We start from the raw sequence: 55,148 nt of genomic DNA on the forward strand, positions 1-55,148 counted from the left end.
AAGGCGGCGGTTGTATCGGGAATGGCGCCGTTGAGGGATTTCAACTGCGCCTTCATGTCCTTGAGTTTGTCTTTCCAGCTCATATCGTGCTCCTGAGATGTGTTTGGCCTGCAAGAGCATTCTGTCGCGCGACGGTCTTTGATGCAGATCAGGTGGCCCCTGTTGCGGTGCGCATCACGCGAAGCGCGCGACCGAAGAAGATGCCGGACAGTCCTCCTGCCAGCGTGCCGAAGGCGGCTGCATAGAGCGGAGTTGCCGCAAGCGACGGGGCCATGGCGTTGATCGTGCCGGTCGCGAAGTTCAGAAAGAACACCCCCATGACGGTGATCATGGTCATCCATTCGCCCCGCAAGCTGACATGAGAGCGGGTTGATGAGATGGTCCATTTGCCCTGGGCGCGAAATCCCAGAGCGGTTCCGGCCGCGTAGGCCAGTGTAAAGGCACCGATGGCGATCCACTGGGCGTCAAAAAAGATAACCGTTCTGAGTGTGAGAAGGCCAAGACAGGGCAGGGCGTAGATCACCGCTTTCGGAACCGTCCGCGACCGGGTCGCGCGCAGGCTGATGTAGAGAAGGCCCAGAAAGAGGGGCAGAACCCAGACGGGGATATTGGTGAGAACGTGCGGCATGTGGTGTCTCCGAATTGCGGTGTCGCCACTTCCGCAATCAGAGGGTCTTCCTGCCAGAGCGCCTTCGTGAAAGGCTGAATTTCTGCGTCAAAAGCGGGATACGCCGTTCACGATGCGCCGATGACGGAGAGTGCACACGGCGAAACGATGAAGGCCCCGCAGTTCTGCGAGGCCTTGTTCGGTTTTTCGCTGTCCGGGCGGAGGTTATCCGAGCAGACGACGCGCGATGACCTGCGCCTGAATTTCTGCGGCACCTTCAAAGATGTTCAGGATGCGCGCGTCACACAGGATGCGGCTGATCTTGTATTCCAGCGCAAAGCCGTTGCCGCCGTGGATCTGCAGCGCATTGTCGGCTGCAGCCCAAGCCACACGGGCACCGAGCAGTTTCGCCATACCCGCTTCGAGGTCGCAGCGGCGGCCTTCGTCTTTTTCACGGGCCGAGAAATAGGTGAGCTGACGTGCGATCATCAACTCGACCGCCATCATCGCCAGCTTCGACGCCACGCGCGGGAAGTGGATCAGCGCCTTGCCGAACTGCTTGCGGTCCTGCGAGTATTTCATGCCTTCGTCGAGGGCCGATTGCGCGACGCCGATGGCGCGGGCAGCGGTCTGGATACGGGCCGATTCAAACGTCTCCATCAGCTGTTTGAAGCCTTTGCCTTCTTCCATGCCGAGCAGGTTTTCGCCCTTCACTTTGAAGTCGTCGAAGTTGAGCGTGTATTCCTTCATGCCGCGATAGCCGAGCACTTCGATTTCACCGCCCGAAATGCCGGGATCCTGCCAGGGTTGCTCGTCGGTGCCGGGCGTCTTTTCAGCGAGAAACATCGACAGACCACGGTAATCGGTGGTGTCGGGAACTGTCCGTGCCAGCACGGTCATCACATGGGTGCGCGCGGCGTGGGTGATCCATGTTTTGTTGCCGTTGATGATCCAGTCGCCGTTTTCATCTTTCACGGCGCGGGTCCGCAGCGAGCCGAGGTCGGAGCCGGTGTTCGGTTCGGTGAAGACAGCGGTGGGCAGGATTTCACCTGAGGCAAGGCCCGGCAACCATTTGGCTTTCTGTTCGTCGGTCCCGCCTGCGATCACCAATTCGGCCGCGATCTCGGACCGTGTGCCGAGTGAGCCGACGCCGATGTAACCACGCGACAGTTCTTCGGACACAACGCACATGGAGTTCTTGGAAAGACCAAAGCCGCCGTGCTCTTCCGGGATCGTCAGGCCGAACACGCCCATCTCGGCCAGCTCTTCGATGATCTCCATCGGGATGAGTTCGTCCTTGAGGTGCCATTCGTGGGCGTAGGGCTCCACCTTGTCGAGCGAGAAACGGCGGAACTGTTCGCGGATCATGTCGAGTTCATCGTCAAGGCCACAGGCCCCGACCGTGAGTTCAGCGCTGCGCTCTTGCATCAGTTCGACAAGGCGAACGCGGGCTGCTTGCGTGTTGGCCTCTTGTGTGAGGCGCATGACCTCCGGTGTCATCAGAGCACGCATGTCATCCTGAGACAGGCCGATGTCCTGAAGGCGCACGATCTCGCCCTGGTTCATCTGGATGCCGCCGTAGATCTGCCAGAGATACTCACCGAAGGCGATCTGATGGATCAGGTGTTCCACCTCGCCAAACTTGCCATCGGCTGTCAGACGTTCGGCCCAGCCCTGCATCTGACGCAGCGATTCCGCATAGGTGGCCAGCCATGCAAGCCCGTGCGCTGCCGTCTGGTGCTCTTCGATCAGGGCCCCGGACACGCGGCCATCTGCCTCGACCATATCGCGCACGCGGGCTGTTGCCGTCTCGAGAATGGCCGTGACTGGTGCAACTGCGGCAGCCGTCAATGACAGCAGGTCGGGCAGGATCGTTTCGGTGGTCAGGGTCAGGTCTTGTCCGTCATGGGCCATGAATCACGTCCTTTTCAGCTTTGGGGCTGGATATCTATTTTGCAGGTGCAGCGCAACAAAAATACCCAACCAGACCTAAATTTGTTCCAATCTTTCGCTCTGAATCGCTGCCGTGCGGCGCCGGGCGGATGCACGTGCAGAAACAATAAAGGGCGAGTGCACCAGAATATGGTGCGCTCGCCCCTTTATTTCCAAGCGCCTTTCGACGCAGCTGCCTTAGCCGATGGCCGCGGCTTTGACGTCTTCGTCGATATACGGAACGTATTGCGCGAAATTGTCGGCGAACATCTGCACCAGCTTTTCCGCCTGCGCGTCATAGGCCGCCTTGTCATTCCAGGTACGGCGCGGATCGAGCAGCATGTCCGGCACACCTTCGACCTGGACCGGCACTTCGAAGCCGAAGTTGGGATCCTTGCGGAACTCGGCCTCGGCAAGGCTGCCATCGAGGGCGGCTGTCAGCAGGGCGCGGGTTGCCTTGATCGGCATCCGCTGGCCCGAGCCATAGGCTCCGCCGGTCCAGCCGGTGTTCACCAGCCAGCACGTTGCGCCATGTGACGCGATCTTCTCGCGCAGCAGATTGCCATAGACCTCGGGACGGCGCGGCATGAACGGTGCGCCAAAGCAGGTCGAGAAAGTGGGCTCGGGTTCGGTCACGCCACGCTCTGTCCCGGCAACCTTGGAGGTGAAGCCGGACAGGAAGTGGTACATCGCCTGCGCTGGTGTCAGGCGCGCGATCGGAGGCAGCACACCGAAGGCATCGCAGGTCAACATGATGATGTTCTTGGGATGCCCGCCCAGGGCCGTCGAAGACGCGTTCGAAATATATTCGAGCGGGTAGGCGCAGCGCATGTTCGCGGTCAGGCTGTCGTCCTTGAAATCCAGCTCGAACGTTTCGGGATCGAAGACCATGTTTTCGATGACCGTACCGAATTTTGTGGTGGTCGCGTAGATTTCCGGCTCGGCCTCGGCAGAAAGGTTGATCGTCTTGGCATAGCAGCCGCCTTCAAAGTTGAAGGTGCCGCGGTCGGACCAGCCGTGTTCGTCATCACCGATCAGAACGCGGTTCGGGTCTGCCGACAGCGTGGTCTTGCCGGTGCCGGACAGGCCAAAGAAGATTGCCGTATCCACCGGGTTGCCGACCGCGTGGTTGGCCGAGCAGTGCATCGGCATGATGCCTTTCTCGGGCAACAGGTAGTTCAGCAGCGAGAAGATGGATTTCTTGTTCTCGCCCGCGTATTCGGTGCCACCGATCAGGATGAGCTTCTTGTCGAAATTCATCGCGATCACGGTTTCCGAACGGCAGTTGTGTTTCTTGGGGTCTGCCTGGAAGGACGGGCAGTTGATGACCGTGAAATCGGCGGTGAACGTGTCGAGGTCGTCACGTTCCGGACGGCGCATCATGTGGCGGATGAAGAGGTTGTGCCACGCCAGTTCCTGAACGAAGCGCACGTCAATGGAGTGCTTGGGGTCTGCACCGCCGACAAGATCCTGAACGAAGTATTCGCGGCCCTTCATGTGCTCGAGCATGTCGGCGTAGAGCGCATCGAAGCCTTCGGGCGACATCGGTGCGTTGTTTTCCCACCAGATCGTGTCGGCCACGCTGTCGGTCTTGACGACGTGCTTGTCCTTGGGCGACCGGCCGGTGAACTTGCCGGTGGTCACAAGGAACGCCCCGCCATTGCCCAGAGTGCCTTCGCCGCGTTTCAAGGCCGCTTCGATCAGAGCGGGCTCTGTGAGGTTGTAATAGACATTGCCAAGCCCGGTGATCTGTTGATCCTCAAGCCGGAATTCCGGGTTCACCCGTCCAAATGTCATTTGCCAAGCTCCTGTAGCCGCGCTCGTAGCGGCAGTATTGAAGAGGGACGAAGAGTACGCGTCCCACCCGAAGCGGTGCGCCAAGGGTGATCGCCTCTTAGCATGTCGCTTCCAAATCTGAACAGGACGCAATCGCGCAGTTAGCGCAACCAAAACGGGTTTAGCGCAACCATGGCTGCTCTCCGCCGACCGTGGTGATGCAATTTAGCCATCCGTAAGGATTTTTAGGTCTCAATATTGCTGGCGTGGCGGAGTGATTCGCAGAATTGAGTTGGCGCAAACGGAAAAAAGACACATAATGGCGAAAAAAACATAATTGAGAGCAGTACAAGGAACACACTTCATGTCGAAAATCGCCCTTGTGGACGATGACAGGAATATCCTGACATCGGTCGCGATCACCCTCGAGGCCGAAGGTTTCGAAGTCGAGACCTATAACGACGGACAGGCCGCGCTGGACGCGTTCAACAAGAAGATGCCGGACATGGCTGTCTTCGACATCAAGATGCCGCGCATGGATGGCATGGACCTGCTTCAGCGGGTGCGCCAGAAATCCAAGATGCCCGTCATTTTCCTGACGTCCAAAGATGACGAGATTGACGAGGTGCTCGGTCTGCGCATGGGGGCGGACGACTACGTCAAGAAGCCGTTCTCGCAGCGTCTTCTGGTCGAGCGCATCCGTGCCCTACTGCGGCGGCAGGATGCCATTTCCGGCGATGCGGCCGGTGGCGAGGTCGAAGAGACCAAGCTGATGGTGCGGGGCAACCTGACAATGGACCCGCTGCGCCATTCCGTGTCCTGGAAAGGGCAGGATGTGTCGCTCACGGTTACGGAATTCCTGTTGCTGCAGGCGCTGGCACAGCGCCCCGGCTTCGTCAAATCCCGCGATCAGCTGATGGATGTGGCCTATGACGATCAGGTCTATGTCGACGACCGCACCATCGACAGCCACATCAAGCGTCTTCGCAAGAAAATGCGCTCGGTCGACAATGATTTCTCGGCGATCGAAACGCTTTACGGGATCGGGTACCGTTACAACGAAGAGTGACCATGGCACTGGTTGAAGGTGTGACCCACGGCAAGGACGGCGGGCGCAAGGATGCGGATGTTGTGCTCGGGGACGATTGGGTCGCCCCCGACAAAACAGTCGAGTCCGAAGTGCGCAGCATCCGTGAAAAGCGCGGATTGTTTTCTCTCAACAAATCGCCGCTGACCCGCAAGATCATCACCTTCAACCTGGTCGCCCTCAACTTTCTGGTCGCGGGTATTCTGTTTCTCAATTCCTCGCGGGACACACTTGCCGAACAAAAGGCCACGTCCGTCCGTATCGAGGCGGAACTGATCGCGAATGTATTCGAGGCGCAGGCGCTGGAGGCGCAGTCCGTCAACCTTGGCGTCGGCGAAGGCATCGACGTTGCACGGACCCTCGACACGCTCGACATGCGCCCAGGACGCGAAGTTTTCGTGTTCGACGCGGCCCGGTTTCTTGTCGGGAATGTCGGATCGACAGCCGGTCTTGGTGCTGGTGTGTCAGCTGCCGAAAAACCGACGGTGATCTCGGATTTTCTACTGTCTGTCTGGAGCAGCGTGTCGTCCGTGTTTCAGACGGATGCCGGCCTGCAACCCCTGACACTGGAAGACATTCTGCGCCGCCAGATCGAAGAGACCGATCCGACGGTCACACGGATCGAGCGGTCCGAAGGCCCCAACGGTGAAACGATCTTTACCGCGCTGAGCCCGATCCAGGTGGAAAGCGGCGTTGCAGGGACCATTGCTCTTGTCAGCTATGCGCCGGAAATCGACGCGGCGGTGAGGCTGGAACGCGAAAACGTGCTGCAGATGTTCGTGATCGCCACACTGGTGTCGATTGGTCTGAGCCTCGTTCTGGCCTCGACCATTTCGAACCCCATCTCGAACCTCGCGGATGCCGCCGAGGTCGGGCGTGACCGCAATCGCCGGAACGTGTCGTCGGGCCGTATCCGAATTCCGGACCTGACGGCCCGCCCTGACGAAATCGGGCGTCTGTCCGGGGCGCTGCGCGGCATGGTCGCCGCGCTCTATGACCGGATCGACGCCAACGAACAGTTCGCTGCTGACGTTGCGCATGAGATCAAGAACCCGCTTGCCTCGCTGCGGTCAGCCGTGGGCACGTTGCGCCTTGCCAAACGCCCGGATCAGGTCGAACGCCTGCTTGATGTCATCGACCATGATGTCCGCCGGCTGGACCGGCTGGTCAGCGACATCTCGAACGCATCGCGGCTGGACAGCGAACTGGTCAAGGAAGAAGAGGCCGAGTTCAATCTTCTCGACATGCTGCGCAATATTGCGCAGTTCCTGGGTGAAGATGCGAAACGTCAGGGGATCGAATTCATTTCGGACCTGCCGGATCGGCCCATCCTTGTGCATGGGCTCGAGGCACGGCTGGCGCAGGTTTTCGTCAATCTCATCACCAACGCGATCAGCTTCTGTGAAGACGGCGACGCCATTCGCATCTGGGCGCGCCGCCGCGAGAACCGTGTGCTGATCGTGGTCGAGGATACAGGTCCAGGTATCCCGGACGAGGCATTGACCAAGATCTTCAAACGCTTCTACTCGCAACGGCCTGAAACGGATTTCGGCAACAATTCCGGCTTGGGCCTCGCGATCTCCAAGCAGATCGTCGAAGCGCATGGTGGTGTGATCTGGGCGGAGAATATCCGCCCGACCGAAGCGGACGCCACATCCGAACCGCTTGGCGCGCGCTTTGTCGTGGGCCTGCCGCTTTAGGGCGCGCCATGCCCGATCCGGCCCCGCAGATCCTGCATGCTACTGCGGTCGCTTTGGGGGACAGGGCGGTTCTCATCACAGGCGCATCTGGCAGCGGAAAATCAGCACTGGCGCTTGAGATGATGGCCCGAGGAGCAATGCTTGTCGCCGATGATCGGGTGATCCTGTCGACGATGGGAGCAAAGGTCATGCTGGATTGTCCAGAGCCATTGCGCGGCATGATCGAGGCGCGTGGCGTGGGCCTTTTGCATGCGGAGTACAGGTCTCCGGTCGCACTGGCGCTGGCCGTCGACATGGACCAGACGGAGACAGAGCGATTGCCGCCCCATCGCGGCATCACATACCTTTCACAAACATTTCCGTTGCTTCACAATGTGGCATCGCGGCATTTCCCTTCTGCCGTTTTGCAATATCTACGAAGCAACGGACGGGCCGACACAGCGCCCTGAGCGACGAAGCAGAGACATGGCGACCCAGCCCAATCCGACCCGCGTTGTTCTGGTCACCGGCCCTTCGGGCGCCGGGCGCAGCACTGCAATCAACGTGCTCGAGGATCTCGGGTTCGAAGCGATCGACAACATCCCGCTGCGCATGATCAGCCGACTGTTCGAGGAAGACCCGCCCGGGCATCCTCTGGCCCTTGGCATCGACGTGCGCAACCGCGACTTCTCGCTCGATCGGTTGCTGGACTTGCACACCGATATGGTGAGCCAGACCGAAGGCAATGCCACGCTGCTTTATCTCGACTGTCGGCCCGACGTCCTGTTGCGGCGCTATTCCGAGACGCGGCGCCGCCATCCTCTGGCGCAAAGCGAAACGCCCGAGATCGGAATCGCCCGCGAGATCGAGCTACTTCAACCGATCGAGGAACGGGCTGATATCCTGATCGACACATCCAACTTGTCGCCGCACGATCTCAAGGCTCAGCTCCATCAATGGTTTGCGGATGCGTCGTCGCAGAAACTGTCGGTCGCTGTTCAGTCGTTTTCCTTCAAGCGCGGGATCCCGCATGGTGCGGACATGGTGTTCGATTGCCGATTCCTCGCCAACCCGCATTGGGAGCCGTCGCTGCGCGAGTTGACGGGCCTTGACGAGTCCGTCCGCACATTTGTGGCGGCCGATGGCCGGGCGCAACCATTCCTTGAGAAGATCGGCGATATGTTGGGATTTCTGTTGCCCGAGGTGGACCGGGAAGGGAAAACCCATCTCTCGGTTGCCATTGGGTGCACGGGAGGGCAACACAGGTCGGTTGTCGTAGCGGAACATGTGGCGCGGACCCTTGCAGAGCAGGGCTGGCGGGTGTCAATTGGCCATAAGGAATTGGCGCGCCGGGGGATCGCGCCCGCGGGCGGCGTTGTGCTGTCCGATCTTGGAGGGACGGGAGAGTGATCGGGATCGTGATCGTGGCCCATGGCGGTCTGGCGCATGAATACCTGTCCGCGGTGGAGCATGTTGTCGGCCATCAACCCGGCATGGCCGCCGTGTCGATCGACGCCGATCACAACCGGGATGCCAAGCAGAAAGAGATTTGCGCGTTGGCTGACGAGGTCGATACCGGCGATGGCGTCGTAATCGTGACCGACATGTTCGGTGGATCGCCCTCGAACCTCAGCTTGCGCGCCTGCCAGCCCGAGAACCGCAGGATCGTGTACGGCGCAAACCTGCCCATGTTGATCAAACTGGCGAAAAGCCGCGACAAGTCCGTGCCCGAAGCCGTACGTGCGGCATTGGATGCCGGTCGGAAATACATTGACAGTCAGGACGTAACGCTGGATCAGGGCGCCTGATCAGGTGGGTTGAGGGAGGCCCGGCATCATGTCCGCCACGGCGCAGCGCGTTTTGAAAATCGTGAACGAGAAGGGTTTGCACGCTCGGGCGTCTGCAAAGCTGGTCGAAGTCGTCGAAGGCTTTGATGCAACCGCTGAGGTGCGCAAGGACGGCATGAGCGCGTCGGGGGACAGCATCATGGGGCTTTTGATGTTGGCAGCTTCCAAAGGAACCTCTATTGAGGTAGTCACATCCGGGCCAGACGCAGAGGCCCTGGCCACCGCCATCGAAACCCTGGTGGCCGATCGCTTTGGAGAAGGCTGCTGATCTTTGTGATCGGCCGTGCCAACCGGACACAGGACGTCACGCTGCCATATGGTTGAAAGCTATCAGCACACATCGACGGACGCGCGCCCAGTGGGGCAGGTCGATGTGCCGTATGACAAGCGCAAGCTGAGCTACGCCAACACCTTTACCAATCCGTGGAAAGCCAACACGATCCGTGCGATGGAGTGGATGACGGGCAAGATCCCGCTGCTGCGGCTGGTGCGACGCTTTGAACGTATGGGCCCGGCCGAAGGTCAGGCGTTCTGGGGACAGGCGCTCGGGTTGATGGACATCCGTCTCGAAACGCCGCCCGAGCAAATCGCGCGTATCCCGAAAGACGGTCCGGTGATCGTTGTGGCGAACCATCCGCACGGGCTGGTCGACGGGATGATCCTGGCCGAGCTGATCGGACGGGTGCGCACGGATTACAAGATCCTGACGCGATCCCTGCTGACAGGGGTCACCGAGATCGAGGAATTCATGATTCCCGTCCCGTTTCCGCATGAAGCGGATGCCCGGGAACAAAGCCTCGAGATGCGCAGCCGCGCGATGGCACATCTCAAGAAGGGTGGGGTGATCGCGCTTTTCCCATCCGGCGTTGTTGCATCGAGCGACAGTTTCTTCGGTCCTGCGATCGAACGGACATGGAATCCGTTTACTGCGAACCTGATCCAGCGGTCCGGCGCGACGGTAGTACCGATCTTTTTCCCGGGACAGAATTCACGCGCCTATCAGATCGCAAATCAGCTGTCGGCGACGCTGCGGCAGGGCTTGCTGATCCACGAGGTCATTCATGCCTGCGGCAAACCGCAGGCGCCCATTGTAGGTGAGCCGATCCTGCCCGACGCGATCGAGGCTTTCGCAGGGCGCAGTCGCGATTTCGTGGCCTCCCTGCGTGAGACGACGATGGGGTTGGGCTCGGCGGATTAACGCGTCGGCACCGGGGTTTCACCGCGATAATCGTAGAATCCGCGCTGCGTCTTGCGCCCCAGCCACCCCGCCTCGACATACTTGGTCAGAAGGGGGCAGGGGCGATACTTGGTGTCCGCAAGCCCATCATGCAGAACGTTCATGATCGCGAGGCAGGTGTCGAGACCGATGAAATCCGCGAGTTCCAGTGGCCCCATCGGGTGGTTCGCGCCCAACTTCATCGACTGGTCGATGGAATTGACGTTACCGACGCCCTCGTAGAGCGTGTACACCGCTTCGTTGATCATCGGCATCAGGATGCGGTTGACGATGAAGGCGGGAAAATCCTCGGCCGAGGCGGCGGTCTTGCCCAGTTTCTCGACGACACCGAGGCAGGTTTCGTACGTTTCCTTGTCGGTTGCGATGCCGCGGATCAGTTCGACCAGCTGCATCACGGGCACGGGGTTCATGAAGTGGAACCCCATGAATTTCTCGGGGCGGTCCGTGCGACTGGCCAGGCGCGTGATCGAGATCGACGAGGTGTTCGAGGTCAGGATCGTATGCGGGTCGAGATGTGGCAGGAGGCTGTCAAAGATCTTCTGCTTGATGGCTTCCTGTTCGGTCGCGGCCTCGATGATGAGGTCGGTCTTTGCCACCTGCGGCAGGTCCTGCGTGGTGGTGATCCGGCTCATGGCCGCGTCACGTTCGGCCTGCGTGATTTTTTCACGACTGACCTGCCGGTCCATGTTGCGTTCGATCAGCGTGATGGCGCGTGTCAGGGCGTCTTCGCTGATGTCATTCAGGACAACATCATAACCGGCAAGAGCCATCACATGGGCGATCCCGTTGCCCATCTGTCCAGCCCCGACCACGCCGATTGAATTGACCGTCATGCAATTGCTCCATTCGTTTCGACGCAACAATGACTTGTGGACCGGGACGCTGCAAGGCGGATCGGTCGATTTTTAGCATTAGGCATTTGGGAACCGAATCGCGGCACTTTTCCTGTCGGGTGAAGAAAAGGGTTGGGTGTATGGATGTATCCTCCACGCACGATCAAGCGATTGATTATGCGCCCTGTCGCTATGGCGGGTCGCGTCTTTGGTTCCGGGGGCCGCGACGCGCGCTGCGGTCGCCTTACGTGGCCTGTCTTGGCGGGTCCAACGTCTACGGGCGGTTCGTGGCTGAACCTTGGACGCAGTTGTTGGAAACCCGGTGTGCCGCACCGGTGGTGAATCTCGGGGTCGAGAATGCCGGTATCGACGCCTACCTGAACGACCCGGGGGCGCTGTCCACCGCGGCACAGGCCAAGGTGGTTCTGATCCAGCTCACAGGGGTGCACAACACGTCCAACCGGTTCTACGCCACGCACCCCCGTCGCAATGACCGGTTTCTCAAGGCGTCGCAGGCGCTGATCTCGTTATATCCCGAAATGGACTTTACCGAGGTGCATTTCACCCGGCATCTGCTTGCGCGGCTGAACGGGATATGTCCTGACCGCTTTGCCATGATTGCCCGAGAAGCGCGCATGGCCTGGCAGGCGCGGATGAAGACGGTGATTGCCCAAATGAAGGGCAAGGTCATTCTGTTGTGGTTTGCGCAAAGCGGAATGGGTGACGATGCGGACTGCAAGATCGGGGAAGAGCCGTTCCTGACACGTAAGACGGTGCTGGGGCTTCTGCCGCATGTGCATCAGCTGATCGAAGTCGTCCCCCCAGAGTGGCGCGGCCCTGAAGAAAGCCTTGACGTTCCACCGTTCGAATTGACGCGGGCGGCGCATTTGCCCGGACCGGCGGCACATCGTACGGTGGCACAAACGCTGGCACCAGTGGTGCGCGACTTGCTGACATAGAAAACGGCGCGCCGGGTCTGGCGCGCCGTTCTTTCGTTCAAACCAGTCTCAGCCGAGCTTTTCGGTGAGTTCCGGGACCGCCTGGAAGAGGTCTGCAACAAGGCCATAATCCGCGACCTGGAAGATCGGGGCTTCTTCGTCCTTGTTGATGGCGACGATGATCTTGCTGTCCTTCATACCCGCAAGGTGCTGGATCGCACCCGAGATGCCAACGGCGATATAGAGATCCGGCGCGACAACCTTGCCGGTCTGGCCCACCTGCCAGTCGTTCGGGGCAAAGCCCGAGTCGACGGCTGCGCGGGATGCGCCCACGGCCGCGCCCAGCGTGTCGGCCAACTTTTCGATCATGGCGAAGTCGCTTTCCGACCCAACGCCACGACCGCCGGAAACCACGATGCCCGCAGAGGTCAGTTCGGGACGGTCGCTTGCGGCGACCTTGTCTTCGACCCATTCGCTGAGGCCCGGATTGTCGCCGGCTGCGATGGCTTCGACGGATGCCGAGCCGCCGGTCGGTGCGGCGTCAAAGGTCGAGGTGCGGAACGAGATCACCTTGGTCGCGTCCGAGGATTTGACAGTCTGGATCGCGTTGCCCGCGTAGATCGGGCGCTCGAACGTGTCGGCATCCACAACGGCGGTCACGTCGGTGATCACCATCACATCCAGAAGCGCTGCAACGCGCGGCAGAATGTTCTTGGCGTCCGTCGTCGCAGGGGCGACGATGTGGCTGTAATCGCCCGCAATCGATGCGATCAGGCCCGCGACAGGCTCGGCCAGGCGATGCCCGTAAAGCGCGTCCTCCGCCAGCAGAACCTTGGAGACACCTTCGATCGTGGCAGCTTCGTCAGCGGCGGCCTTGGCGGACGCGCCAGCAGCCAGAACGGTCACATCGCCCAGTGCCTTTGCAGCGGTCACGGTCTTGGCGGTGGCGTCCATGGCCAGTGCGCCATCGGTGATTTCGGCAATCAGAAGAACGGCCATTACACAGCTCCCACTTCTTTGAGTTTCGCAACCAGCTCGTCGACCGAGCCCACCTTGATACCTGCGGCGCGCTCTTCGGGTTCCGAGGTTTTCACGATCTCGAGGCGCGGTGTGACATCCACGCCGTAATCGGCGGCTGTCTTTTCATCCAGCGGCTTTTTCTTGGCCTTCATGATGTTCGGCAGCGATGCGTAACGCGGCTCGTTCAGGCGCAGGTCGGTCGAGATGATGGTCGGCATCTTGACCTTGATGGTCTGCAGGCCGCCGTCGACTTCGCGGGTCACGACAGCATGATCGCCGTCGATATCGACCTTGTTGGCGTACATTGCCTGCGACCAGCCCAGCAGCGCCGACAGCATCTGGCCGGTGGCGTTCATGTCATTGTCGATGGCCTGCTTGCCGCAGAGGACCAGCCCCGGCTCTTCTTCCTTGACGATAGCGGCCAGGATCTTGGCAACCGCGAGCGGCTCGATGTCGGTGTGGACGTCTTCGGCTGCAACCACGAGGATCGCGCGGTCGGCGCCCATGGCGAGTGCCGTCCGCAGGGTTTCCTGGCTCTGCTTGACGCCGATGCTGACGGCGACGATCTCGTCGGCTTTGCCTGCCTCTTTCAGACGAATGGCCTCTTCCACGGCGATCTCGTCAAAGGGGTTCATCGACATTTTCACGTTGGCGAGATCGACACCGGAACCATCCGCTTTGACGCGGACCTTCACGTTGTAGTCGATCACGCGTTTGACAGGTACCAGGACCTTCATGGGCGCGTTCCTCTCGTTGGGATCGCAGGGAAATCTGCGATTCTGATATTTCGTTCCGGGCAAGGGATACCCAACCCGAACCGGGGGAAACAGGGCAAAATCGTCACGTTAGCGCCATCGGACGTCGCGTTTCCGGGATAAAGACTGCTCCGGCTGCCTTTGGCAGCTTCAGTTGCAGATGTTCCGAAGCGCGCGCCATTCCTGTGCGGTCAGAAGCGGCACCGCCTCAAAGCCGGGAGGGGTAGCATCGCGCGCCGCTTGAATCCGGTCGCCCAATGCAGGGTGGCTCAGGAAATGCGCCACAAACGGGCCCGCCTCGCCGCCGAGGTCCCGGAACCGTTCGAACATCGTGGCCAAGGCTGCGGGGGCAATCCGGGCTTGGATGATAACGGCATGGGCAAAGACATCCGCCTCTGCCTCGGCCTCCTGGCTGTATTGGGCCTCGATCAGGCGTTCGGCCAGAAGCAGCACCGCAGCACCACCTGCGAAATCGCCGAAGATCAGGCCCAGCACACCTAGGGATCCTGCCGAACGAAGGGCGTGGCGCGTGGGGTCGCGACTGACGACATGGCCGATTTCGTGGGCAAAGACGGCGGCAACCTCGTCCGGAGTTTGCGCTTTTTCGATCAGACCACGGAAAAACACGATATAATTGCCGGGCAGGGCAAAGGCATTGATCATCTCGTGATCCAACACCGAGACGGTCAGCGGCTGTTCCTCGGGCAACGCGTCTTGCAGACGCGCTTCCATTTTCGCGAGGGCGGCCAACCCTTCGGGATTGTCGCAGACGGGCACCGGGTTCAGTCCGGTCTGGTCCAGGGCGGTCCGGATTTGGGTCAGCGTCACTTCGCCCAGCGCCCGCTCGCCTTCGGGGGGAATGAAGCGCGCGAGCTGGTTCGCCATCGTCGGCACAAGCACGAAGATGATGAGCGCAACGGAGGCGACAGCCGCAATCGCCCAGCCGATCAGAGGGCCACGCCGTGTGAGCTTTGGGCGTTTATGGCGGTTGGGCAGACGTGGGGCCAGAGTGTGATCGGGCAGGATGATGCGCCGAACCGGATCCTGGGACAGTTGCAGCACCATCTGGTCGCGCCCGGCCTGATCCGGCACTTCGCGGATCTCTGACAGGCGCCAGTGGATTGGAGGATGCGCGCCGGTGTCGGCAACCAGCGTCCCCGCGGATTCGTCGATGCTCAGCGACACTGTCCGTGGTGCGGACAGTGCCCCGTCGAAATAGATGCCAGTGGCGCGGAAGGCTTCGGGCACTCGACCCACTCGCAGCACGGTCATAGCGAAGCTCCCACGTCGAGCGCGTCGGCAAAGCCTTCTGCTTCTGCAAATTCATCGCGCGGGCGCTGGCGGATGGCGGACACGGTCGCGTCGGGCGACAGGGTCAGGGTCGAGAAATAGTGCCGGATGACGGGAAGGGTGATGAAGACATTGGTCAACGCGGACCACAACAGGAAGATCGTGAAATAGATCATGACGCTCAGCACGATGATGGCATAGCGGCCCATTCCGGCAATCGGCGCGACCATGTCGTCAAGACCCATTTCGGCCAGCATGTCTGCGGACTGGATCAACAAGAGAAGTATGCCGAGAACCATGAAGGGCAGGAACACCGCTGCGGCGGCAAGGAGTGTTCCCAGCACATAGATCATCATCACCCGGAAGCCACTGGGCGCCAGGGTGAAGCGGACGCCATCGATCGTCTTGGTTTCGGTTAGGCGACGCAGGCTGTCGACCCGAAAGTGGAAAAGCCCGTAAAATCCGGCCAACCCGGCCAGAAAGAAAATGCCCACACCCAGCGGGATGTTTTCAAACAGAAGAGCCAGACCACCCGTGATCGCCATCGCAAGCGCGACGAACATTGGTTTCATCGACGGATAGAGCATCGTCCATGTGCCGCCCTGATCCATCCGCGCCGTGCCGTAGAAGGTGCGGTCGGTCTTGTATTTTTCGAGCCAGAAGGTCATGCGCGGCAGCAGCAGACCAAGGCTCAGGATCGTGACGATCCAATGCAGAACCGCGCGCCAGGCATAGCCCCAGGCTCCGGGTTCGAGGCCAAACCGCAGGCCACGCCAGCGAGTGCGGGCCAAAATATAGCGACGGGCCCGGTATTGGGCGAAGAACCAGAGCGGAATGACGCCAACAAGGCTGACCGCATAGGCCGCGAAGTTGTCTTGAAACAAAGAAAAGCTCGCGAACATGAGGATCAGGTTCACGATGCCAATGTAAAAGGCCAAGACCACTACGGCGAACAGAAACCCGAGCAGCTTTTCCACCGGGTCTCCCACATATTCCAGAGGGTGGCCACCGGGGCGGATCGACGACCAGTACCAGCGGCGCAGGCGTGTGCGCATCCAGAAGCGGTAAAAGCCCAGCGTGAGCACAGTCAGCAGGCCGGTTTTCAGGGCCAGCCAGAACAGGGTGCCCCGCGTGCCGACAACCTCGGTGCGCAGGGAGTCCGTGTCAGGTGAAGGTGTTGTCTCGGGGGAAGCCGCGCGGGGCCATGCGTCCGGAGCCGGCGCGCTTTCCGGTCCATTCGGCGAGGTCGGTTTCTGTTCTGGTGCGTCCGGCCGGGTCGCGCCAGGTGAGGCCTTCTGCCAAGGTGAAGGTGGTTGCATCCGACAGGCCCCCGTCCTTGTACTTCTGCAGCCGCACGCCCTTGCCGCGTCCCATTTCGGGCAATTCCTCAAGAGCAAAAACCAGAACCTTGCGGTTTTCGCCCACGACCGCAACGGCATCGCCGGTCACAGGTTTGCACAGTTTCGCGCGTACGTCGCCCTTGACGTTGAGCACCTGCTTGCCTGCCCGCGTCTGCGCGACCACTTCGGTTTCGGGCACAATGAATCCATCTCCGGCGTTGGAAGCCACAAGCAGCTTGCGTTCGGGCTGATGGATGAAGAGCGACACGATTGCCGCCTCGTTCGGCAGGTCAACCATGAGGCGCAGCGGTTCGCCCATGCCGCGCCCGCCGGGCAGGTTGGCCGCCGGAATGGTGTAGAACCGGCCATTCGAGCCGAAAACCAGCAGCTTGTCCGTCGTTTCCGCGTGGAAAATGAAGCGCGGCCCATCCCCGTCCTTGAACTTCAATTCGCGGTTAAGGTCGATATGACCCGTCATCGCGCGGATCCAGCCCATTTCCGAACAGACGACGGTGATCGGTTCACGCTCGATCATGGCTTCGATCGGGACGTCCTCGACCTCGCCGGCCTCTGCAAAGGTGGTGCGGCGTTCGCCACCGGCGTAATTCTTGCCAAAGGTTTTCCTGGTCTCGCGGAGCTGATCCGCAATCGCGTCCCATTGCAGATCGCCGCTTTCGAGCAGGTCTTCGAGACCGGCGCGTTCCTCCATCAGGCGGTCGCGTTCGGCCACAAGCTCCATCTCTTCAAGCTTGCGCAACGACCGCAGACGCATGTTGAGGATCGCTTCGGTCTGCACCTCGGTGAGGCCCAGTTCGTCATCGCCCGACACCATCGGCGGCGAGACATAATCCCGCTCGTTAATGGCGCGGGGATGGTCCTTGCCCCAATCCTCGCGCATCAGGGCGGCCTTGGGATCGTCGTCATAGCGGATGATGTCGATCACGCGGTCGAGGTTGAGAAAGGCGACGATCAGGCCTTCCAGCACTTCGAGCCGGTGGTCGATCTTGTCCATCCGATGCTGGCTGCGGCGGATCAGAACCTCGCGCCGGAAGTCGAGGAAGGCGCGCAGAACCTCCTTCATCGAACAAACCTTGGGGGTCAGCCCGTCGATGAGCACGTTCATGTTCAGGCTGAACCGCGTTTCCAGATCGGAGTTGCGGAACAGCATGTTCATCAGAACATCCGGGTCCACGTTCTTGGTGCGCGGTTCCAGCACCATGCGAATGTCGTCAGCCGATTCATCGCGGATGTCTGCGAGGATCGGCACCTTCTTGGTCTGAATCAGTTCGGCCAACCGTTCGACAAGCTTGGATTTCTGCACCTGGTAGGGGATCTCGGTGACGACAATCTGCCATTGCCCGCGCCCCAGATCCTCGACCTCCCATCGGCAGCGCAAACGGATTGATCCGCGGCCTGTGCGATACGCCTGCGCGATGGACGCGCGATCCTCGACGATCACCCCGCCGGTCGGGAAATCCGGGCCCGGCACGTAGTTGAGCAGCGTATCGTCGCGCGCATCGGGCACCTTGATCAGGTGAAGACAGGCGTCGATCAGTTCTGATATGTTGTGCGGCGGAATGTTCGTCGCCATGCCGACCGCGATGCCGGATGCGCCATTGGCCAGCAGGTTCGGAAACTGCGCAGGGAGGACAACAGGTTCTTCCAGCGTGCCATCGTAGTTCGCGCGGAAGTCGACTGCGTTCTCGTTCAGACCGTCCAGCAGCGCTTCGGCCACGCTGGTCAACCGCGCTTCGGTGTAACGCGCAGCCGCCGGGTTGTCGCCGTCGATATTGCCGAAATTGCCCTGACCATCGACCAGCGGGTAGCGGACGTTGAAATCCTGCGCGAGGCGCGCCATCGCGTCGTAGATCGCGGCATCGCCATGCGGGTGGTAGTTGCCCATCACGTCGCCGCTGATCTTGGCCGATTTTCGGAAGCCGCCCGTGGAACTCAGACGCAGTTCGCGCATTGCGTACAGGATGCGGCGGTGAACGGGCTTCAACCCGTCCCGGGCATCGGGCAGGGCCCGGTGCATGATCGTCGACAGCGCATAGGTCAGGTACCGTTCCCCGATGGCTCGGCGGAGCGGTTCCGCAAAGTCGCGGGGGGTCATCTTGGGGTCGTCGACATCATCAGCCATAGATGATGTGATACTCACCCCCTCTGAGGCCGTAAAGCAATTGCGGGAATATTTTTTCTCTTTCCCCTTCGGAGGGAGCGGAGAATCGCGGTATTCCTCTGGAAGTGGTGGGCGAACAGTCTTCCGTGGGGGTTGTTATGAACAAGTACATTTTGATCGCATTCGCGGTCATGGGGTTTGGATTCTATGAATTGTCCGGTGGCGCCGATTTTGAGCCGGGCACGCAGTCGCTTGTCATCTTTGCGGAACCCAGACCTTCGGAACCTGCCCCCAAACCGCGTCCTGAATTCGTGGCACGGGCCGATACCGGATCGGCCAGCCTGACGGATATCGCCCCCGTGCGCGCGGTGATCGAGCCTGTCGTGGCTGCGGCCCCTGCTTCCCTCGACAGCGACCCGACCCCTGATGCCGCGACTGCCGCGACTGCCGCGACCGAAGCTGCCACCGTCTCCGAGCCTGAACCCGGACTGCCGGACATCCTGCCCGATCTGCGATTTGTCGATGGAGACCGGGTGAACCTGCGCGGTGGTCCGGGCACCGATTATGCTGTCGTGGGCAAGCTCTACCGCAATGACATGGTCGAAATCCTTGCCGATGAAGGCAATGGCTGGCTGCATCTGCGCGATACGGCAACAGGCGATGAAGGCTGGATCGCCGATTGGCTGGTGACGGCTGCCAATTGACGTGACATCGAAGACCGTTCTCATCACCGGATGTTCGTCCGGAATTGGGCTCGACACCGCGCGGCGGTTGAAGGCGCGGGGGTGGACTGTCTTCGCCTCCTGTCGGGCAGAGGCCGATTGCGCAGCCCGCACCGCCGAAGGGTTCTTGGCGCCGCAACTGGATTACGAAGACCCCGCCAGCATCGCTCGCTGCGCCGAAGATGTGCTGACGCAAACCGGCGGCACGCTGGACGCGGTCTTTCATAACGGCGCTTACGCCTTGCCCGGACCAATCGAGGATATTCCTGCTGCAGGTATGCGCGCGCAGTTCGAGGCGAATTTTCTTGGCTGGCACGATCTCAACCGCCATGTGATCCCGGCAATGCGCCGCGCCGGTCGGGGGCGTATCCTTTTCAATTCGTCGGTGCTGGGCCTTGTCGGGATGAAGTATCGGGGGCCCTACGTGGCGACCAAGTTCGCACTGGAAGGCTATGCCGACGTCCTGCGTATGGAGATGGCCGGCACGGGCATTCATGTCGTGCTGATCGAACCCGGCCCGATCGAAACCGATTTCCGCAAAAACGCGATCAAGCAGTTCGACAAATGGGTGGACTGGCAAAGCTCACCACGGCGGGCGCAGTACGAATCCAGTCTTCTCGACATGCTCAAGAAGGGGGGCAGTTCCCGCGCGCAATGGCCGGCATCTGCCGTGACGGATGCGGTTCTGGCAGCGCTTACGGCCCCACGTCCCAAGGCACGCTACCGGGTCACGACACCCACGCACGCGATGGCCATCGCCCGCCGCCTGTTGCCGACGCGGGCGCTGGACTGGCTTTTGTCCAAAGGCTGACTTTTCATTCGCCTTGTGGCGCGCTACGGCTACATCCCCGGAAACACCCACCAAGGAAAGACCCTGCCATGTTGCAAGATCCCCTCTTCATCATTGCGGCCATTGCCTGTCTGGCCGTGGTCGCCGTTCTTCTGTTCGGCATCGGCAGTTTCGCCAAGGGAGGGGAATTCAACAAGAAATACGCCAACAAGGCGATGCGCTGGCGGATCATTGCACAATTCGTTGCTGTCATGCTGATCCTGCTGTTCGTCTGGCTGCGAGGAGAGTGAAGCATGGTCGTTCTGAACAAGATCTACACGAAGACAGGCGATGACGGGGAAACCGCGCTGGGCAACGGGGCGCGGGTCGCCAAGCATTCGATGCGGGTGACGGCCTATGGCACCGTGGACGAACTCAACTCGATCGTCGGTCTTGCCCGGCTGCATGCCGACGGCGACATCGACCAGAGCCTGTCGCGCATCCAGAATGACCTGTTCGATCTCGGGGCGGACCTGTGCCGGCCGGACATGGAAAAAGATGTAGAGGCCGAATACACGCCGCTGCGCATCGTTGCATCCCAGGTAAAACGGCTTGAGGCCGAAATCGACGCGATGAATGGCAAGTTGGCGCCGCTGCGCAGCTTCATTCTGCCCGGAGGATCAGCGCTGTCGGCCCATCTGCACCAGTGCCGCACCGTGGCGCGAAGGGCTGAACGGCTGACGGTGGAGCTGGCCACGATGGAAAGCGCCAATCCGGATGCGGTCAAGTATCTCAACCGGCTGAGCGATTGGTTCTTTGTGGCTGCCCGCATTGCCAATGATGATGGTAAGGCGGATGTGCTCTGGGTTCCCGGGGCAAACCGCTAGGACAGGCCGTTTTGGTCGGCCAATACGGGCGATGCGTCGTCGCATCGCCCCGCCGCGGGGATCACCCTTGCTTGTCGGTCACGTTTTCCTTGAACGCCACGTCGAACGCCGCTTTTTGCGCGTCTGACGCCTCGGTCTGGTAACGCGCTTTCCATTCCGACATGGGCATCCCGTAGAACGCCTCGCGCCCCGCATCTTTGTCCATCTCGATGCCGCGCGCGTTGGCCGCTTCCTGATACCAGCGGCTCAGGCAATTGCGGCAGAATCCCGTCAGGTTCATCATGTCGATGTTCTGAACGTCCGGGCGATCCTCGATGAGGTGCTGCCGCAAGCGGCGGAATGCGGCGGCTTCGATCTCGATTTGGGTTTGTTCGTCCATCATTGGTCTCCTCGGGTCAGTCCGTCACCTGCGCCAGAGCTTTGGCCAGCAGCGGCGCCAGCCGTTGGCCCCAGGCCAGCTGCGTCGCGTCGGTGGCGATCAGGTCGTTGCGCAGTTCGATAAGTGTGTTCAACCGGCCGTGATGCAAGGCATGTCTATCGATCGCATCGCCGGGCAGGTGGCCAGGATAGGGCTCATTGCGCCCCACGACGAGGTCGGGTTCGGCCTCGAGCGCCGCAATGAACGGGTCCGACAGGCGCCGGTCGTAGGCATGCAGGATGCCGACATGCCACGGGCGGCTGGGCCGCCCCTTGAGTTGGCGGGTGAAGGAATGGACGGCCACAATCACCGTGTCGTCGCGCCGTGCCGCGAACTCGGCCAGCGCATCGTGGTAAGGCCGGTAGTAGGCGGTCATGCGACGTTCCCGTTCGGCTGCATCGACACAGCGGTTTCCCGGGATGACCGATCCGTCATAGAGCCGCATCACCAGCGTCGGATCATCCTCGCCCCGGTTCGGGTCAATCACGAGGCGCGAGAAGTTGGACAGGAGCGCCGTGCCGCCCAAAGCATCGGCAAGCGCGCGCGTGACGCCGGCTGCGCCGGGGTCATAGGCGATGTGCCGCGTCATGTCCGACTCGGGCAGACCGAGAGTCCCGCCCAGATCGGGCGGCACGGTGTTGGTGGCATGGTCACAGGTGATCAACCAGCGCGAAGACCGGTTCTCTCCATGCACGGTGAATGGTACATATGTCATAGGTCTGTGATCTCCTGCGCGCATCAGATAGTTGAGTTGCGCCGGAAAGGGAAATGGGCAATAACCCGAACCGGAAGTTAGCGGTAACATGACCATGTCAGCCTGCCCGCGACCGGGCAGGGCAGAGTGCCCTGACAAGCTGGGGCGTCGCCCCGAACACAGGTGAAGGACGGAATTCCTGATGAGACGTTTGCGGAGTGTGAAAATCGTGGCCACCCTTGGCCCCGCGTCAAGCAGCTACGAGATGATCCGGGCCCTGCACGAGGCCGGGGCAGATGTCTTTCGTCTGAACATGAGCCACGGCAGCCATGCCGAGATCGCCGAACGCCACGCTACCATCCGAAAGGTCGAACAGGATCTCGACAGCACGATCGGCATTCTGGCCGATCTTCAGGGGCCGAAGCTGCGGGTCGGTGTCTTTGCAAATGGCGAGGAAGACCTTGTCGAAGGTGCCGCTTTCCGGCTCGACCTCGCGGACGAGGAGGGCAGCGCCTCGCGGGTCACGCTGCCCCACCCGGAGATCTTTGCCGCGCTCGAACCCGGTGCGCACCTGCTTGTGAATGATGGCAAAATCCGCCTTCGGGTCGAAGCCTGCGGTGCTGATTTCGCGGATTGCAAGGTCATCACCGGCGGTACGATTTCCAACCGCAAGGGCGTGAACGTGCCGGACGTGGTGTTGCCGCTCGCGGCACTGTCCGAAAAGGATCGCGACGATCTGGAATTCGTGGCCGATCTGGGTGTCGACTGGCTCGCGCTCAGTTTCGTGCAACGCGCGCAGGACGTGATCGAGGCGCGTGAGTTGTGCAAGGGCCGCGCGGCGATCCTGTCGAAGATCGAGAAGCCCGCAGGCGTCAAGGCTTTCGACGAAATCCTCGAGGTGTCCGACGGCATCATGGTGGCACGGGGCGATCTTGGTGTTGAACTTCCCGTTCAGAACGTGCCGCCGATTCAGAAGCGCCTGATCCGTCGCTGCCGTGCCGCTGCCAAGCCGGTGATCGTGGCGACGCAGATGCTCGAATCGATGATCGAGTCTCCCATGCCGACCCGGGCCGAGGTATCCGACGTGGCGACGGCGATCTACGAAGGGTCAGACGCAATCATGCTGTCCGCCGAATCCGCGGCCGGGGATTACCCGGTCGAGGCTGTGACAACGATGAACAACGTCGCCGTCGAGGTGGAAAGCGATCCCACCTATACCGAGATCATCGAGGCGTCGCGTGCCGCGAAGCGCGCGACCGTGGCGGACGGCATTGTCGCCGCCGCCCGCGAGATTGCCGAGACAACGGATATCAAGGCGATCTGCTGTTATACATCTTCGGGAACAACCGCGCTTCTGACGGCGCGGGAACGTCCGCGTGTACCGATCATCGCCATGACCAATTCCGTACGCACCGCGCGCCGCCTTGCCCTGACTTGGGGAACGGAATGTGTCATCACGGGTGAACTCGAGCGCTTCAAGCAAGCGGTCGTGAACGCGGCCCGTGCCGCGCGGTCGGGCGGATATGCGGAGCCTGCGGATCAGATCCTCGTGACGGCCGGTGTGCCCTTCAACACGCCCGGCACGACGAACATTCTGCGCGTTGCGCCTTGTGACGAACGTTTGATCTACAACACCGATCCGGAGTAATCTGTCCCACGTGTAACCAGTGGGAGCAGGGTGCAATGGATCCTGACACGCTTTTTGTTATCGGCCTCGGGCTTGGGGTTCTGTCCATTCCCGCGGTCGTGTCCTCCATATCCAAAGGTGACAGGCCCCGGATCGCCACGATCACGCTCATGATCGCGGGAACGATGATCGTCTGGGCCATCTCGAATAAACCGGGGGGATATTCGATCGAGAACATCCCCGCAGTCGTCGCCCGAGTGCTGAAGGACTTTACCTAGACCCCGTTTGTTTTTGTGACGTTCGATCACAGTAGATCCATCAGGAATATGCCTTTAGCTATTCTCTGACATGCAGCGCCCGGCCCGCACAGGCGGCCGGGCGGTGTTTTGGGAGGAGGATGGGATGACAGAGGACATGCGTCCTTGGACGGCATTTTACGGGCCGGCGGTCCGGAAGGACATCGATACAGCGTCGTATCGGACACTTGCGGATCTGATCCGCTCGGTCTCGGGAAGTTACGGGCAGGCGCCCGCTTTCACGACATGTTTGCCGAACGGCATGAACGGCACGCTGAGCTTTCAGCAGGTGGACGAGATGTCCGATGCCTTCGCGGTCTACCTTCGCAAAGTCGCCGGCCTTCGGCAGGGCGACCGGGTCGCGCTGCAGATGCCGAATTGCCTTTCCTTCCCGGTTGCCGCCTTCGGCATCCTCAAGGCGGGCTGTATCCTAGTAAACGTGAACCCGCTCTATACGGCCGAGGAAATGGCCAAGCAGTTCACGGATGCGGAACCGCATGCGCTGGTCATCGTGGACATGTTCGCCGACAAGATCCCGGCAGCCACCCAAGGACATCCGATCCCAAACATCATTGTCACGCGGGTTGCCGAATTCCTGCCCTCCTTGCCACGCGGGATTGTCGGCCTGGTGCAGAAGCACTGGGACAAGTCCGTCAAGCCGGTCGAAGTGGCCCATATCCGCCTGCCCGATGCGTTGGCCGCTGGGCGTGATCACATGCAGCGTGAACGCATTGCGCCGGATGTCTATTCTCAGAGCGTCGATGCGCATGACGTGGCCTGCCTTCAGTATACCGGCGGTACGACCGGCGTGGCCAAGGGCGCGATGCTGACCCATGCCAATCTCATCATGAACATGGAACAGACGATGGAGATGCTGGAGGGTGTCGAGAAGGGCAGGGAAACCGCCCTGACTGCGCTGCCGCTCTATCACATCTTCGCCTTCACGGTGAACATGCTGGCGTTCTACTGGCTCGGTGCGCGCAACATCCTGATCCCGAACCCCCGGCCCTTGTCGAACCTCAAGCGGGCGTTCGAGAACTACAAGATCACCTGGATGAGCGGGGTGAACACGTTGTTCAACGGTCTGACGAACGAGGTTTGGTTCACCGACAGCCCGCCCAAGTATCTCAAGTTTTCCTCTGCCGGCGGCATGGCGCTTCAGGCCGCTGTGGCACAGAAATGGGAAGGGATCACCGGAAAACCTGTCCTGCAGGGCTACGGTCTCACCGAAACCTCGCCGGTTCTGACGTTCAATCCTTTGGGAAAAACGCGGGATGGCTCCATCGGGATCCCGGTGCCCGGCACGATGGTGGCCTGTCTGGATGAGAGCGGCCAGCCCGTGGCACAGGGCGAAACCGGCGAGATCGCGGCCAAAGGCCCGCAGATCATGGCCGGGTACTGGAACAAGCCTGATGAAACCGCACATGCCCTACGTGATGGATGGTTCCTGACCGGCGACATCGGTGTCATGGACCCGGATGGGTATTTCCGTATTGTCGACCGCAAGAAGGACATGGTGGTTGTTTCCGGCTTCAACGTCTATCCGAACGAGGTCGAGGACTGCCTTGCCGGACATCCCGGCATCCTTGAGGCAGCGGTGATCGGCGTGCCAGACGATGCCACCGGCGAAGCGGTGAAGGCTTTTGTCGTAAAACGCGACAGCGGGTTGTCCGAGGCTGACATCCGCGCCCACTGCAAGGCGCATCTGACCGCCTACAAGGTGCCCAAGCGGGTCGAATTCCGCGATGAGTTGCCGAAATCGAACGTTGGTAAAATCCTCAGAAAAGACCTGCGCGCCGAGGAACTGGCCCGCATCGCGGCGGAGTAATCGGCATGGTTGGAGCTTTCGAACAGGCGCTGCTGGCGCTGATGATCTTCGTCATCATGCTGGGCATGGGCGCATCCCTCACGCCGCGCGATTTCTATCTGGCCCTGCGGCGGCCCTATGGCCTCGCCATCGGCGTGATCTCGCAATACGGGTTTATGCCATTGATCGGGTTTCTTCTGGCGACCTTTCTGGTCGTTCCCGAAGCCATCGCGCTGGGCATTCTCATCATGGCCTGTATGCCGGGTGGGACGACCTCGAACATCTTTACCTACTTCTCCAAGGGCAATCTGGCGCTGTCGGTTCTGATGACGGTGACATCGACCGTGACCGGGGTCGTGATGATTCCGCTGGTGCTGCTGCTCTACGCGTCTGCGCTCGATCTCGAGATCCCGCGCGAGAACATCATCGTCACGCTGGTTCTGCTGCTGGTTCCGGTGGCCATCGGGATGGTGCTGCGGAAACTGAGCGCAAATGTGGGCGCTGTGACGGAATTCTTCGGGTCTGCGCTGGCGCTTTTCTTCATCATCTTCCTGATGGTCAGCTGGATTCCGCGAAACTGGCAGTTCCTTCTGGAAACGACGTCCGCCACGTATGTTGCCTCGATTGGGCTGGGGCTGTTCGGGATCACCATCGGCTATCTGTTCGCCCGCGCGCTGCGGCTGCATCCCCGGAATGCGCGGACCGTGGCGCTTGAGACCGGTATCCAGAACGGGCCGCTGGCGATTGCCATCATCGTCTTCACCTTCGAGGGGGCCGAGGCGCAGGCGATCATGGCGGTTCCGGTGCTCTATTCGCTCTTCATCGTGATCGTTTCGACCTGCGTGACATTGGTGTTCCGCCGCGCCAATACGGCGGCTGAGCAGAAAATACCCGACAGCCTGCTTTGAAACAGTTGCATTGCCCTCAAACCCCGCCTATACGGCGCGCTCTACCCGCGGGACCGGTCGAGTTGGCATACCGAGTCGCGCGTTAAACCGACCCAAGTACAGGAGACGGAAATGCCGAAGATGAAGACGAAGTCGAGCTGCAAAAAGCGGTTCAAGGTGACGGCCACGGGCCGCATCAAGGCGGGTCAGGCCGGCAAGCGCCATGGCATGATCAAGCGCCACAAGAAGTTCATCCGCGATGCGCGCGGAACAACCACGCTGTCCAAGCCTGATGAAGGTATCATCAAGCCGATGATGCCCTACGCGCGCTAAGGAGGAAGAACCATGTCCCGAGTAAAAGGCGGAACCACCACACACGCCCGTCACAAGAAGGTCATCAAGGCCGCCAAAGGTTACTATGGCCGCCGCAAGAACACCTTCAAGGTTGCACGTCAGGCCGTCGACAAGGCCAACCAGTACGCCACACGCGACCGCAAGAACCGCAAGCGCAATTTCCGTGCGCTGTGGATCCAGCGGATCAACGCGGCTGTGCGTCTGCATGACGAAGCGCTGACATATTCCCGCTTCATCAACGGCCTGAACCTAGCCGGCATCGAAGTGGACCGCAAAGTGCTGGCCGATCTGGCCGTGCACGAGCCCGAAGCCTTCGGCGCAATCGTCGCCCAGGCCAAAGGCGCGCTGGCCGCATAAGCGACCCACAATAATAAGCTTTGAAAGCCCTGCCGGACTGGCGGGGCTTTTTTGATTCTCCGGATGGCATACCGGATTTTGCCGAATTGATAACGCTACCAAAGTTTCCCTAGCGTCATGGGGGCGCTCTTGGCACTTTCGGATCAGAACAGCAAAAATCTGGGAGGAATTTATGCTCGACTCGACACTGTCCGATACAACGCAGGCCTTTCTTGATGAATTCGGGAAAGCGCTGGAAGAGGGCGACATCGCCCGCGCGCGCGAGATGTTCGCGGATGATTGCTACTGGCGCGATCTCGTCACCTTCACCTGGAACATCAAGACAGTCGAAGGCAAGGATCAGGTCGCGGACATGCTGAAACATCAGCTTGGCACGACCAAACCACACAACTGGTCCATCGCCGAAGGTGAAGTGGTGACCGAGGATGGTGGCATCGTGACCGCCTGGATCACCTTCGAGACCGAAGTTGCACGGGGCTATGGTCTGATCCGGCTGCGCGAAGGAAAGATTTGGACGCTGTTGACCACAATGGTCGAGTTGAAGGGTTACGAAGAACCCAAGGGATTTGCCCGTCCTCTGGGCGCCAATCATGGCGCGGGCAAGAACCGGACCACGTGGCTTGAAGAGCGGCAGCGCGAAGAGGCCGAGCTGGGCTACACCACCCAACCCTATTGCGTGATCATCGGCGGCGGACAGGGCGGCATCGCCTTGGGCGCGCGGCTGCGCCAGCTTGGGGTACCGACGATCATCGTCGAAAAGAACGACCGCCCCGGCGACAGTTGGCGCAACCGCTACAAGTCGCTCTGCCTGCACGACCCAGTCTGGTACGACCATCTGCCCTACATCAAGTTCCCCGAGAACTGGCCCATCTTCAGTCCCAAGGACAAGATCGGTGACTGGCTGGAAATGTACACCAAGGTGATGGAGCTGAATTACTGGACCCGCACCACCGCCAAGTCCGCCAGCTTTGACGAAGCCAGCGGCGAATGGACCGTGGTCGTCGACCGCGACGGGCAAGAGGTTGTCCTTAGGCCCAAGCAACTTGTCATGGCAACCGGCATGTCCGGCAAGGCCCGGATGCCCGATTTCCCCGGCATGGACAAATTCAAGGGCGACCAGCACCATTCGTCCAAACACCCCGGCCCTGATGCCTACAAGGGCAAGAAAGCGGTGGTCATCGGTTCGAACAATTCGGCGCACGACATTTGTGCCGCCCTTTGGGAAAACGACGTCGATGTCACGATGGTGCAGCGGTCCTCGACCCATATCGTGCGCTCGGACACGCTGATGGAGGTGGGGCTTGGGGCGCTCTATTCTGAAGAAGCGGTGGCAAACGGCGTGACCACGGAAAAGGCGGACCTGATCTTTGCCTCGTTGCCTTACGCGATCCTGCATGAATTCCAGATCCCCGCCTATGCCGAAATGAAAAAGCGGGATGCGGACTTTTACGAGGGGCTGGAAAAAGCGGGCTTCTGGCTTGACTGGGGCGACGACGACAGCGGTCTTTTCATGAAATACCTGCGCCGCGGGTCAGGCTATTACATCGACATCGGGGCCAGCCAGTTGATCATCGACGGAAAGATCAAGCTCAAGCGGGGACAGGTGGTCGAAGTCGACGAGACCGGCGTGATCCTTGACGATGGCACCCATCTGGATGCGGATGTGATCGTCTATGCCACGGGTTACAACTCGATGAACGGCTGGGTGGCCGATCTGATGGGGCAGGACAAAGCCGACCAACTCGGCAAGGTCTGGGGCCTGGGGTCGGACACCACCAAGGATCCCGGCCCATGGGAAGGCGAACAGCGCAACATGTGGAAACCCACGCAGGTTCCGAACCTTTGGATGCACGGCGGCAACCTGCATCAGTCGCGCCACTATTCACAGTTCCTCGCCCTGCAGATCAAAGCCCGGATGGAAGGCATTCCAACCCCGGTCTACGCGCTGCAAGAGGTGCATCACACGTCGTGATATCGGCATGGGGCGGGCCCGCTAAGTCCGCCCCACTGCACGGAGTCGTGACAGCGGTCTTCTGGACACCCAGACGTGGGGCGTTACACCCAAATGCATGATGCACCGACGTAGATTCCTGACAACGACAGCCGCCGCGCTGTCCACTCCCTACCTTGCGCGGGCGCAGACCGACGACCTGCGGAGTGCGATTGACGCCCTGCCGCAGCTGCATTCCATTCAGGTCAGCAAGGGCGACGAAACCTTATTGGCCGAGGCGCCTCGCGGGCCCGGACTTGACCGGCTTGCGAATATCAAATCCTGTTCCAAGAGCATCGTGGCGCTCTTGCTGGGGGCGGCCATCGACCGTGGCGAGGTGGGTTCGGTCCAAGCGCCGCTCTCCGAAGTTGCGCCGAACATCCTGCCTGCCAACGCAACGCCGGGGGTAGAGGCCATCACGCTTGAGGATCTTGTCACGCTGCGCGCCGGTCTGGAGCGCACCTCGGGCGGGAACTACGGTGCATGGGTCAGTTCCCGCAACTGGCTGGCCGATGCGCTGTCACGGCCAATGGTGGCCGAACCCGGTGGACAGATGCTCTATTCGACCGGATCGACCCATATCCTGGGCGCGGCCCTGACCGAGGCCACAGGGCAGAGCCTCTTGGCGCAGGCACGTGAGCGGATTGGACGGCCCTTGAGTATCGAAATCCCCCCTTGGACCCGCGACCCGCAGGGCTACTACATGGGCGGCAACGAAATGGCGCTGCGTCCGACGGCCATGCTGAAAATTGCAATGCTGATGCGGGACGGTGGGCAATACGAGGCTGCGCAGGTGATCACGGAAAGCTGGGTGGCTGCGTCCACCCGACCCTATGCCCGGTTGCCTTGGTCCGGCCTGTCCTACGGCTACGGCTGGTTCCTGTCGCCGTCGGGCTACACGCTGGCGCGCGGCTATGGCGGCCAGATCATCGCAGCGCACAAGTCGCGCAACCTTGCGGTGGCGATCACCTCCGATCCGACGCAACCCGCTCGCTCCGGAGGCTATTTCGGCGATCTCATGAGCCTTCTGGATGGACCGGTCCTGGCCTTGGGCTGACGCAAAGCCTGCTTGCTTTCGCCCCTGCGCTCCGCAAGATGCGCGGATACGAACCGTGCGGAGTCACCATGCCCACAGCCCCCCTCTGGCTGCTTGTTGCCCTTCAGGCCACCGTCTCCGCTGCGTCGATGGTGGTCGAAATCGTCGCCGGGCGCATGTTGGCACCCTATGTCGGGATGTCCCTTTACACGTGGACTTCGGTGATTGCCGTTGTGCTGGCGGGCTTTTCCGCCGGACATTGGTGGGGTGGTCGATTGGCAGACCGCCCCGGTATCAACCCGATGGTTGCCACAGGTTGGGCGCTGGTTGCGGCGGCGGTCACGACGGCGCTGGCGGGTGTTGCGTTGCGTGCTTCGGCTGAAACGGTGCTGTCCGCCTTCCCGCAACCGGTCTGGGGGATCACCGGGCTGACGCTGGCGGCGTTCTTTCTGCCTTCGCTGTTCGCGGGCATCCCTGCGCCCTTGCTGACGCAGGTGTCGCTTTCCGGGCCATCCCGGCAAGGGCAGGCCTTGGGGGCGATGTTCGCATCCGGTGCCATCGGGGCGATCCTGGGAACGCTGCTTGCGGGCTTCGTGTTTATCTCGTGGCTTGGCAGCCTCTGGACCCTGGCGACCGTGACCGTGGTTTATGCACTCGGCGCCGGGCTGTGTTTTGCTCTTGGACGGCGCTTGCGCATGGTCCACGCGGCCGGTCTTGTGGCGCTGGTCGGCTTCGCGCTGACCGCTGCGCTGTCGAAGGGACCATGCACCATCGAGAGCCGCTATTTCTGTCTGCAATCCGTCGATGTCTCGGCCGATCCGTCACACCCGACACGTGCCATGGTGATCGACCATCTCGTCCACGGGATTTCGGCCCAAGATGCGCCGGATGTCATGTTCACCGATCATGCCGCGATGCTGGACGCTTTGACCCGCCTTCGCGCCCCGACAGCGGACCCCGCCACGTTCCATATCGGCGGCGGCAATTACGCGCTGCCTCGGGCCTTCGCTCATCGCGGGTTTACGCAGACCACCGTTGCCGAAATTGATCCGGCGGTCACTGAGCTGGCTCAACGGGACTTCTGGCTCGATCCAACGCAGCTGCGTGTCCTTCACATGGACGCGCGACGGGCGCTTCTGACCGAAGATCATCGATATGACGTGGTGATCGGGGACGCCTTCACCGACACAGCCGTGCCGCAGCACCTTGTCACGGCTGAATTCTTCCAACTGATCCGCGACCGCCTCACGTCTGACGGCACCTATCTGATGAACGTGATCGACTATTCGGATCGGATGCAGGCGGTGGGCAGTCTTGTGCGGACCCTGCGTGACGTGTTCCCGGTAGTCGAAGTCTGGGCTGAAGCGCGGCGGCCTGTGCCAGGAGAGCGAGTGGTCATGGTGATTGCGGCGGGGAGAACCGAAACACCGACCAACAGCTTCACGGCACCGGCGCCGGAACAAACGACCTTTGCGGCGCTGGGGCCGGCTTTTGTGGATCAGCTTGCCGCAGCTGGCGTCTATCTGACAGACGACTATGCGCCGATAGATCGTCTGGTCGGACCGCGCGATTGACGTGACCCGACCAGACCCATGCCAGCGCCCTCGCCGGAGAGGCGCTGGATGTTTGTGTTACGCCGCCTTGAGCAGCTTCTGAGGCTCGGTCACATCGAGGCCAAGCGCCTGACCCACTGCGCCGTAGGTCAACTGACCTGCGTGCACGTTGAGACCGGCCAGCAGATGCGGATCGTCTGCACAGGCCTGCTGCCAGCCCTTGTCCGCCAGTGCCAGCATGAACGGCATCGTCGCATTGCCCAGCGCGATGGTCGACGTGCGGGCAACCGCGCCCGGCATGTTGGCCACGCAGTAATGCATGATGCCATCGACCTCGTAGATCGGGTTCTCATGCGTGGTGGCCTTCGAGGTCTCGAAGCATCCGCCCTGGTCGATGGCCACGTCCACAAGCGCGGAACCCGGCTTCATGAGGCCAAGGTCTGCACGGCTCACCAGTTTTGGGGCCGCGGCACCGGGGATCAGTACGGCACCGACAACCATGTCGGCGGTCGTGATCATCTCGGCAATATTCGCCTGGCTGGCATAGCGTGTGCGGAAGGTGCCCCCGAACACGTCGTCCAGATAGCGCATGCGGGGCAGGGAGCGGTCAAGCACCGTCACATCCGCGCCCATGCCAGCCGCCACTCGGGCTGCATGGGTGCCAACGACACCGCCGCCGATGACGACGACCTGTGCCGGGCCAACACCGGGCACGCCGCCCATCAGTACGCCACGGCCGCCATTGGCCTTCTGCAAGGTCCACGCGCCCATTTGCGGCGCAAGCTTGCCGGCGACTTCCGACATCGGGGCCAGCAGGGGCAGGCCGCCATTGCGGTCGGTCACGGTTTCATAGGCGATGGCGGTGCAGCCCGAGGCAAGCAGGTCTTTGGTCTGTTCGGGGTCCGGCGCAAGGTGCAGATAGGTGAACAGCAACTGGCCTTCGCGCAGCATCTTGCGCTCGACCGCCTGCGGTTCCTTGACCTTGACGATCATGTCTGCGGTCGCGAACACCTCTTCTGCGGTGTCGATGATCTGCGCACCAGCGGCGGTGTAGGCCGCGTCGTCAAAGCCTGCGCCAATGCCGGCACCTTTCTGGATCAGAACGGTGTGGCCATGTGCAACGGCTTCCTGTGCCGCGCTCGGAGTGATGCCGACGCGGAATTCCTGGGGTTTGATTTCGGTTGGGCATCCGATTTTCATGACTGTCGCCTCCGACTCTGTCTGATGACAGGATGACCCGGATCCTGCGCAATTTCGTATGGATCTTTGGCGGCTGGCAGGCCATCTTGCGAAGACCCTTCGAAGAAAGGGGCAAATTTCGGGAGGAAACTGGCGCAATGTCTCTGGATGACACGGATCGGCGGATTCTCCGCGTGCTTCAGCGCAAAGGGCGCATCTCCAACGCGGAACTGGCCGAGTCGGTCAATCTGTCGGCCTCGGCCTGTCATCGCCGGGTGCAGAGACTCGAAGCGGATGGGTACATCCGGGACTATGTCGCGCTCCTGAATGCGCGCAAGCTGGGCCTTCCGACAACCGTCTTTGTCGAGATCAAGCTGAGCAGTCAGGCCGACGAGTTGCTCGAGGCCTTCGAGAAGGCGGTCGCGCGCGTGCCGGATGTTCTGGAATGTCACCTGATGGCGGGAACGGCGGATTACATCCTAAAGATCGTGGCAGAAAACACCGAGGACTTCGCCCGCATCCATCGGCAATACCTCACCCGGTTGCCCGGCGTGGCGCAGATGCAAAGCTCGTTTGCACTGCGTACGGTGTTCAAGACCACCGCGCTGCCCGTCTGAAGGCTCAGTCAGCAAGGCGGGCAAACATCGCCGGAGCAAAATGTTCTTAATTTGTTCTTTTTGTGATATGCTCCACTAGCGACTCACTCAAGAATTTAAGGATCAGAGCGATGCAAACCCCACATGGCGCTGTCGCGTGGAGCGAATTGATGACCAGAGACATCGATGCGGCCAAGGCGTTCTACACTGAAACCTGCGGCTGGTCCTATGATGCGATGACCATGGATGATGGCAGCGCCTATTTTGTGGCCATGGTCGGCGGAAAACCTGTGGCCGGGCTCATGGACATGAGCGGAACGCCCGGCATGACCGACATCCCGCCCCATTGGTTCACTTATTTCGCAGTCGATGATGTCGATCATGCAGTCGAACAGACCCGTGCCTGTGGCGGTGAGGTGATCCGGCCTCCTTTTGATGTCGAAGGGATCGGCCGCATCGCCATTCTGAAGGACAGCGCTGGTGCTGCAATGGGGATGATCACCGAAGCCTCACCGGGCTGAAAGCCCCTGTTTGCGCCTTTGCGCCAAAGACGGTAGAGTTTGCCCAGTACGCTGGAGCACCCGCAGGGCATGCGGCCTCCCACATCAACCCCCCCGACATACGGAGTACTCATGACCCAGGTAAAAACGGGCGATACCGTTTCGATTCATTATACCGGAACCTTGTCCGACGGTTCGACATTCGACAGTTCCGCAGGCCGCGATCCGCTCGAGTTCACGGTGGGTGCCGGACAGATCATTCCCGGTCTCGATCAGGCGATCCCCGGCATGTCCGTGGGTGACACCAAGACCGTGCAGGTGCCTGCCGATCAGGCCTATGGTCAGCGGGACCCGAACGCTCAGCAGGCCGTGCCGCGCGCGGAAATCCCCGCCGACATTCCGCTGGAGCCGGGCACGCAGCTGCAGATGCAGACGCCGAACGGTCAGGTTGTGCCGGTCATGGTCGCTCAGGTGACGGACACCGAAGTGACGCTCGATGCGAACCATCCATTGGCGGGCCAGGACCTGACCTTCGACGTGGAACTCGTCGAGATCAAAGCGGCCTGATCCGATAAGGTCGGAGTGAGGGGATGATGCCTCTCGCTCCGACAGCTCTGCTGTGATCCTCGCAGAGGCGCTGCGGACGTCAATTCGCGCGCAGGATGGCCGCAACCTCGTCCAGCGCGGCACGCACCGGCGGATCATGCCGGGCATCCTGATGCGCCACCAGCCAGGATTGATGACGTAGTTCCTCGATCGGATCGGATTGGCATGACAACGTGTTCAGCGCGTCACCGATGAACGTCGGAAGAACGATCTTGCCATGTCCGGCTTCAGCCAGATCGAGGCACAGTCTCGGGTCACTGGCATAGGCGCGAATGTCGGCATGATGGTGGGCATGCAGCCATTTTTGCGATGGGACATCCGCGTTCGACGCGACGAAGCCTTCGACGCCCTGTTTGCCATAAATCGCGAAGTGCACTTCGGCCAGTTGCTGGCGGGCAAGCCATGAATGAGCGGGCGGCGAGTTGCGGATGCCGATATCCGCCTCGCGCCGGGCCATATCGAGGACGGTGTTCGCAGGCACGAAGCGCAGCTGCCATGGGCGGGCGCTGTCTGCTGCAAGACCAATCGCGATGGCGCGGGAGGTCCAGAACCCGGCTGTGATGCGCACCGGTGGCGCTGTTGTCTGTGATGCGGCCCAACGCGCGACACGGTGCCGTGTATCGGCAAGCCCGCCCAGTTCCTCGGCAAGCGCACGACCCTCGGCCGTCAAGGCATAGCCCTTGGGTCCACGCTGAAAAAGGGTGCGTCCAAGATCGCGCTCCAGGGCCGCCATACGCCGCGACAGCGTGGGCAGCGAAACTCCTGTGGCGCGCTGCGCCGCGCTCAGAGAGGCCTGATGTGCCACCGCCGCGAAGAGCGCGAGGTCGTCAAGAGAGGCTGGGCTTTCATTCATGAAACCCATGTTGCGGTTCTGGTTGGTCCCAAGTCAAGAAATCAGGCCTTAATTTCGCTCCTGAGTAACAGGAGTGAAAGCCGATGACTGATATCCAGCAGGACTGGGGTTGCCACAATCATCCCTTGACGGAACGCGACATGATCCGTGCGCGGGTGCAAAGCTACAGAAAATGGTCCCGGAAGCGCAGGCTGCTACGCCTCCGGGCCGCGCTATTGGGTTGGACTCAGGTCCGCACGCCGGCGAAGCGGGATTGCCAATCCGCACGTTCATCATCGCTGATCTTGCGGAAGGTCACGTCCGGCACGGTGAAGGCGTGACCGGCCGGAAGGGCCGTGATGGCCGAGGCCACGTCTGACGGCCAGTCCGCATCTTCGGAATGCATCGCGGTCAGCAATTGCGCCGAGGCGTCGGGGATGAACGGGCTCGACAGCACCGCATAAAACCGGATGAGGTTCAGCGCGATGCGGATCTGCATGGCGGCGGTATCCGTGTCCGCCTTGAAGGTGGTCCAAGGGGCGACATCCTGAAGGTATTCGTTGCCCAGCACCCAGAGCGCCCGCAGCGCGGCGGCGGATTTGCGCACCTCGATGGCGTCCATGTGCGCCTCGTATTCGCGCAGACCCTTTTCCAGATCGGCGATCAACTGGTCTTCGCGCGCGCCGGGTGTGCCTGCGGCAGGCACCTCTTCGTTGAACTTGGAGCGGCAGAACTTGGTGACGCGGCTGGCGAAGTTGCCAAGCACGTCGGCCAGATCCTTGTTGACCGAGCTTTGGAAATTCTCCCAGGTGAATTCACTGTCCGAACTTTCGGGCGCATGGCTCAAAAGCCACCAGCGCCAATAGTCGGCAGGCAGAATCTCAAGCGCCTGATCCATGAACACACCTCGCCCCTGCGAGGTACTGAACTGGCCGCCATCGTAATTCAGGTAGTTGAACGACTTGATGTAATCCACCAGCTTCCAGTCCTCGCCCGAACCAAGGATCGTTGCCGGGAAGCTGAGCGTGTGGAAGGGCACGTTGTCCTTGCCCATGAACTGCGTGTAGCGGACATCACCGGCACCCTTTTCGGTCCGCCACCAGCGTTCCCAATCGGCGTCGGTCTTGCCATTGGCCTCGGCCCATTCACCGGCGCAGGCAATGTATTCGATGGGCGCATCGAACCAGACGTAGAACACCTTGCCTTCCATGCCTGGCCAATCTTGGTCGCCTTTCCTGACCGGGATGCCCCAGTCCAGATCGCGGGTGATGCCCCGGTCCTGCAACCCGTCGCCGTCGTTCAGCCATTTCTTGGCGATGGAGGTGGTCAGCACCGGCCAGTCCGTCTTGCTGTCGATCCAGTCCTGCAGCTTGCCGCGCATGTCGGACTGGCGCAGGTAGAGATGCTTGGTCTCGCGCACCTCCAGATCGGTCGACCCAGAAATGGCCGACCGCGGGTCGATCAGGTCGGTCGGGTCAAGCTGCTTGGTGCAGTTCTCGCACTGGTCGCCGCGCGCCTTGTCATAGCCGCAGTTCGGGCAGGTGCCTTCGATGTATCGGTCCGGCAGGAACCGTTTGTCCGCGTGGCTGTACATCTGTTTTTCGCTCACTTCGCGGATCAGCCCCGCTTCGGCCAAACGGCCTGCCAGATGCTGGGTCAGCCTGTGGTTCTGTGGGCTGGACGAGCGCCCGAAATGGTCAAAGGACAGACGGAAGCCCTGGGCGATCTCGGACTGAACGGCGTGCATTTCGGCGCAATACTCGGCCACCGGCTTGCCTGCTTTCGCGGCCGCCAGTTCGGCGGGTGTGCCGTGTTCGTCGGTGGCACATAGGAACATCACCTCGTGCCCGCGCGCCCGAAGGTAGCGGGCGTAAAGGTCGGCGGGCAATTGGCTGCCCACGAGGTTTCCAAGGTGCTTGATCCCGTTGATATAGGGGATTGCCGACGTGATGAGATGCCGTGCCATGCTGTGCGTCCACGCTGTAACTGCGGTTTGGGCCGCTTTAGCGGATCATCGGTCCAAGTGCCAGAGGATCAGTCCTTTTCACGGCTGGTGCGGAGGAGCCGTCCGATCAGGAAAGATGTGCGTGGAGCGTAGACATAGGGGGTTTTCGGCTGTGCCGGACGGACCCGCATGCGGATCAGGCCGAAGACCACCAGCCCCGCATGCCCGACCGCAATCATCGCAAAAAGGGCCGGGGGGCCGTAGAGCCCCATGAGCACCGACGCGAGATAGGGCGCCGCGATGGCGCCGCAGGCATACCAGAACATCAGAGCGGCCGAGAGTTCGACCCGTTCGCTCGAGCTTGCGAAGTCATGGGCATGGGCCGCGGCGACGGAATAGATGGGAAAGGTGGTCAGGCCAAAGATCATGGCCGTGATGAACACGCCTTCCGTGGACAGATCTGTCAGGCTCGCCGTCATCACGCACGAGGCAATGGCTGCAACCGAGAGCCAGATCAGCACCCAGCGCCGGTCATATTTGTCGGCGAGCCAACCCACGGGATATTGGGCCAAGGCCCCGCCTGCCACGAAAGCCGCCATGAAAAGTGCGATCTGATCGAGGGCGAGGCCAACACCCTGCCCGTAGACCGGGCCCACCATGCGGAACGACGCCGACGAGATCGCGGCGACGATCACGCCCGCAACGGCAAGGGGCGACCGCGCCACCGCCATCTTGGGGCGCAGTCGTGGGGCATCTGGCGTTTCCGGCTGGGGCCGGGTGGTCAGCGCGAGTGGCAGCAGCGCGGCGCAGCAGAAGATCGCAAGCAGGTTGTAGCTGACATAAGCGGCTGGCGTCAGCACCCCGATCAGCAATTGCGCGACCAGTGATGCGCCCATATCCGCGATCCGGTAAAGGCCCATGGCCCGTCCCCGGGTCTCGTTTGTGACTTCGGCCTGAAGCCAGGCTTCGATCACCGTATAGCAGCCGGCCACGCACACCCCTGTCGCGATCCGCATCAGCGCCCAGGCGATGGGGTCTGCCAGCATCATGTGGCTGATCAGACCGATTGCGCCCAAAACGGTGAAGGCGGAAAAGGCCCGCGCATGGCCGACAGTGCCCATCAGGCGCGGTGCCCACCAGCAACCGATGAAGAACCCGACAAAATGCGCTGATCCCAGCATCCCGATCTCGGCGGTGGTGAAACCCAGAGTGATGCCCGAGATGGCGTCGAGCGGTCCCACACCTCCGGAGGAGATCTGCAAAAGCGCGACCGAAAGAAACAGGGCAGCAAAGGACAGAGGCAGGCGCATGTCGGCCAGCCTACCCGACAAGGCCGGGGAAGGTCGCCCATATTCGACTTAGGGTGTCGTTTCCCGAGTGCGGTCCAGGGAATTTCGCACGAAATTCCTTGGGCGTGCGGGCATTTCGTCCGAAATGTTAGGCTCCGGAGCCGCAGGCACCAGCCCTGCCGCCCCCCATGTCATCCGCCAGTCGCGGGGCGGGGCCATGCGGGCGCGCAGGCGGCTCAGGGTCCAGTGGCCTGTCCCGGTGTGATGGGCGGGTTCCAGCGACCAGCGCGTTTCGATTCCCGCTGCTCCGCCCTGGCCCGGGGTCAGAAGCAGCGCAAGGGGACGGCAGGCTCCCACGCCACAGCCTGCCTCGGCCGCCAGATGCAGACGGCGGATCGGAACCATTGCGGGGGGCGCTGTCAGATCGGCCACCACCACTGGGGCATGACCGTCGCGCAGCGCCTCTTCCATGGCCCAAAGCAGCATGTCCCGTTTGGAGGGTGTGACGAACAGGACGTGGCCGGGTTGCACATGCCGGGCCATCGCCTCGGGGCAGAGAAACTCGGGCGCCGCCTGTGGCGCGATCCAGACCACGGGTCCGCCCAACTGTCCTGCGATCGCCAACGCAAGCGTATGCCGCGCCTGACCGCAAAGTTCGTGTACGCGACCCAGCCGCAGCGCGATTTCGGGATCCCCCAGCGTGATCTGCGGCGCGGGGCGATGGGGACGGCGGGACAGGAGATCGGCGGCACTCTGCATGGTGCCATTCTGCATGTTCCTGTTTTGTTCTCAAGAGATTCGTCGCAGTCCGTGCGTCAACCCTTGCCTCGGATCGGTGCAATTGGTCAGGTACGCCAAAGCGTTGCCCCCAAACACAAGGACCTGCCTTCCGTGATCCAGATTCTGCGCGCCACATTGGTTGCGATCTGCCTCGCCCTGCCGGCGAAAGCGGCGGACCTGACGGTGTTTGCAGCGGCCTCGCTGGGGGATGCGATGGCAGAGCTGGCAATGGCATGGGAAGCCGACACCGGGCACTCCGTGACGCTGGTGCTCGCGGGCAGTTCGACGCTGGCCCGCCAGATCGACGCAGGGGCCCCCGCCGATATTTTTGTTTCCGCCAACGAAAGCTGGATGGATTGGCTGGTCGAGCAGGGCCAGGTCAGCGCTGAAAGCCGGGTCGACATCGCGTCCAACCGTCTTGTGCTTGTGGCCCACGATCCCGCTGCCGCCTCCACCGCCGATATCACTAGCCAGACAGACATCCTTGGCGCTCTCGGAGCATCGGGACGTCTAGCCATCGCCCTGCCCGAAGCGGTGCCCGCAGGCATCTACGCCAAGACCGCGCTTACCGATCTGGGGCTCTGGGACGGGCTGAGCACGCGGCTGGCGCCAACCGACAATGTCCGCGCAGCGCTGGCTCTGGTGGCCTTGGGTGAAGCGCCCCTTGGCGTGGTCTATGCGACCGATGCCATGGCAGAGCTGCGCGTCGTGACTGCGGGTGTGTTTCCCCAAGACAGCCATCCGCCCATTCTCTATCCGGCGGCCGTAACCACGTATACGCCATCTCCCGAAGCCGCGCGCGCGTTTGCGGCCTGGCTGCCCAGCGATGCCGCGCAGGAGATCCTCGCACGCTACGGCTTCCTTCCGGTCGGGATGCAGGAATGACCGGATGGCTTGGGCCAGAGGAATGGCAGGCGGTGGCCCTGTCGCTCAAGGTGTCGTTCTGGGCGACACTGGTCAGCCTGCCCTTCGGCCTGGTCTGCGCTCTGGCGCTGGCGCGGGGCCGGTTCTTCGGGCGTGACCTTCTCAATTGGCTGGTCCACCTGCCGCTGGTGCTGCCGCCGGTTGTCACGGGCTATCTGCTGCTTCTGGGGTTCGGGCGACAGGGGCCCATCGGGTCCGGTCTCGACACCCTGTTCGGCATCACTCTGGCGTTCCAGTGGACGGGCGCTGCCCTCGCGGCGGCGATCATGGCCTTTCCCCTCATGGTGCGCGCCATGCGCCTTGCGATCGAGGCCGTCGATCCCAAGCTGGAAGAGGCCGCTGCTACCTTGGGGGCAAGCCGGATCAAGGTGTTCAGCACCGTGACCCTGCCGCTCATCCTGCCCGGGATCATCGCGGGGGCCGTTCTGGCCTTCGCCAAGGCAATGGGCGAATTCGGTGCGACCATCACCTTCGTCTCGAACATCCCAGGTGAAACCCGCACTGTGCCGTCTGCGATCTACGCTTTCCTTCAGGTCCCCGGTGGCGAGACCAGCGCCATCCGGCTGGTCATTGTTGCGGTAGCCATCGCGATTGGCGCGCTGATCCTGTCGGAATGGCTGTCCCGCCGGGTGGCCCAACGGATCGCGGGATCATGAGTCTTTCCGTTGACATTCGGCGCGCATTGGGCGGCTTTGACCTCGCCACGAGGTTCGATGCACCCGAAGGGGTGACGGTGCTGTTCGGCCGGTCTGGAAGCGGCAAGACCTCGGTGGTCAAATCCGTGGCAGGCCTTGTGACACCGGACAGCGGGCGGATCACGTTGAACGGACGCGTCCTGTTCGATGCATCGGACCGGACGAATGTGCCGGTTCATCAACGCCGACTGGGCTATGTGTTTCAGGACAGTCGCCTGTTCCCCCATCTGAGCGTGCGCGAAAACCTGTGCTACGCCGCCCGCGTAAGTGGCCGCGGTGCCAAGGATCCCCGGCAGGTGGCCGAACTTCTGGGCATTTCCGATCTGCTCGCCCGACGCACCCATGCCCTGTCCGGGGGCGAGGCGCAGCGCGTGGCGATTGGCCGGGCACTGCTGTCGGAGCCCGATATGCTTTTGATGGACGAGCCTCTGGCGTCGCTCGACGGGCCGCGCAAGGCCGAGATCCTGCCCTATCTCGAAACGCTGCGGCGCGAGACCGGTCTGTCGATCCTCTATGTCACGCACAACATGGCCGAAGTGGCGCGCCTTGCCACGCATATCGTCCTGATCGACGACGGTCGCGTGATACGCTCGGGCGCGCCCGAAGAGGTGCTGACCGATCCCGACATGGTGCGTCTGCTGGGCATCCGGGATGCCGGTGCCGTGATCTCCGCCACCGTTGCCGCGCATCATCCTGACGGGCTGAGCGCGCTGGCGATCTCTGCCGGGCAGCTCTTGCTTCCAACAGTCGATGCACCGACAGGGGCCAGAATTCGGGTCCGCATTCTCGCGCAGGACGTCATCCTTGCCCGCGCGCGGCCCGAAGGGCTGTCCGCGCTCAACATTCTGCCGGTGCGCGTGCTGGCGGTGCGTCGGGGGGACGGCCCGGGTGTCATTGTGCAATTGCGGGCCGGAGAGGATCGTCTGCTCGCCCGTATCACGCGCCGCAGCGCCGATGCGCTGAACATCGTCGAAGGCGCGGAATGTTACGCGATCATGAAATCGGTCGCTGTCTCGCAGACGGACATCGCTGTCGGCTTGCAGACCGGGCTCTAGCCGCTAATTTGCGCGCAATCGAAGGTGAAGGAACGCGCGATGAAGATGAACCGACTGGGCAAGACCGATCTGATGGTGTCCGAACTGTGCCTTGGCACGATGACTTACGGCAACCAGACACCCGAGGCGGATGCCCATACCCAGATGGACATGGCGCTGGATGCCGGGATCAACTTCATCGACGCGGCCGAAATGTATCCGGTGAACCCGGTTGCCAAGGAAACCATTGGTCTGACCGAAGAGATCCTTGGCAACTGGATGCAGAAAACCGGGCGCCGCAATGATTGGGTTCTGGCGACCAAACACTCCGGCGAAGGCATGGAGCATGTCCGCGACGGTGCGCCGATCTCGAGCGAAACCATTCCCGGTGCGGTTGAGGGTTCGCTGAAGCGGCTCAAGACCGATCATATCGACCTCTATCAACTGCACTGGCCCAATCGCGGCTCTTACATGTTCCGCAAGAACTGGACCTTTGACGCGACGACCCAGGACCGCACCGAAACGCTGCAGAACATGGCGGATGTGCTGGGTGCGCTGGGTCGCGAGATCGAAAAGGGCCGCATCCGGCACATCGGTCTGTCAAACGAAAGCGCGTGGGGCACGATGATGTGGCTGCAGGTGGCGCATGCGATGGCCGGGCCGCGCATGGAAAGCATCCAGAACGAATATTCCCTCATGTGCCGCATGGCTGACACCGATCTGGCCGAGGTCATGGTGCATGAAGAGGTGTCGCTCCTGCCGTTCTCGCCTTTGGCGGCGGGCTTGCTCACCGGCAAGTACCAGAACGGAGCCGTGCCCGAAGGATCGCGCATGGCGCTGAATGGTAACCTGGGGGGCCGCAAGACGGACCGGGCGTTCGGCGCTGTCGATGCCTATGCGAAGGTGGCCAAAGAGGCTGGTCTGGACCTGGCGCATATGGCGCTGGCGTGGTCGGCGCAGCGGCCTTTTGTGGCTTCGTCGATCTTTGGCGCAACGACGGCGGATCAGTTGACCCATCTGCTGAAGGCGGTCGGCATGACGCTGAGTGACGATGTCCTCAGGGCGCTCGACGCTACGCACAAGCAGCACCCGATGCCGTACTGAGTTCCGCGCGGTGTCCGGTTACACCGAGCTTCGAATCTCGGCCCCGCCAGCCGCCGCCATGTCAGGTTCAGGCGGCTCGGGGATTGGGGCAGGGCGGCTTCCCGTCTTGCCCAGTCGTGCGGGAAGCGTGCCGGACAACGCCCATGCGCCCAGCAGGGCGGTCGCCCCTGCGCCAAAGATCCCGGCCAAGGGGGCGACCAGCAGGACAAGCCACGCCACGCCGGGTGTCAGAATGCCCGACACGTCGCGGAAACTGGAATACACGGCGGACATTTCGGTCCGTTCCGATGGTTTCACCGCCAGCAGGAAAGGCAGGCCTGCCGAGACATCGAGCAGGATCAGGAAGAACGACCCGCACATCAGGCAGAGCACGGCGACCCAGGGCAGTCCCGACAGGATCCCTGCAACCGCGAACAGCAGTCCTGACATCAGGAACCCTGTTCGCACGGCGTGCCGGATCGAATAGCGCTGCATGAACCGCAGCATGAAGGGTGTGACAAACAGGGCCGCGTTCGAGATCGACAACGCGATCCCGCCCAATTGTTCGCCCAGTCCCGACTGGATGGCGAAGATCGGCAGATAGACGACATAGACCCACCACCCGCAGGACCGGATCACGGCAAAGAGCCAACCTGCCACAAGACGAGGCTGTGCAAAGAACCTTGGCAGGAACCCAAGCGGATTGGTCGGCGCGCGGCGGCTTTTCGTGATCAGCTTGCCATTGCCCATGCGCATGGCGAGGAACATCAAGAGCATGGTGCACGATGCCGTCGCCGCCACAAGAAACGGGGCCGGCTCCCACCATTTGAGCAGCGTCACGCCCAGCACGGGCCCGACCGTCCAGCCCGCAGCACTGTAGAACATGCGCGAGGTTTCGCAGCGCCCAAGCTCGATCTTGGCGATGTAGTCCAGCACGTAGGCGTTGAAGCAGACAAAGGTCGTGACCGTCGCCATGGATGTCAGCGACAGGCCGATGATGGTTGTCATGGCCGACCCGTCGATGGCCAGAAGCGATCCGGCGATGAAACAGGACGCGCCGGTCATGTAGACCCAGCGCCGGGGCAAGAACCGTGCGAGGAAAGGCACAAGCAGCCCGGTCAAGAGCGACACGATCCCGATCAGGAAATAGACCTGCGAAACCAATGCGGCGTCCTGCAGGGCCTGATACATGCGCAGCGGAAAGACCGAGATCAGGATGCCCCGTGCCACGGCCTCGGCTCCCGCCAGCATGGCAAAGCCCCGCACGCTGGGGGCGGGGGCGTGGCGGAGCCACTCGGGTATGCGTCTTTCGTGCATGACTGGCCTTCGAAGTCGTGGGCGACAGATACGCGCCTGTGCGGTTCATGCATTGCTGTCTGCGACCCGATGTCGTTTTCTGGAAACGACACAGAGGGTCGCTGGCGGCAGGTCTCATTTGGAAAGGGTTAAGATGCTGAATGACAAACCCCTCAACGGCGTGCGCATCGTCGAGGTCGAAGGCATCGGTCCCGGTCCGTTTGCCGCGATGATGCTGGCCGATCTGGGCGCAGATGTGATTGTCGTGCACCGGCCGCGATCTGGTCCCGTGGTCGGGTTGAAGGATCGTCCCGTCACCGACCGGGGCAAACGGTCGCTTGTGCTGGATCTGAAATCGGATATCGACCGGGCTGTATGCCTTGACCTTATTGCCCTTGCCGACGGTCTGATCGAAGGGTTCCGCCCCGGTGTCATGGAGCGGCTTGGCTTGGGTCCCGATGTCCGCCTCGGGCGCAACCCGCGCCTTGTCTATGGTCGGATGACCGGATGGGGGCAGGACGGGCCTTTGGCAAACCGCGCGGGGCATGACCTGAACTATATCGCGCTGTCGGGCGCCTTGTGGTCGTCCGCTCTGGAAGGTGAGCGCCAGAGCGTGCCACCGACGCTGGTCGGCGACATTGGTGGCGGGGCACTTTATCTGGTTGCCGGGATGCTGTCCGGCATCATCGCTGCCGGGCGCACCGGGCGGGGGACCGTTGTCGATGCGGCGATCTATGACGGCGCGGCGCATATGCAGAACCTGCTCATGTCGATTGCGGGTGCCGTTGAGGAGGGACCATCCGCGCAGGCCAATCCGCTGGTCGGTGCACATTGGTCCCGCACCTATCGTTGCGCCGATGGCGGATTCATCAGCGTGCAATGTCTCGAGCCGAAATTCTATGCCGAGTTCCTGAGCAGACTTGGTCTGTCTGAAGACGCCGATTTTGCGATGCACCAATTCGACCGGGCGGCGTGGCCCCGGCTGTCTGCAAGACTGTCGGATATTTTCTCCGCACAGAGCCGGTCGCATTGGGAAAATGTCTTCGCTTGCAGCGATGCCTGCGTCGCGCCTGTCCTGTCGCCGCGCGAAGCGTTTGCCCATCCGCAGAATGCGGCACGTCAGACGTGGCACGAAGTTGATGGCACAGTGCAAGCTGCCGCCGCTCCACGCTTTGGCGGGCAACCTCCCGCGCCGCCAGAAAAGGTTCGGGCACGCGGGCAGGACACCGAAACGATCCTCGCCGCGCTATCGGCGTCAAAAGGCTGGCCTGACCGGACCGAGCCGTGATCACGGCAGCGCCTCGCGCAACTCATTCAGATGGTCCGGAAAGGACCGTGCAGTGATGCGGGCTTCGCGCACCAGATTGTCGAAATGGTCCGAGAACGCCCGCACCCGCTGGGTGTCGCGGAAAGCGAGATAGTTGCTGCCCAGATAGATCACCGCCAGCAATGGTCCGAAGACGGTGATCGGCGCGGAATAGACCTGTCGTGCGTCAAACAGGTAAATGCGCATCCGGGGATAGAGCGCCTTTGTCAGGTCGAGCCAGTGATCGACCTGGCGCAGGCGCACGTCCTTCGGCAGATCGGCGTAATATCCCGAGCCTTCGACAAAGCTGTGGAGTTCGAACAGGGGCATGGCGATTTCGTAATCCGACGCGGACTGACGCATCCAGGCAAGGCGATTGGCCGAGGCTGTGATCGCCTGCGCCGTGGTGCGGCCCAGATGCGGTTCGTATTCCCAGGTCAGCACGTCATTCGTCTTGAGCATGTCCGGCAGTGCGGCAGGCACGTAGCGGATCTTGTAACCTTCCGCCTCGCGGTGCCAGTCGAAGATTTGCTGGTCCACCAGGGCGCGCGGTGCATTTGTCAGCGTCAATGCGCTTGCCAGAAGGTCGGTCGCGTTTTCAGGATGTTCAGCCAGCCCCAGCAGCCAGTCGGCGGATACGCCGAGGGCACTGGCGCAAGCGCCGACCACATGGGCGTTGGGCAGCCGTGCTGCGTCGTCCCGCAAGAGCTGCGAGATGGTTGACCGGTCGATCCCGGTCCGCCGGGCCAGTTCGCTCTGGTTCGTGCCCGCCCGCCGGATCGCGATAAGCAGGCGGGTGCGAAACAGATCGGCGCGTTGCAGCTTGTGCATGTTACGAAACACCCAATGCGTGACAAAAATCACGGTTATAGACAATTGTGCACCGTTCTCAGAATTCTGCAAGCCGCCTGAGCGGACTAGTCTGACCCCCGGAATTCATGGGGTTTTTTATGACAGACATGCCTTTGCCGAGATTGGCAGAGCTGCGCCGCGTGGCCGAATGGCCGACGCTTCTGATGCTGGGCGTCACCTACGGGCTCTGGGGTCTTGCCACCGTCTGGATCACCGATATCTCCATCTTCCTGGCCATTCTCATCTGCGCATGGACAGCCGCGCAGCACTCGTCCCTCACCCACGAGGCGCTGCATGGGCACCCTACGCGCAGCAAGCTGGTCAATGCAGCACTTGTCTTTCCGCCCCTCACCGTGGTGGTGCCCTACCTTCGGTTCCGGGACACGCATCTTGCGCATCACAGGGATGAGCGTCTGACCGATCCCTATGACGACCCCGAGTCCAATTACCTCGACCCGACGGTCTGGGATCGCCTGCCGCAATGGCGCAAGAAGCTGTGCCGGATCAACAACACGCTTGCAGGACGTTTGATCCTCGGGCCGATCCTTGGCCAGGTGTCCTTCATGGCGGCTGACTTCCGGCTCATCCGGACCGGTGACCGCCGCGTTCTGGCCGGGTGGCTTCTGCATATCCCTGCGGTCGCGAGCGTTGTCTGGTGGATGCTCTCGGTGGCGGAGATGCCCGTCTGGGCCTGGTTGCTGTCCGTCTACCTGTCGCTGTCCATCCTCAAACTGCGCACGTTCCTCGAACATCGCGCCCATGACCGCACCACCGCCCGTACCGCGATTGTCGAGGATCACGGGCCGTTCGGACTGCTGTTCCTCTACAACAATCTGCATGTGGTGCATCACATGCATCCGGGCGTGCCATGGTACGCCCTGCCGGATCTTTACCGGGCCCGGCGCGCACAGTTTCTCGCGGCAAACCAGGACTACCGCTATCGCACCTATGCCGAGGTTGCGCGCAAGTACCTGTTCCGCGCCAAGGATCCCGTGCCGCATCCTCTCTACCGGGATGGACAAGCGCGCTGAGCTGACGCCATAGAGGCGCATGGAACTCTGGATCGTCGCCAGCGTCGCAGCCGCATTGTTTCAGACCATCCGGTTCATGCTGCAAAAAGTGCTGAGCATGGATGTGCTGAGCACCGCCGGCTCGACCTTTGCCCGTTTTGCCTATGCCGCGCCTGCCGCGCTGCTGGTCACTGTCGCCTATCTCTGGGGACAGGGGGCAGCGGTGCCCGTGCTCGACGGCTGGTTCTGGTTCTATGCACAGCTGGGGGGCGTGTCGCAGGTCCTGGCCACGGTCTGTGTTGTCGCGTTGTTCCGGCAGCGCAATTTCGCCGTGGGAATCACGTTCAAGAAAACCGAAGTGATCCAGACAGCCATTGTGGGTGTCGCGCTCTTTGGAGCCGAGGTGTCGCTGGCGGGGTGGGGTGCGATCCTGATCGGGCTGATCGGTGTTCTGCTTCTGTCGCGCACGCCTGGACTTGAGCAGGGTATCTGGGCCAGCCTGACAAGCCGGGCCACGGTGCTGGGCCTGACCTCCGGGTTCTTCTTTGCCTTCTCGGGCACCAGCTACCGGGCGGCGTCCTTGCAGATCGACAGCAAGGATGCATTGCTGCGGGCCGCCGTCACCCTGACCTGCGTGACCGCGTCGCAATTCATCGGCATGGCACTTTGGCTGCGCTGGCGCGAACCGGGGCAGCTCAGCGCCGTGTGGCGGGCGCGCAGGGTGGCGGTCTGGGTCGGGTTGACCTCCATGGCGGGATCGATGGGGTGGTTCACCGCCTTCACGTTGCAGACGGCCGCCTATGTTCAGGCGGTGGGCCAGATCGAACTGATCTTCTCGCTCATGGCGTCGGTGCTGTTCTTCAAGGAACGCGTCACCGCGCGCGAACTGGTCGGGATCGGGTTTCTCGCCCTGTCGATCCTGACCTTCATCCTCGTGATCTAGTCGGAGACGATCCTAGTCCGTCATGGGGTGGCCATGGATCCGCAGGAACAGGCTTTCCTCGTCATCGTTTCGAAAGAACGGGACAGAGGCGGGCGGATGCGGATCGGTCACGCGCGCGGCCACTTCGGCCAGCACAACTTCGGTGATGAAGGGCAGATCAAAGCTGCGCACCTTGTCGAGTGCGATCCACTGCAGATGCGCCAACTCGTCGGATGCGGCAGAAAAGTCATCCGGGTCGCTGGCAAGATCATCGGCATCAAGCAGGAAGAACCGCGCATCGAATCTCCGGGGACGGCCCGGGGGCGTGATGGCACGGAAGACGAATTGCAACGGTGCAGCCGTCGGCACATGGCCGCTGGACGCGAAGCCGCGCCATGCGTCCGGCGGGGTGTCCCATGTGCCGGGACGCCCGAGAATCTGCCCGGTCTCCTCCCACAATTCGCGGATCGCGGCGGCCGCCAGCATCGGGGCGCGGTCCGGGACCACGCCATCCGCAAGCCGTCCGTGACACAGCGGAGCGAGGGGTTCGGCAAAAGGCACATTGGCGTCCTCGGGATCCGCTGCGCCGCCGGGAAACACGAACTTGTTGGGCATGAACGCCGCCGTCGCACCGCGCTGGCCCATAAGCACGCTGGGTTGGTGGGAACGATCCCGCAGCACGATCACGGTGGCCGCGTCCCGGATGGCGGTCTTGTCAATCGGTCCCTGTTCGGTCACGCCTGCCCCTTTTCTTTGGCCAAGGGATCAGGACGCGCTGTCAGCGAACCCGTGCATCTGTCGTGACCATTGAAACGCCACGATCGCCCCTTTCAGTCTGGGCAGAAGGTAGAGCGTCAGCGCGACGCAGCCAACTGCGAAGATCGTGAAAAGCACCAGTGGCTCCGGGCGAAAATTCACGAACACGATATGCAGGAGAGGTGCCATAAGATGTCCGACGATCAGGATCGTCAGATAGGCCGGGCCGTCATCGGCACGGTGATGGTGCAGCTCTTCGCGGCACACGGGACAGGTGTCGCGTACCTTGAGATAGCCGCTCAATAACGGACCGCTGCCGCATTTCGGGCACTTCCGCCGCCAGCCCTTGCGCAAGGCCGGCCATGTCGGACGCTCGTCCTGATCTGTCACGTGTGATGTGGTCATGTTCGCTCTCCCACGCCCAAGATGGCGACGCCCGATAGGGATGAACAGTGACCAAACTGTCCTTGCGGCTGGATGTCGCAAATCACGCAGCCGTGACCCCGCATCTGCATTTTCTGCGACGGAAGTTTCGATCTGTCCCGTGAAACACAGTGGATGCCAGAGAGACAGGGTGTCGCTCTGGGCCAGTGTTGAAAGGATCCGGCAAGACCGCCGGACATGGAAAGGAAAAGAGACATGACCATGAAGAAGCAGGTTTCCGCACTCGTGATCGCAGCGCTTCTGGCCAGCACCGCCGGGATGGCCTTTGCCCAGGATGCGGATTCGCGGGCAGAGCGCCGGGCGCAGGCCTTTGCCGAGCTCGACACAAATGGGGATGGCAGCGTGTCCGCCGAGGAATTCGCCACGCGTCCCAACCGCTTTGCCCGCGCCGATACGAATGGGGACGGCGTTCTGAGCGCGGAAGAGATCGTTGCCGCCGGTCAGCAGCGCGCCGCAGATCGCGCCGACCGCATGATCGCGCGACTGGATGCCAATGGCGACGGGGCTCTGTCCGAGGACGAGCTGACCGCGCGCCGCGATCCCGCCCGCATGTTTGATCGGCTGGATGCCAATGACGATGGCGTGGTGAGCGCCGAGGAATTCGCCGAGCTGCGCATGGGCGACCATGGCGGCAAGCGCGGCGGGTTTTGGGGCGGCAAGCGTCACGGTGGCGACAACCGCTGACCCCGAACAGCGCCATGAGCGATATGTGCATCGCTCATGGCACCTGATAGGCTTGATCTGAACCTGACACGCGGTGGAATGACCCAGAGCCAGACCGATCCTGCTGCAGAAGCAGCCTTGCTTCGGGCCTATGCCGCCGGGGATGCCGACGCGGCGCGCCGTCTTGCGTCGACCTACACGCCCTTGGTGTTTGCGCACGCGGTGCGCATGCTCAACGACCGCGCCGAGGCGGAAGATGTCGCGCAGGAAGCCATGCTGAAGCTGTGGCGACAGGCGCCGGGATGGGATGCACAGGGAGGCGCATCGGTGCGCACGTGGCTCTACCGGGTCACGGCCAACCTCTGCATCGACCGGCTGCGCAAGACGCGGCCTGACGCGATGCCCGAGGATCTGGACGTGGCCGATGACGGACCGGGGGCCGAGGCACAGCTACAGGCGCAGGCCCGGCAGATGGCGCTGGAAGAGGCGCTCATGCAGTTGCCGGACCGTCAGCGACAGGCCGTCGTGCTGCGACATATCGAAGGTCTGGGCAATACCGAGATTGCCCAGATCATGGACATTGGGCCCCGTGCGGTGGAAAGTCTGACCGCACGCGGCAAACGGGCCCTGACCGCGCTTTTGGCCGGTCAGCGCAAAGGCTTGGGGTACACAGATGACACAGTCGAAACCTCCGTTTGACGATCCGCTCGAGGCGGCCTTCGCCACGGCGCGTCAGTCGCCGCCGCAGCTCCCCGACGGGCTTCTGGCGCGCGTGGTTGCGGATGCCGAGGCGCAGATGCCACGCCCGGATCGGCCACCGCTCTGGCGGCAGATTTTTGGCGCGCTGGGCGGCTGGCCCGCGATGGCGGGTCTGGCCATGACGGCCTGTGTCGGCGTGTGGGCGGGGGGTGCGCTGACGGACGACCTGATGTTTTCCCTGACCCCAGTCGATGGCGCAACGCTGGATATCGGCGCGGGTCTTGGCCCGTTCGACCTGCTGTTGGTGGATGGCTGACATGACCGAGATGACACAGACAAAAACCCCGCTCTGGATGCGACTGACGCTTCTTGTGTCACTTGCACTGAACCTTCTGGTCATCGGGGCGGTTGTCGGCTTTGTCGCTATGGGCGGCCACGACCGGCGACCGGATCGGGATCGGTTTGACTATGGGTCATTCTTCATGCGGGCTCTGGGCGATGACGACCGACGCGCGCTGCGGCGGGATTTCGAAGAGGGTTTGCGGGGGCAGGGACGCGATCGCGGGGCATTTGTGGGTGAGTTGCAGTCCACGCTCGACACTCTGCGCACGACACCGTTCGACCGCGATGCCTTCGCCGCGGCCTTGGCTGCCCAGTCGCGGGCCCGTGCCGAGCGTGAAGACATGGGTCGGGAAGTGTTGGCCAATCGTGTTGCTGCCATGAGCGATGCCGATCGCGCAGCCTATGCGGACCGTATCGAAGAGCGCCTGACCGAGTTGGCAAACCGGGTTCGTCGTTGAGGGGTGAGCCTGTGCTCAGAAGGCCGCGCGGGCAGAGGCGACAGGGATGCCATGTTGAGCGGACTGGGCCTGCGCAATCTCGATCCGGTTTCGACCGTTCCGCTTGGCCTCGTAAAGCGCAGTATCTGCGGCGCGCCTGAGATCCATCGTTGAAACGCGTTCGGATCGGGAACGGAGTGCAATCCCGATGCTGATCGTTGCACGCACATGAGTGCCGTTTTCGATGGCGGTTGCACCGCCTGCCACCGCGTCGCGCAGCCTTGATGCGACGGCGCGTGCCTGACCCGGTCGGACATCCGGCAACACGATCAGGAATTCTTCGCCGCCATACCGCGCGATGAAATCGCCGTCGCGCAGGCTCGATTTCATGATCTGGGCGATACGCGAAAGAACCATGTCGCCGGCTGAGTGACCATGGTTGTCGTTGATGGACTTGAAGTGATCGATGTCCGCGATCAACACGGCCAGCGCGCGCGGTTCTTCGGCCAGTGCCCGATCCGTTCGCGCAAGGTACTCCTCCATTGCGGTGCGGTTGTTCAACCCGGTCAGTCCGTCCACATAGGCCTTCCGCTCAAGATCGGTGGTCGCCCGGCGCTCGCGGTCGGCATCACGCCTGCGACGGGCGAGGCGCTGGATCCGCAGGACAAGCTCGGTCGCGCTGACGGTTGTGGGGACCTGATCATGTGCACCGAGATCCAGCGGCGAGGCCCCGGTTGCCGCGCAGTCGGTGACAAAAAGGATGCGGCTGTGCTGGCTGACGGGATGGGTCAGCAGGGCGGCAAGGGTTTCACGAGCCTCATCGGTTTGCTGCGTTTCCCACAGGACGAAGACATCGGCGTCTGGATGGGGCTCGCGCCGTGCGACATGCGCCGCCACGCGCCGGATCTCGATCCCTGAGTCCGCAGGGTCCGGTGCCGACATCGGCGCGGACAGGGTGCCCGTCACGAAACAGGCCACGGTCTTTGGTGCAAAGTCCACAGTCGGTTCGGACAAACCCGAAGCAATATGCGCTCCGGATCGGGCGAGATACAGGCCGGAGCCTTGCTGCAACCGCATGAAGCTGCGCATCCGGGCCCTGAGGTCGGCTGACTCGGCCGACATCTCGATCACGTCATGCGCTCCGTCCACCAGCGCGCTGACCCGTGCGGACTGGTTTTCGCGTTGCACGGCGACGACAAGCGTCGTGCCCTGGGTGGAGGGCGTGCTGCGCATGAGCTTGCAGAACTGGCGCAACCGAAGGCCGGGGAGGTCATGTGCAAGGATCACGACTTCGGGTGCTTCCTTGCGGATCAGGGTAAGCCCTTCTGCCAGCGACTCGGCCAAATCTACGGGATAGGCGGTGGTGTCGAGCTTTGCGCGCATCTGGATGCGGCGATGGCTCATGGCGTCGATGATGAGAACGGACCTTGGCACGGCAGCTCCGACATGGTGGCTTCTGTTAAGACTTTGCTCACCAATTCATTGCCGCTATTTGGTTAAAAAAGTGTTTGGGAAATATCTCAAAATGTCGATTTCTCGCGACCGCGCAGAACAGATCGCCATCAAGGCCATCGTCTGGCTTGCAGGCAATGACGACTTGTTGCCGGTTTTCATGGGCTCTACCGGCGCGGACGAAGCGGTGTTCCGTGAGGGCCTCGCAAAGCCCGAATTTCAGGCCTCCGTTCTGGATTTTCTGCTAATGGACGATGCTTGGGTGATTTCCTTCTGCGACACGGAAGGCATCCCCTACGATCACCTCATGCAAGCGCGGGCAGCGCTTCCCGGTGGTCAGCAGGTGCATTGGACATGACGCCAGCCGATCCGCAGACAATCGAGGCGATTCTCTTCGACAAGGATGGCACGCTTTTCGACTTTGGGGCGACGTGGAACGCCTGGGCCAAATCGCTTCTGCTGCGTCTTGCCGAGGGCAACGAGGCGCGTGCGGCAGCGCTGGGGCAGGTGATCGGTTTCGACTGGGCGGCAGGCGTGTTCAACGCGGACAGCCTGGTGATCGCAGGCACGCCCGACGAAGTGGTCGAAACATTGTCGCCCGCCTGTCCGACACTGTCGCGGGCAGAGCTTCTTGCCCTAATCAACGAAGAAGCGGCCGCCGCACCCATGGCTCCAGCTGTCCCCCTGGCGCCGTTGCTGGATCGTTTGATCGCTGCCGGACTGCGTCTTGGTGTGGCCACGAATGATGCCGAAGCGCCCGCTTTCGCCCATCTCGATTCCGCCGGCGTGCGGGACCGATTCGCGTTCATCGCAGGATCGGACAGCGGTCACGGGGCAAAGCCCGAACCGGGTCAGCTGCTGGCCTTCTGTTCCGCCGTCGGTGTCACGCCGGACCGGGCGCTGATGGTCGGGGACAGCACGCACGACCTGATCGCGGGGCGCGCTGCCGGGATGCGGACCGTCGCGGTCCTGACCGGTCTTGCCGGACGCGCCGAGCTTGAGCCCTTTGCCGATCTGGTCTTTCCGAACATCGGTCATCTTGCAGACTGGCTTGGTCTGCACTGATCGCCGACGAAAAGACCAAAAGCGACCGCATGAGTCGTGTTCCGGCAGGATAACCCGTCTCTGCGATGCCTAGCTAAAGTGGCAACGCAGGAGAATGCCATGACAGAGGCCATCACACGCAAACGCAGGAGCGGAGGGCGGTCTGGACATGCCGTGCGCCGCGGGTCGTCGGTGATCGAACAGCTGCCTTGGAGCCTGCCGATCAACATCGACCGCCCGACAGAGCCTCTCAGCGAAGAAGGTGTGGCGCGGGTTCACGATGCGGCCATGATCATTCTCGAAGAGATCGGGATCGAATTTCTGAATCCCGAGGCGGTGCGCGTTCTCAAGGACGCTGGCTGCACTGTTGACGGCGAAAACGTACGTATGGGACGCGATTTCGTGATGGAGTGGGTGGGCAAAGCGCCCCGCTCGTTCACTATCACCCCGCGCAATGTGGACCGGAAGATCGTTGTCGGAGACGGGCATATCCTCTTTGGCAACGTGTCGTCGCCGCCCAATTACTGGGACATGGAAATGGGCCGAAAGGTGCCCGGCACGCGCGAGATGTGCCGCAATTTCCTCAAGCTGTCGCAGTATTTCAA

General features: G+C 61.9%; 59 protein-coding genes (1 of these 59 running past the window's edge). 38 read left to right on the top strand and 21 right to left on the bottom strand.

From position 1 onward, the window contains the following. Positions 1-148 precede the first annotated feature (148 nt). The 3 genes from MRY75_RS14080 to MRY75_RS14090 form a co-directional block, all read right to left on the bottom strand. Positions 149-628, bottom strand: coding sequence for a hypothetical protein (locus MRY75_RS14080; protein ID WP_292308638.1), 480 nt, complete (start codon positions 626-628; stop codon positions 149-151). Positions 629-832: 204 nt separating this feature from the next. After that, positions 833-2,521 carry an acyl-CoA dehydrogenase family protein gene (locus tag MRY75_RS14085; RefSeq protein WP_292308639.1) on the bottom strand — a complete coding sequence of 563 codons (1,689 nt, stop codon included), beginning with the start codon at positions 2,519-2,521 and terminating at the stop codon, positions 833-835. A gap of 216 nt (positions 2,522-2,737) precedes the next feature. Continuing rightward, a complete protein-coding gene (locus tag MRY75_RS14090; protein WP_292308640.1) occupies positions 2,738-4,336 on the bottom strand; it encodes a phosphoenolpyruvate carboxykinase in 1,599 nt (532 codons plus the stop codon). A 343-nt stretch (positions 4,337-4,679) separates the two neighbouring features. Between MRY75_RS14090 and MRY75_RS14095 the strand changes: the two genes are divergently transcribed. The 7 genes from MRY75_RS14095 to MRY75_RS14125 are packed head-to-tail and all read left to right on the top strand — an operon-like array spanning position 4,680 to position 10,126. After that, a complete protein-coding gene (locus tag MRY75_RS14095; RefSeq protein ID WP_292308641.1) occupies positions 4,680-5,384 on the top strand; it encodes a response regulator transcription factor in 705 nt (234 codons plus the stop codon). 2 nt (positions 5,385-5,386) lie between these two features. Next, positions 5,387-7,102: a sensor histidine kinase gene (locus MRY75_RS14100; RefSeq protein ID WP_292308642.1), complete on the top strand. Its 1,716-nt coding sequence runs from the start codon at positions 5,387-5,389 to the stop codon at positions 7,100-7,102. An 8-nt stretch (positions 7,103-7,110) separates the two neighbouring features. Further along, positions 7,111-7,551 carry an HPr kinase/phosphorylase gene (locus MRY75_RS14105; RefSeq protein WP_292308643.1) on the top strand — a complete coding sequence of 147 codons (441 nt, stop codon included), beginning with the start codon at positions 7,111-7,113 and terminating at the stop codon, positions 7,549-7,551. A gap of 16 nt (positions 7,552-7,567) precedes the next feature. Beyond that, entirely contained in the window at positions 7,568-8,491 is a 924-nt protein-coding gene (gene rapZ, locus MRY75_RS14110; protein WP_292308644.1) for an RNase adapter RapZ, read from the top strand. After that, positions 8,488-8,889: a PTS fructose transporter subunit IIA gene (locus tag MRY75_RS14115; protein WP_292308645.1), complete on the top strand. Its 402-nt coding sequence runs from the start codon at positions 8,488-8,490 to the stop codon at positions 8,887-8,889. Before rapZ ends, MRY75_RS14115 begins: the two co-directional genes overlap by 4 nt. Before the next feature lie 28 nt (positions 8,890-8,917). Then, on the top strand, positions 8,918-9,196 hold the full coding sequence (locus tag MRY75_RS14120; RefSeq protein WP_292308646.1) for an HPr family phosphocarrier protein: 279 nt from the start codon (positions 8,918-8,920) through the stop codon (positions 9,194-9,196). A 48-nt stretch (positions 9,197-9,244) separates the two neighbouring features. Continuing rightward, positions 9,245-10,126 (top strand): lysophospholipid acyltransferase family protein, encoded by an 882-nt coding sequence (locus MRY75_RS14125; RefSeq protein ID WP_292308647.1) that lies wholly within the window; start codon positions 9,245-9,247, stop codon positions 10,124-10,126. On the opposite strand, the gene MRY75_RS14130 is transcribed toward MRY75_RS14125, so the two are convergent. Continuing rightward, on the bottom strand, positions 10,123-10,998 hold the full coding sequence (locus MRY75_RS14130) for a 3-hydroxybutyryl-CoA dehydrogenase (protein WP_292308648.1): 876 nt from the start codon (positions 10,996-10,998) through the stop codon (positions 10,123-10,125). The two genes, MRY75_RS14125 and MRY75_RS14130, sit on opposite strands and share 4 nt — an antisense overlap. A gap of 140 nt (positions 10,999-11,138) precedes the next feature. Here MRY75_RS14130 and MRY75_RS14135 point away from each other — a divergent pair, with 140 nt between their 5' ends. Continuing rightward, positions 11,139-11,957, top strand: a complete 819-nt coding sequence (locus MRY75_RS14135) for a DUF6473 family protein (protein ID WP_292308649.1) — start codon at positions 11,139-11,141, stop codon at positions 11,955-11,957. Between the two features lie 48 nt (positions 11,958-12,005). On the opposite strand, the gene MRY75_RS14140 is transcribed toward MRY75_RS14135, so the two are convergent. The 5 genes from MRY75_RS14140 to MRY75_RS14160 all read right to left on the bottom strand — a co-directional run bounded on the left by MRY75_RS14140 (position 12,006) and on the right by MRY75_RS14160 (position 18,481). Further along, positions 12,006-12,935 (bottom strand): FAD-binding protein, encoded by a 930-nt coding sequence (locus tag MRY75_RS14140; RefSeq protein ID WP_292308650.1) that lies wholly within the window; start codon positions 12,933-12,935, stop codon positions 12,006-12,008. Next, positions 12,935-13,693: an electron transfer flavoprotein subunit beta/FixA family protein gene (locus MRY75_RS14145; protein WP_292308651.1), complete on the bottom strand. Its 759-nt coding sequence runs from the start codon at positions 13,691-13,693 to the stop codon at positions 12,935-12,937. Before MRY75_RS14145 ends, MRY75_RS14140 begins: the two co-directional genes overlap by 1 nt. A gap of 168 nt (positions 13,694-13,861) precedes the next feature. After that, positions 13,862-14,983, bottom strand: a complete 1,122-nt coding sequence (locus MRY75_RS14150; protein ID WP_292308652.1) for a M48 family metallopeptidase — start codon at positions 14,981-14,983, stop codon at positions 13,862-13,864. Further along, positions 14,980-16,155: a DUF898 family protein gene (locus MRY75_RS14155; protein ID WP_292308699.1), complete on the bottom strand. Its 1,176-nt coding sequence runs from the start codon at positions 16,153-16,155 to the stop codon at positions 14,980-14,982. Before MRY75_RS14155 ends, MRY75_RS14150 begins: the two co-directional genes overlap by 4 nt. Before the next feature lie 10 nt (positions 16,156-16,165). Further along, positions 16,166-18,481, bottom strand: coding sequence for a DNA topoisomerase IV subunit A (locus MRY75_RS14160; protein WP_292308653.1), 2,316 nt, complete (start codon positions 18,479-18,481; stop codon positions 16,166-16,168). Positions 18,482-18,618: 137 nt separating this feature from the next. Between MRY75_RS14160 and MRY75_RS14165 the strand changes: the two genes are divergently transcribed. The 4 genes from MRY75_RS14165 to MRY75_RS14180 all read left to right on the top strand — a co-directional run bounded on the left by MRY75_RS14165 (position 18,619) and on the right by MRY75_RS14180 (position 20,838). Beyond that, positions 18,619-19,164: an SH3 domain-containing protein gene (locus tag MRY75_RS14165; protein ID WP_292308654.1), complete on the top strand. Its 546-nt coding sequence runs from the start codon at positions 18,619-18,621 to the stop codon at positions 19,162-19,164. A 1-nt stretch (position 19,165) separates the two neighbouring features. Then, positions 19,166-19,993 (top strand): SDR family NAD(P)-dependent oxidoreductase, encoded by an 828-nt coding sequence (locus MRY75_RS14170; protein ID WP_292308655.1) that lies wholly within the window; start codon positions 19,166-19,168, stop codon positions 19,991-19,993. Between the two features lie 68 nt (positions 19,994-20,061). Further along, on the top strand, positions 20,062-20,262 hold the full coding sequence (locus MRY75_RS14175; protein ID WP_292308656.1) for a twin transmembrane helix small protein: 201 nt from the start codon (positions 20,062-20,064) through the stop codon (positions 20,260-20,262). 3 nt (positions 20,263-20,265) lie between these two features. Continuing rightward, on the top strand, positions 20,266-20,838 hold the full coding sequence (locus tag MRY75_RS14180) for a cob(I)yrinic acid a,c-diamide adenosyltransferase (RefSeq protein ID WP_292308657.1): 573 nt from the start codon (positions 20,266-20,268) through the stop codon (positions 20,836-20,838). A gap of 61 nt (positions 20,839-20,899) precedes the next feature. Here MRY75_RS14180 and MRY75_RS14185 read toward each other — a convergent pair whose 3' ends face one another. Next, the gene (locus MRY75_RS14185; RefSeq protein ID WP_292308658.1) at positions 20,900-21,217 is read right to left on the bottom strand and encodes a DUF1244 domain-containing protein; all 318 of its coding nucleotides are present in this window, start codon (positions 21,215-21,217) and stop codon (positions 20,900-20,902) included. Positions 21,218-21,233: 16 nt separating this feature from the next. Then, the gene (locus MRY75_RS14190) at positions 21,234-21,971 is read right to left on the bottom strand and encodes an N-formylglutamate amidohydrolase (protein WP_292308659.1); all 738 of its coding nucleotides are present in this window, start codon (positions 21,969-21,971) and stop codon (positions 21,234-21,236) included. A 181-nt stretch (positions 21,972-22,152) separates the two neighbouring features. On the opposite strand from MRY75_RS14190, the gene pyk reads away from it, so the two are divergent. From pyk to MRY75_RS14235, 9 genes are all read left to right on the top strand, one after another. Further along, positions 22,153-23,598 carry a pyruvate kinase gene (pyk, locus tag MRY75_RS14195; RefSeq protein WP_292308660.1) on the top strand — a complete coding sequence of 482 codons (1,446 nt, stop codon included), beginning with the start codon at positions 22,153-22,155 and terminating at the stop codon, positions 23,596-23,598. A gap of 35 nt (positions 23,599-23,633) precedes the next feature. Further along, a complete protein-coding gene (locus MRY75_RS14200; protein ID WP_292308661.1) occupies positions 23,634-23,855 on the top strand; it encodes a hypothetical protein in 222 nt (73 codons plus the stop codon). A gap of 124 nt (positions 23,856-23,979) precedes the next feature. Then, on the top strand, positions 23,980-25,701 hold the full coding sequence (locus tag MRY75_RS14205; protein WP_292308662.1) for an AMP-binding protein: 1,722 nt from the start codon (positions 23,980-23,982) through the stop codon (positions 25,699-25,701). 5 nt (positions 25,702-25,706) lie between these two features. Beyond that, on the top strand, positions 25,707-26,588 hold the full coding sequence (locus MRY75_RS14210; RefSeq protein WP_292308663.1) for a bile acid:sodium symporter: 882 nt from the start codon (positions 25,707-25,709) through the stop codon (positions 26,586-26,588). Between the two features lie 111 nt (positions 26,589-26,699). Next, the gene (gene rpmI / locus MRY75_RS14215) at positions 26,700-26,900 is read left to right on the top strand and encodes a 50S ribosomal protein L35 (protein WP_292308664.1); all 201 of its coding nucleotides are present in this window, start codon (positions 26,700-26,702) and stop codon (positions 26,898-26,900) included. A 12-nt stretch (positions 26,901-26,912) separates the two neighbouring features. Then, complete coding sequence (rplT, locus tag MRY75_RS14220; RefSeq protein WP_085641005.1) at positions 26,913-27,278, top strand: 50S ribosomal protein L20; 366 nt, start codon at positions 26,913-26,915, stop codon at positions 27,276-27,278. Between the two features lie 172 nt (positions 27,279-27,450). Further along, entirely contained in the window at positions 27,451-29,250 is a 1,800-nt protein-coding gene (locus MRY75_RS14225) for an NAD(P)/FAD-dependent oxidoreductase (RefSeq protein ID WP_292308665.1), read from the top strand. 97 nt (positions 29,251-29,347) lie between these two features. Beyond that, entirely contained in the window at positions 29,348-30,325 is a 978-nt protein-coding gene (locus MRY75_RS14230) for a serine hydrolase (protein ID WP_292308666.1), read from the top strand. A 68-nt stretch (positions 30,326-30,393) separates the two neighbouring features. Beyond that, complete coding sequence (locus tag MRY75_RS14235) at positions 30,394-31,878, top strand: fused MFS/spermidine synthase (protein ID WP_292308667.1); 1,485 nt, start codon at positions 30,394-30,396, stop codon at positions 31,876-31,878. A gap of 57 nt (positions 31,879-31,935) precedes the next feature. On the opposite strand, the gene ald is transcribed toward MRY75_RS14235, so the two are convergent. Further along, positions 31,936-33,057, bottom strand: coding sequence for an alanine dehydrogenase (gene ald / locus MRY75_RS14240; protein ID WP_292308668.1), 1,122 nt, complete (start codon positions 33,055-33,057; stop codon positions 31,936-31,938). Positions 33,058-33,194: 137 nt separating this feature from the next. On the opposite strand from ald, the gene MRY75_RS14245 reads away from it, so the two are divergent. From MRY75_RS14245 to MRY75_RS14255, 3 genes are all read left to right on the top strand, one after another. Then, positions 33,195-33,653, top strand: coding sequence for an Lrp/AsnC family transcriptional regulator (locus MRY75_RS14245; RefSeq protein WP_292265489.1), 459 nt, complete (start codon positions 33,195-33,197; stop codon positions 33,651-33,653). A 149-nt stretch (positions 33,654-33,802) separates the two neighbouring features. After that, entirely contained in the window at positions 33,803-34,153 is a 351-nt protein-coding gene (locus MRY75_RS14250) for a VOC family protein (RefSeq protein WP_292308669.1), read from the top strand. Positions 34,154-34,264: 111 nt separating this feature from the next. Beyond that, a complete protein-coding gene (locus tag MRY75_RS14255) occupies positions 34,265-34,699 on the top strand; it encodes a peptidylprolyl isomerase (RefSeq protein WP_292308670.1) in 435 nt (144 codons plus the stop codon). 79 nt (positions 34,700-34,778) lie between these two features. Here the strand turns inward: MRY75_RS14255 and MRY75_RS14260 are convergent, their stop codons facing one another. The 4 genes from MRY75_RS14260 to MRY75_RS14275 all read right to left on the bottom strand — a co-directional run bounded on the left by MRY75_RS14260 (position 34,779) and on the right by MRY75_RS14275 (position 39,578). After that, positions 34,779-35,591 carry a LysR family transcriptional regulator gene (locus MRY75_RS14260; RefSeq protein ID WP_292308671.1) on the bottom strand — a complete coding sequence of 271 codons (813 nt, stop codon included), beginning with the start codon at positions 35,589-35,591 and terminating at the stop codon, positions 34,779-34,781. A gap of 226 nt (positions 35,592-35,817) precedes the next feature. After that, the gene (metG, locus tag MRY75_RS14265; protein WP_292308672.1) at positions 35,818-37,536 is read right to left on the bottom strand and encodes a methionine--tRNA ligase; all 1,719 of its coding nucleotides are present in this window, start codon (positions 37,534-37,536) and stop codon (positions 35,818-35,820) included. Between the two features lie 68 nt (positions 37,537-37,604). Next, positions 37,605-38,825, bottom strand: coding sequence for an MFS transporter (locus tag MRY75_RS14270; RefSeq protein ID WP_292308673.1), 1,221 nt, complete (start codon positions 38,823-38,825; stop codon positions 37,605-37,607). A 48-nt stretch (positions 38,826-38,873) separates the two neighbouring features. Then, entirely contained in the window at positions 38,874-39,578 is a 705-nt protein-coding gene (locus MRY75_RS14275) for a hypothetical protein (RefSeq protein ID WP_292308674.1), read from the bottom strand. A 117-nt stretch (positions 39,579-39,695) separates the two neighbouring features. Here MRY75_RS14275 and modA point away from each other — a divergent pair, with 117 nt between their 5' ends. The 4 genes from modA to MRY75_RS14295 are packed head-to-tail and all read left to right on the top strand — an operon-like array spanning position 39,696 to position 43,341. Then, positions 39,696-40,469: a molybdate ABC transporter substrate-binding protein gene (modA, locus tag MRY75_RS14280; protein ID WP_292308675.1), complete on the top strand. Its 774-nt coding sequence runs from the start codon at positions 39,696-39,698 to the stop codon at positions 40,467-40,469. After that, a complete protein-coding gene (gene modB, locus MRY75_RS14285) occupies positions 40,466-41,164 on the top strand; it encodes a molybdate ABC transporter permease subunit (protein WP_292308676.1) in 699 nt (232 codons plus the stop codon). The genes modA and modB overlap by 4 nt, the downstream gene beginning before the upstream one ends. Continuing rightward, positions 41,161-42,258, top strand: coding sequence for a molybdenum ABC transporter ATP-binding protein (modC, locus tag MRY75_RS14290; RefSeq protein WP_292308677.1), 1,098 nt, complete (start codon positions 41,161-41,163; stop codon positions 42,256-42,258). Before modB ends, modC begins: the two co-directional genes overlap by 4 nt. Positions 42,259-42,297: 39 nt before the next feature. Beyond that, positions 42,298-43,341 carry an aldo/keto reductase gene (locus MRY75_RS14295; RefSeq protein WP_292308678.1) on the top strand — a complete coding sequence of 348 codons (1,044 nt, stop codon included), beginning with the start codon at positions 42,298-42,300 and terminating at the stop codon, positions 43,339-43,341. 18 nt (positions 43,342-43,359) lie between these two features. On the opposite strand, the gene MRY75_RS14300 is transcribed toward MRY75_RS14295, so the two are convergent. Then, entirely contained in the window at positions 43,360-44,637 is a 1,278-nt protein-coding gene (locus MRY75_RS14300; protein WP_292308679.1) for an MFS transporter, read from the bottom strand. A 133-nt stretch (positions 44,638-44,770) separates the two neighbouring features. Between MRY75_RS14300 and MRY75_RS14305 the strand changes: the two genes are divergently transcribed. Next, positions 44,771-45,904 carry a CaiB/BaiF CoA-transferase family protein gene (locus MRY75_RS14305; protein ID WP_292308680.1) on the top strand — a complete coding sequence of 378 codons (1,134 nt, stop codon included), beginning with the start codon at positions 44,771-44,773 and terminating at the stop codon, positions 45,902-45,904. Here MRY75_RS14305 and MRY75_RS14310 read toward each other — a convergent pair whose 3' ends face one another. Then, complete coding sequence (locus tag MRY75_RS14310) at positions 45,905-46,753, bottom strand: helix-turn-helix transcriptional regulator (RefSeq protein WP_292308700.1); 849 nt, start codon at positions 46,751-46,753, stop codon at positions 45,905-45,907. A 128-nt stretch (positions 46,754-46,881) separates the two neighbouring features. On the opposite strand from MRY75_RS14310, the gene MRY75_RS14315 reads away from it, so the two are divergent. After that, positions 46,882-47,805 (top strand): fatty acid desaturase, encoded by a 924-nt coding sequence (locus MRY75_RS14315; protein ID WP_292308681.1) that lies wholly within the window; start codon positions 46,882-46,884, stop codon positions 47,803-47,805. A gap of 19 nt (positions 47,806-47,824) precedes the next feature. Continuing rightward, the gene (locus MRY75_RS14320) at positions 47,825-48,727 is read left to right on the top strand and encodes a DMT family transporter (protein ID WP_292308682.1); all 903 of its coding nucleotides are present in this window, start codon (positions 47,825-47,827) and stop codon (positions 48,725-48,727) included. 12 nt (positions 48,728-48,739) lie between these two features. On the opposite strand, the gene MRY75_RS14325 is transcribed toward MRY75_RS14320, so the two are convergent. Then, positions 48,740-49,444: an NUDIX hydrolase gene (locus MRY75_RS14325; protein WP_292308683.1), complete on the bottom strand. Its 705-nt coding sequence runs from the start codon at positions 49,442-49,444 to the stop codon at positions 48,740-48,742. Positions 49,445-49,471: 27 nt separating this feature from the next. Next, positions 49,472-49,867 (bottom strand): DUF983 domain-containing protein, encoded by a 396-nt coding sequence (locus MRY75_RS14330; RefSeq protein ID WP_292308684.1) that lies wholly within the window; start codon positions 49,865-49,867, stop codon positions 49,472-49,474. A 234-nt stretch (positions 49,868-50,101) separates the two neighbouring features. Here MRY75_RS14330 and MRY75_RS14335 point away from each other — a divergent pair, with 234 nt between their 5' ends. From MRY75_RS14335 to MRY75_RS14350, 4 genes are all read left to right on the top strand, one after another. Then, positions 50,102-50,590 (top strand): EF-hand domain-containing protein, encoded by a 489-nt coding sequence (locus tag MRY75_RS14335; RefSeq protein ID WP_292308685.1) that lies wholly within the window; start codon positions 50,102-50,104, stop codon positions 50,588-50,590. A gap of 78 nt (positions 50,591-50,668) precedes the next feature. Beyond that, positions 50,669-51,268, top strand: coding sequence for a sigma-70 family RNA polymerase sigma factor (locus MRY75_RS14340; RefSeq protein WP_292308701.1), 600 nt, complete (start codon positions 50,669-50,671; stop codon positions 51,266-51,268). Then, positions 51,243-51,584, top strand: a complete 342-nt coding sequence (locus MRY75_RS14345) for a hypothetical protein (protein WP_292308686.1) — start codon at positions 51,243-51,245, stop codon at positions 51,582-51,584. The genes MRY75_RS14340 and MRY75_RS14345 overlap by 26 nt, the downstream gene beginning before the upstream one ends. 1 nt (position 51,585) lies before the next feature. Continuing rightward, positions 51,586-52,068, top strand: a complete 483-nt coding sequence (locus tag MRY75_RS14350) for a periplasmic heavy metal sensor (protein WP_292308687.1) — start codon at positions 51,586-51,588, stop codon at positions 52,066-52,068. 15 nt (positions 52,069-52,083) lie between these two features. Here the strand turns inward: MRY75_RS14350 and MRY75_RS14355 are convergent, their stop codons facing one another. After that, on the bottom strand, positions 52,084-53,451 hold the full coding sequence (locus MRY75_RS14355) for a diguanylate cyclase (RefSeq protein WP_292308688.1): 1,368 nt from the start codon (positions 53,449-53,451) through the stop codon (positions 52,084-52,086). A 121-nt stretch (positions 53,452-53,572) separates the two neighbouring features. Here MRY75_RS14355 and MRY75_RS14360 point away from each other — a divergent pair, with 121 nt between their 5' ends. The 3 genes from MRY75_RS14360 to MRY75_RS14370 all read left to right on the top strand — a co-directional run. Then, positions 53,573-53,857, top strand: a complete 285-nt coding sequence (locus MRY75_RS14360; protein ID WP_292308702.1) for a DUF3572 domain-containing protein — start codon at positions 53,573-53,575, stop codon at positions 53,855-53,857. Continuing rightward, on the top strand, positions 53,854-54,564 hold the full coding sequence (locus MRY75_RS14365) for an HAD family hydrolase (protein WP_292308689.1): 711 nt from the start codon (positions 53,854-53,856) through the stop codon (positions 54,562-54,564). Before MRY75_RS14360 ends, MRY75_RS14365 begins: the two co-directional genes overlap by 4 nt. A 99-nt stretch (positions 54,565-54,663) precedes the next feature. Continuing rightward, positions 54,664-55,148: the start of a trimethylamine methyltransferase family protein gene (locus tag MRY75_RS14370; RefSeq protein WP_292308690.1), read on the top strand. It continues 1,075 nt past the right edge of the window; 485 of the gene's 1,560 nt are visible here — the first part of the coding sequence; the start codon lies at positions 54,664-54,666; its stop codon lies off the right edge, out of view.

The sequence above is a fragment of the Marivita sp. genome (genome assembly GCF_022763305.1).
Taxonomy (GTDB): domain Bacteria; phylum Pseudomonadota; class Alphaproteobacteria; order Rhodobacterales; family Rhodobacteraceae; genus Marivita.

Excerpts from the sequence above, each read along its gene's own strand:
- MRY75_RS14080 (WP_292308638.1), bottom strand. The coding sequence starts at position 628 with ATGCCGCACGTTCTCACCAATATCCCCGTCTGGGTTCTGCCCCTCTTT.
- MRY75_RS14085 (WP_292308639.1), bottom strand. The coding sequence starts at position 2,521 with ATGGCCCATGACGGACAAGACCTGACCCTGACCACCGAAACGATCCTG.
- MRY75_RS14090 (WP_292308640.1), bottom strand. The coding sequence starts at position 4,336 with ATGACATTTGGACGGGTGAACCCGGAATTCCGGCTTGAGGATCAACAG.
- MRY75_RS14095 (WP_292308641.1), top strand. The coding sequence starts at position 4,680 with ATGTCGAAAATCGCCCTTGTGGACGATGACAGGAATATCCTGACATCG.
- MRY75_RS14100 (WP_292308642.1), top strand. The coding sequence starts at position 5,387 with ATGGCACTGGTTGAAGGTGTGACCCACGGCAAGGACGGCGGGCGCAAG.
- MRY75_RS14105 (WP_292308643.1), top strand. The coding sequence starts at position 7,111 with ATGCCCGATCCGGCCCCGCAGATCCTGCATGCTACTGCGGTCGCTTTG.
- rapZ (WP_292308644.1), top strand. The coding sequence starts at position 7,568 with ATGGCGACCCAGCCCAATCCGACCCGCGTTGTTCTGGTCACCGGCCCT.
- MRY75_RS14120 (WP_292308646.1), top strand. The coding sequence starts at position 8,918 with ATGTCCGCCACGGCGCAGCGCGTTTTGAAAATCGTGAACGAGAAGGGT.
- MRY75_RS14125 (WP_292308647.1), top strand. The coding sequence starts at position 9,245 with ATGGTTGAAAGCTATCAGCACACATCGACGGACGCGCGCCCAGTGGGG.
- MRY75_RS14130 (WP_292308648.1), bottom strand. The coding sequence starts at position 10,998 with ATGACGGTCAATTCAATCGGCGTGGTCGGGGCTGGACAGATGGGCAAC.
- MRY75_RS14135 (WP_292308649.1), top strand. The coding sequence starts at position 11,139 with ATGGATGTATCCTCCACGCACGATCAAGCGATTGATTATGCGCCCTGT.
- MRY75_RS14140 (WP_292308650.1), bottom strand. The coding sequence starts at position 12,935 with ATGGCCGTTCTTCTGATTGCCGAAATCACCGATGGCGCACTGGCCATG.
- MRY75_RS14145 (WP_292308651.1), bottom strand. The coding sequence starts at position 13,693 with ATGAAGGTCCTGGTACCTGTCAAACGCGTGATCGACTACAACGTGAAG.
- MRY75_RS14150 (WP_292308652.1), bottom strand. The coding sequence starts at position 14,983 with ATGACCGTGCTGCGAGTGGGTCGAGTGCCCGAAGCCTTCCGCGCCACT.
- MRY75_RS14160 (WP_292308653.1), bottom strand. The coding sequence starts at position 18,481 with ATGGCTGATGATGTCGACGACCCCAAGATGACCCCCCGCGACTTTGCG.
- MRY75_RS14165 (WP_292308654.1), top strand. The coding sequence starts at position 18,619 with ATGAACAAGTACATTTTGATCGCATTCGCGGTCATGGGGTTTGGATTC.
- MRY75_RS14175 (WP_292308656.1), top strand. The coding sequence starts at position 20,062 with ATGTTGCAAGATCCCCTCTTCATCATTGCGGCCATTGCCTGTCTGGCC.
- MRY75_RS14180 (WP_292308657.1), top strand. The coding sequence starts at position 20,266 with ATGGTCGTTCTGAACAAGATCTACACGAAGACAGGCGATGACGGGGAA.
- MRY75_RS14185 (WP_292308658.1), bottom strand. The coding sequence starts at position 21,217 with ATGGACGAACAAACCCAAATCGAGATCGAAGCCGCCGCATTCCGCCGC.
- MRY75_RS14190 (WP_292308659.1), bottom strand. The coding sequence starts at position 21,971 with ATGACATATGTACCATTCACCGTGCATGGAGAGAACCGGTCTTCGCGC.
- pyk (WP_292308660.1), top strand. The coding sequence starts at position 22,153 with ATGAGACGTTTGCGGAGTGTGAAAATCGTGGCCACCCTTGGCCCCGCG.
- MRY75_RS14200 (WP_292308661.1), top strand. The coding sequence starts at position 23,634 with ATGGATCCTGACACGCTTTTTGTTATCGGCCTCGGGCTTGGGGTTCTG.
- MRY75_RS14205 (WP_292308662.1), top strand. The coding sequence starts at position 23,980 with ATGACAGAGGACATGCGTCCTTGGACGGCATTTTACGGGCCGGCGGTC.
- MRY75_RS14210 (WP_292308663.1), top strand. The coding sequence starts at position 25,707 with ATGGTTGGAGCTTTCGAACAGGCGCTGCTGGCGCTGATGATCTTCGTC.
- rpmI (WP_292308664.1), top strand. The coding sequence starts at position 26,700 with ATGCCGAAGATGAAGACGAAGTCGAGCTGCAAAAAGCGGTTCAAGGTG.
- rplT (WP_085641005.1), top strand. The coding sequence starts at position 26,913 with ATGTCCCGAGTAAAAGGCGGAACCACCACACACGCCCGTCACAAGAAG.
- MRY75_RS14225 (WP_292308665.1), top strand. The coding sequence starts at position 27,451 with ATGCTCGACTCGACACTGTCCGATACAACGCAGGCCTTTCTTGATGAA.
- MRY75_RS14230 (WP_292308666.1), top strand. The coding sequence starts at position 29,348 with ATGATGCACCGACGTAGATTCCTGACAACGACAGCCGCCGCGCTGTCC.
- MRY75_RS14235 (WP_292308667.1), top strand. The coding sequence starts at position 30,394 with ATGCCCACAGCCCCCCTCTGGCTGCTTGTTGCCCTTCAGGCCACCGTC.
- ald (WP_292308668.1), bottom strand. The coding sequence starts at position 33,057 with ATGAAAATCGGATGCCCAACCGAAATCAAACCCCAGGAATTCCGCGTC.
- MRY75_RS14245 (WP_292265489.1), top strand. The coding sequence starts at position 33,195 with ATGTCTCTGGATGACACGGATCGGCGGATTCTCCGCGTGCTTCAGCGC.
- MRY75_RS14250 (WP_292308669.1), top strand. The coding sequence starts at position 33,803 with ATGACCAGAGACATCGATGCGGCCAAGGCGTTCTACACTGAAACCTGC.
- MRY75_RS14255 (WP_292308670.1), top strand. The coding sequence starts at position 34,265 with ATGACCCAGGTAAAAACGGGCGATACCGTTTCGATTCATTATACCGGA.
- MRY75_RS14260 (WP_292308671.1), bottom strand. The coding sequence starts at position 35,591 with ATGAATGAAAGCCCAGCCTCTCTTGACGACCTCGCGCTCTTCGCGGCG.
- metG (WP_292308672.1), bottom strand. The coding sequence starts at position 37,536 with ATGGCACGGCATCTCATCACGTCGGCAATCCCCTATATCAACGGGATC.
- MRY75_RS14270 (WP_292308673.1), bottom strand. The coding sequence starts at position 38,825 with ATGCGCCTGCCTCTGTCCTTTGCTGCCCTGTTTCTTTCGGTCGCGCTT.
- MRY75_RS14275 (WP_292308674.1), bottom strand. The coding sequence starts at position 39,578 with ATGCAGAATGGCACCATGCAGAGTGCCGCCGATCTCCTGTCCCGCCGT.
- modB (WP_292308676.1), top strand. The coding sequence starts at position 40,466 with ATGACCGGATGGCTTGGGCCAGAGGAATGGCAGGCGGTGGCCCTGTCG.
- modC (WP_292308677.1), top strand. The coding sequence starts at position 41,161 with ATGAGTCTTTCCGTTGACATTCGGCGCGCATTGGGCGGCTTTGACCTC.
- MRY75_RS14295 (WP_292308678.1), top strand. The coding sequence starts at position 42,298 with ATGAAGATGAACCGACTGGGCAAGACCGATCTGATGGTGTCCGAACTG.
- MRY75_RS14300 (WP_292308679.1), bottom strand. The coding sequence starts at position 44,637 with ATGCACGAAAGACGCATACCCGAGTGGCTCCGCCACGCCCCCGCCCCC.
- MRY75_RS14305 (WP_292308680.1), top strand. The coding sequence starts at position 44,771 with ATGCTGAATGACAAACCCCTCAACGGCGTGCGCATCGTCGAGGTCGAA.
- MRY75_RS14310 (WP_292308700.1), bottom strand. The coding sequence starts at position 46,753 with ATGCACAAGCTGCAACGCGCCGATCTGTTTCGCACCCGCCTGCTTATC.
- MRY75_RS14315 (WP_292308681.1), top strand. The coding sequence starts at position 46,882 with ATGCCTTTGCCGAGATTGGCAGAGCTGCGCCGCGTGGCCGAATGGCCG.
- MRY75_RS14320 (WP_292308682.1), top strand. The coding sequence starts at position 47,825 with ATGGAACTCTGGATCGTCGCCAGCGTCGCAGCCGCATTGTTTCAGACC.
- MRY75_RS14330 (WP_292308684.1), bottom strand. The coding sequence starts at position 49,867 with ATGACCACATCACACGTGACAGATCAGGACGAGCGTCCGACATGGCCG.
- MRY75_RS14335 (WP_292308685.1), top strand. The coding sequence starts at position 50,102 with ATGACCATGAAGAAGCAGGTTTCCGCACTCGTGATCGCAGCGCTTCTG.
- MRY75_RS14340 (WP_292308701.1), top strand. The coding sequence starts at position 50,669 with ATGACCCAGAGCCAGACCGATCCTGCTGCAGAAGCAGCCTTGCTTCGG.
- MRY75_RS14345 (WP_292308686.1), top strand. The coding sequence starts at position 51,243 with ATGACACAGTCGAAACCTCCGTTTGACGATCCGCTCGAGGCGGCCTTC.
- MRY75_RS14350 (WP_292308687.1), top strand. The coding sequence starts at position 51,586 with ATGACCGAGATGACACAGACAAAAACCCCGCTCTGGATGCGACTGACG.
- MRY75_RS14355 (WP_292308688.1), bottom strand. The coding sequence starts at position 53,451 with ATGAGCCATCGCCGCATCCAGATGCGCGCAAAGCTCGACACCACCGCC.
- MRY75_RS14360 (WP_292308702.1), top strand. The coding sequence starts at position 53,573 with ATGTCGATTTCTCGCGACCGCGCAGAACAGATCGCCATCAAGGCCATC.
- MRY75_RS14365 (WP_292308689.1), top strand. The coding sequence starts at position 53,854 with ATGACGCCAGCCGATCCGCAGACAATCGAGGCGATTCTCTTCGACAAG.